Origin of the sequence: Roseobacter sp. EG26 (assembly GCF_049830555.1) — a bacterium.
GTDB lineage: Bacteria > Pseudomonadota > Alphaproteobacteria > Rhodobacterales > Rhodobacteraceae > Roseobacter.
Map to the genome: position 1 here is coordinate 57,672 of NZ_JBNBLH010000006.1, position 57,018 is coordinate 114,689.

The 57,018-nt window shown below is 57.6% G+C and carries 51 protein-coding genes and 2 riboswitches (2 of these 53 running past the window's edge); of the genes, 21 read left to right on the top strand and 30 right to left on the bottom strand.

The annotated features are described in order from the left end of the window. The 4 genes in view from ACOTTU_RS14525 to ACOTTU_RS14540 are tightly spaced (at most 42 nt apart) and all read left to right on the top strand, a layout consistent with a single transcriptional unit that may run on beyond the window. Positions 1-650 carry the 3' portion of a transketolase gene (locus ACOTTU_RS14525; protein WP_425659048.1) on the top strand. The gene continues 184 nt to the left of window position 1, outside the view, so only the last 650 of its 834 coding nucleotides appear in the window; the start codon falls outside the window, past its left edge; it ends in the stop codon at positions 648-650. Next, positions 634-1,593, top strand: coding sequence for a transketolase family protein (locus tag ACOTTU_RS14530; RefSeq protein ID WP_425659049.1), 960 nt, complete (start codon positions 634-636; stop codon positions 1,591-1,593). Before ACOTTU_RS14525 ends, ACOTTU_RS14530 begins: the two co-directional genes overlap by 17 nt. A 2-nt stretch (positions 1,594-1,595) precedes the next feature. Then, the gene (locus ACOTTU_RS14535) at positions 1,596-3,062 is read left to right on the top strand and encodes an FGGY family carbohydrate kinase (RefSeq protein WP_425659051.1); all 1,467 of its coding nucleotides are present in this window, start codon (positions 1,596-1,598) and stop codon (positions 3,060-3,062) included. 42 nt (positions 3,063-3,104) lie between these two features. After that, positions 3,105-4,082, top strand: a complete 978-nt coding sequence (locus tag ACOTTU_RS14540) for a sugar-binding transcriptional regulator (protein ID WP_425659052.1) — start codon at positions 3,105-3,107, stop codon at positions 4,080-4,082. Positions 4,083-4,384: 302 nt separating this feature from the next. Here ACOTTU_RS14540 and ACOTTU_RS14545 read toward each other — a convergent pair whose 3' ends face one another. The 6 genes from ACOTTU_RS14545 to ACOTTU_RS14570 all read right to left on the bottom strand — a co-directional run bounded on the left by ACOTTU_RS14545 (position 4,385) and on the right by ACOTTU_RS14570 (position 11,540). Continuing rightward, a complete protein-coding gene (locus tag ACOTTU_RS14545; protein WP_425659053.1) occupies positions 4,385-5,764 on the bottom strand; it encodes a DUF3179 domain-containing protein in 1,380 nt (459 codons plus the stop codon). A 220-nt stretch (positions 5,765-5,984) separates the two neighbouring features. Then, on the bottom strand, positions 5,985-7,445 hold the full coding sequence (xylB, locus tag ACOTTU_RS14550) for a xylulokinase (protein ID WP_425659054.1): 1,461 nt from the start codon (positions 7,443-7,445) through the stop codon (positions 5,985-5,987). Then, a complete protein-coding gene (locus tag ACOTTU_RS14555; protein WP_425659055.1) occupies positions 7,442-8,410 on the bottom strand; it encodes a sugar-binding transcriptional regulator in 969 nt (322 codons plus the stop codon). The genes xylB and ACOTTU_RS14555 overlap by 4 nt, the downstream gene beginning before the upstream one ends. A gap of 14 nt (positions 8,411-8,424) precedes the next feature. Continuing rightward, positions 8,425-9,243, bottom strand: a complete 819-nt coding sequence (locus tag ACOTTU_RS14560) for a carbohydrate ABC transporter permease (protein ID WP_425659056.1) — start codon at positions 9,241-9,243, stop codon at positions 8,425-8,427. A gap of 3 nt (positions 9,244-9,246) precedes the next feature. Beyond that, positions 9,247-10,122, bottom strand: a complete 876-nt coding sequence (locus ACOTTU_RS14565; RefSeq protein WP_425659057.1) for a carbohydrate ABC transporter permease — start codon at positions 10,120-10,122, stop codon at positions 9,247-9,249. A gap of 68 nt (positions 10,123-10,190) precedes the next feature. Next, on the bottom strand, positions 10,191-11,540 hold the full coding sequence (locus ACOTTU_RS14570) for an ABC transporter substrate-binding protein (RefSeq protein WP_298914255.1): 1,350 nt from the start codon (positions 11,538-11,540) through the stop codon (positions 10,191-10,193). A 138-nt stretch (positions 11,541-11,678) separates the two neighbouring features. Here ACOTTU_RS14570 and ACOTTU_RS14575 point away from each other — a divergent pair, with 138 nt between their 5' ends. From ACOTTU_RS14575 to ACOTTU_RS14600, 6 genes are read left to right on the top strand one after another with little or no spacing between them, the layout of a single operon-like run. Then, entirely contained in the window at positions 11,679-12,725 is a 1,047-nt protein-coding gene (locus ACOTTU_RS14575) for an ABC transporter ATP-binding protein (protein ID WP_425659059.1), read from the top strand. Beyond that, positions 12,722-14,083 carry a sn-glycerol-1-phosphate dehydrogenase gene (locus ACOTTU_RS14580; protein WP_425659061.1) on the top strand — a complete coding sequence of 454 codons (1,362 nt, stop codon included), beginning with the start codon at positions 12,722-12,724 and terminating at the stop codon, positions 14,081-14,083. Before ACOTTU_RS14575 ends, ACOTTU_RS14580 begins: the two co-directional genes overlap by 4 nt. Then, a complete protein-coding gene (locus tag ACOTTU_RS14585; protein WP_425659063.1) occupies positions 14,080-14,637 on the top strand; it encodes an SIS domain-containing protein in 558 nt (185 codons plus the stop codon). Before ACOTTU_RS14580 ends, ACOTTU_RS14585 begins: the two co-directional genes overlap by 4 nt. Before the next feature lie 3 nt (positions 14,638-14,640). Then, positions 14,641-15,411: an SDR family NAD(P)-dependent oxidoreductase gene (locus tag ACOTTU_RS14590; protein WP_425659065.1), complete on the top strand. Its 771-nt coding sequence runs from the start codon at positions 14,641-14,643 to the stop codon at positions 15,409-15,411. A 35-nt stretch (positions 15,412-15,446) separates the two neighbouring features. After that, positions 15,447-16,259 (top strand): sugar phosphate isomerase/epimerase family protein, encoded by an 813-nt coding sequence (locus ACOTTU_RS14595; protein ID WP_298914269.1) that lies wholly within the window; start codon positions 15,447-15,449, stop codon positions 16,257-16,259. 3 nt (positions 16,260-16,262) lie between these two features. After that, positions 16,263-17,168: an HAD-IIA family hydrolase gene (locus ACOTTU_RS14600; protein ID WP_425659067.1), complete on the top strand. Its 906-nt coding sequence runs from the start codon at positions 16,263-16,265 to the stop codon at positions 17,166-17,168. A gap of 187 nt (positions 17,169-17,355) precedes the next feature. Here ACOTTU_RS14600 and ACOTTU_RS14605 read toward each other — a convergent pair whose 3' ends face one another. The 4 genes from ACOTTU_RS14605 to ACOTTU_RS14620 form a co-directional block, all read right to left on the bottom strand. Continuing rightward, positions 17,356-18,723 carry an HlyD family type I secretion periplasmic adaptor subunit gene (locus ACOTTU_RS14605; protein ID WP_425659068.1) on the bottom strand — a complete coding sequence of 456 codons (1,368 nt, stop codon included), beginning with the start codon at positions 18,721-18,723 and terminating at the stop codon, positions 17,356-17,358. Beyond that, the gene (locus ACOTTU_RS14610) at positions 18,720-20,465 is read right to left on the bottom strand and encodes a type I secretion system permease/ATPase (RefSeq protein WP_425659070.1); all 1,746 of its coding nucleotides are present in this window, start codon (positions 20,463-20,465) and stop codon (positions 18,720-18,722) included. The genes ACOTTU_RS14605 and ACOTTU_RS14610 overlap by 4 nt, the downstream gene beginning before the upstream one ends. Positions 20,466-20,524: 59 nt before the next feature. After that, on the bottom strand, positions 20,525-23,722 hold the full coding sequence (locus ACOTTU_RS14615) for a beta strand repeat-containing protein (protein WP_425659072.1): 3,198 nt from the start codon (positions 23,720-23,722) through the stop codon (positions 20,525-20,527). A gap of 449 nt (positions 23,723-24,171) precedes the next feature. Then, entirely contained in the window at positions 24,172-25,149 is a 978-nt protein-coding gene (locus tag ACOTTU_RS14620; protein ID WP_425659074.1) for a LysR family transcriptional regulator, read from the bottom strand. A gap of 652 nt (positions 25,150-25,801) precedes the next feature. Between ACOTTU_RS14620 and ACOTTU_RS14625 the strand changes: the two genes are divergently transcribed. The 3 genes from ACOTTU_RS14625 (at position 25,802) to ACOTTU_RS14635 (ending at position 30,169) form a co-directional block, all read left to right on the top strand. Continuing rightward, entirely contained in the window at positions 25,802-27,037 is a 1,236-nt protein-coding gene (locus ACOTTU_RS14625; RefSeq protein WP_425659076.1) for a CAP domain-containing protein, read from the top strand. A 94-nt stretch (positions 27,038-27,131) separates the two neighbouring features. Beyond that, positions 27,132-28,862: a type I secretion system permease/ATPase gene (locus ACOTTU_RS14630; RefSeq protein ID WP_425659078.1), complete on the top strand. Its 1,731-nt coding sequence runs from the start codon at positions 27,132-27,134 to the stop codon at positions 28,860-28,862. Continuing rightward, positions 28,862-30,169 (top strand): HlyD family type I secretion periplasmic adaptor subunit, encoded by a 1,308-nt coding sequence (locus tag ACOTTU_RS14635; protein ID WP_425659080.1) that lies wholly within the window; start codon positions 28,862-28,864, stop codon positions 30,167-30,169. The genes ACOTTU_RS14630 and ACOTTU_RS14635 overlap by 1 nt, the downstream gene beginning before the upstream one ends. A 51-nt stretch (positions 30,170-30,220) precedes the next feature. Here the strand turns inward: ACOTTU_RS14635 and pcaG are convergent, their stop codons facing one another. From pcaG to pcaC, 3 genes are read right to left on the bottom strand one after another with little or no spacing between them, the layout of a single operon-like run. Continuing rightward, a complete protein-coding gene (gene pcaG / locus ACOTTU_RS14640; protein WP_425659081.1) occupies positions 30,221-30,841 on the bottom strand; it encodes a protocatechuate 3,4-dioxygenase subunit alpha in 621 nt (206 codons plus the stop codon). 3 nt (positions 30,842-30,844) lie between these two features. Next, positions 30,845-31,573, bottom strand: coding sequence for a protocatechuate 3,4-dioxygenase subunit beta (pcaH, locus tag ACOTTU_RS14645; RefSeq protein ID WP_425659083.1), 729 nt, complete (start codon positions 31,571-31,573; stop codon positions 30,845-30,847). Continuing rightward, on the bottom strand, positions 31,570-31,980 hold the full coding sequence (pcaC, locus tag ACOTTU_RS14650; RefSeq protein ID WP_425659084.1) for a 4-carboxymuconolactone decarboxylase: 411 nt from the start codon (positions 31,978-31,980) through the stop codon (positions 31,570-31,572). Before pcaC ends, pcaH begins: the two co-directional genes overlap by 4 nt. Before the next feature lie 119 nt (positions 31,981-32,099). Here pcaC and pobA point away from each other — a divergent pair, with 119 nt between their 5' ends. Continuing rightward, on the top strand, positions 32,100-33,269 hold the full coding sequence (pobA, locus tag ACOTTU_RS14655; RefSeq protein WP_425659085.1) for a 4-hydroxybenzoate 3-monooxygenase: 1,170 nt from the start codon (positions 32,100-32,102) through the stop codon (positions 33,267-33,269). Between the two features lie 42 nt (positions 33,270-33,311). On the opposite strand, the gene ACOTTU_RS14660 is transcribed toward pobA, so the two are convergent. The 9 genes from ACOTTU_RS14660 to cbiE all read right to left on the bottom strand — a co-directional run bounded on the left by ACOTTU_RS14660 (position 33,312) and on the right by cbiE (position 44,178). Next, positions 33,312-34,955, bottom strand: a complete 1,644-nt coding sequence (locus ACOTTU_RS14660) for a sulfatase-like hydrolase/transferase (protein WP_425659444.1) — start codon at positions 34,953-34,955, stop codon at positions 33,312-33,314. A gap of 388 nt (positions 34,956-35,343) precedes the next feature. Continuing rightward, positions 35,344-37,869 carry an EAL domain-containing protein gene (locus ACOTTU_RS14665; RefSeq protein ID WP_425659087.1) on the bottom strand — a complete coding sequence of 842 codons (2,526 nt, stop codon included), beginning with the start codon at positions 37,867-37,869 and terminating at the stop codon, positions 35,344-35,346. Between the two features lie 168 nt (positions 37,870-38,037). Further along, positions 38,038-38,778, bottom strand: a complete 741-nt coding sequence (gene cobF / locus ACOTTU_RS14670) for a precorrin-6A synthase (deacetylating) (protein ID WP_425659089.1) — start codon at positions 38,776-38,778, stop codon at positions 38,038-38,040. A gap of 65 nt (positions 38,779-38,843) precedes the next feature. Beyond that, complete coding sequence (locus tag ACOTTU_RS14675) at positions 38,844-39,521, bottom strand: energy-coupling factor ABC transporter permease (RefSeq protein WP_425659091.1); 678 nt, start codon at positions 39,519-39,521, stop codon at positions 38,844-38,846. Between the two features lie 57 nt (positions 39,522-39,578). Further along, a riboswitch (cobalamin riboswitch) is annotated at positions 39,579-39,759 on the bottom strand. Between the two features lie 35 nt (positions 39,760-39,794). Continuing rightward, the gene (gene cobA, locus ACOTTU_RS14680) at positions 39,795-40,514 is read right to left on the bottom strand and encodes a uroporphyrinogen-III C-methyltransferase (protein WP_425659093.1); all 720 of its coding nucleotides are present in this window, start codon (positions 40,512-40,514) and stop codon (positions 39,795-39,797) included. Beyond that, positions 40,511-41,830: a cobyrinate a,c-diamide synthase gene (locus tag ACOTTU_RS14685; protein WP_425659095.1), complete on the bottom strand. Its 1,320-nt coding sequence runs from the start codon at positions 41,828-41,830 to the stop codon at positions 40,511-40,513. Before ACOTTU_RS14685 ends, cobA begins: the two co-directional genes overlap by 4 nt. Further along, the gene (gene cobM, locus ACOTTU_RS14690; RefSeq protein ID WP_425659097.1) at positions 41,823-42,617 is read right to left on the bottom strand and encodes a precorrin-4 C(11)-methyltransferase; all 795 of its coding nucleotides are present in this window, start codon (positions 42,615-42,617) and stop codon (positions 41,823-41,825) included. Before cobM ends, ACOTTU_RS14685 begins: the two co-directional genes overlap by 8 nt. Next, on the bottom strand, positions 42,614-42,997 hold the full coding sequence (locus ACOTTU_RS14695; protein ID WP_425659099.1) for a cobalamin biosynthesis protein: 384 nt from the start codon (positions 42,995-42,997) through the stop codon (positions 42,614-42,616). Before ACOTTU_RS14695 ends, cobM begins: the two co-directional genes overlap by 4 nt. Further along, a complete protein-coding gene (gene cbiE / locus ACOTTU_RS14700; RefSeq protein ID WP_425659101.1) occupies positions 42,979-44,178 on the bottom strand; it encodes a precorrin-6y C5,15-methyltransferase (decarboxylating) subunit CbiE in 1,200 nt (399 codons plus the stop codon). Before cbiE ends, ACOTTU_RS14695 begins: the two co-directional genes overlap by 19 nt. Here cbiE and ACOTTU_RS14705 point away from each other — a divergent pair. Continuing rightward, positions 44,177-44,932 carry a cobalt-precorrin-6A reductase gene (locus tag ACOTTU_RS14705; protein ID WP_425659103.1) on the top strand — a complete coding sequence of 252 codons (756 nt, stop codon included), beginning with the start codon at positions 44,177-44,179 and terminating at the stop codon, positions 44,930-44,932. The genes cbiE and ACOTTU_RS14705 overlap by 2 nt on opposite strands. Here the strand turns inward: ACOTTU_RS14705 and cobJ are convergent. Genes cobJ through ACOTTU_RS14740 form a run of 7 tightly spaced genes read right to left on the bottom strand, consistent with a single transcriptional unit; the run spans position 44,905 to position 52,875 of the window. After that, a complete protein-coding gene (cobJ, locus tag ACOTTU_RS14710) occupies positions 44,905-45,657 on the bottom strand; it encodes a precorrin-3B C(17)-methyltransferase (RefSeq protein WP_425659105.1) in 753 nt (250 codons plus the stop codon). The two genes, ACOTTU_RS14705 and cobJ, sit on opposite strands and share 28 nt — an antisense overlap. Then, entirely contained in the window at positions 45,654-46,382 is a 729-nt protein-coding gene (locus tag ACOTTU_RS14715; protein WP_425659107.1) for a precorrin-2 C(20)-methyltransferase, read from the bottom strand. Before ACOTTU_RS14715 ends, cobJ begins: the two co-directional genes overlap by 4 nt. Then, positions 46,379-47,008 (bottom strand): precorrin-8X methylmutase, encoded by a 630-nt coding sequence (locus ACOTTU_RS14720; protein WP_425659109.1) that lies wholly within the window; start codon positions 47,006-47,008, stop codon positions 46,379-46,381. Before ACOTTU_RS14720 ends, ACOTTU_RS14715 begins: the two co-directional genes overlap by 4 nt. Further along, on the bottom strand, positions 47,005-48,141 hold the full coding sequence (gene cobG, locus ACOTTU_RS14725) for a precorrin-3B synthase (protein WP_425659110.1): 1,137 nt from the start codon (positions 48,139-48,141) through the stop codon (positions 47,005-47,007). The genes ACOTTU_RS14720 and cobG overlap by 4 nt, the downstream gene beginning before the upstream one ends. Next, a complete protein-coding gene (cobN, locus tag ACOTTU_RS14730) occupies positions 48,138-51,428 on the bottom strand; it encodes a cobaltochelatase subunit CobN (RefSeq protein WP_425659112.1) in 3,291 nt (1,096 codons plus the stop codon). The genes cobG and cobN overlap by 4 nt, the downstream gene beginning before the upstream one ends. Positions 51,429-51,434: 6 nt before the next feature. After that, positions 51,435-52,493, bottom strand: a complete 1,059-nt coding sequence (cobW, locus tag ACOTTU_RS14735; RefSeq protein ID WP_425659114.1) for a cobalamin biosynthesis protein CobW — start codon at positions 52,491-52,493, stop codon at positions 51,435-51,437. Continuing rightward, positions 52,486-52,875 (bottom strand): DUF1636 domain-containing protein, encoded by a 390-nt coding sequence (locus ACOTTU_RS14740; protein ID WP_298914350.1) that lies wholly within the window; start codon positions 52,873-52,875, stop codon positions 52,486-52,488. The genes cobW and ACOTTU_RS14740 overlap by 8 nt, the downstream gene beginning before the upstream one ends. 95 nt (positions 52,876-52,970) lie before the next feature. Further along, positions 52,971-53,177: riboswitch (cobalamin riboswitch) on the bottom strand. 165 nt (positions 53,178-53,342) lie between these two features. Between ACOTTU_RS14740 and ACOTTU_RS14745 the strand changes: the two genes are divergently transcribed. The 6 genes from ACOTTU_RS14745 (at position 53,343) to ACOTTU_RS14770 (ending at position 56,842) form a co-directional block, all read left to right on the top strand. Next, on the top strand, positions 53,343-53,717 hold the full coding sequence (locus ACOTTU_RS14745) for a YciI family protein (protein WP_425659116.1): 375 nt from the start codon (positions 53,343-53,345) through the stop codon (positions 53,715-53,717). 1 nt (position 53,718) lies between these two features. Then, entirely contained in the window at positions 53,719-54,954 is a 1,236-nt protein-coding gene (locus ACOTTU_RS14750; RefSeq protein ID WP_425659118.1) for an RNA polymerase sigma factor, read from the top strand. Between the two features lie 71 nt (positions 54,955-55,025). After that, entirely contained in the window at positions 55,026-55,412 is a 387-nt protein-coding gene (locus tag ACOTTU_RS14755; protein ID WP_425659119.1) for a VOC family protein, read from the top strand. A gap of 26 nt (positions 55,413-55,438) precedes the next feature. Then, positions 55,439-55,837, top strand: coding sequence for an MAPEG family protein (locus tag ACOTTU_RS14760; protein ID WP_425659121.1), 399 nt, complete (start codon positions 55,439-55,441; stop codon positions 55,835-55,837). Further along, positions 55,837-56,181 carry a TfoX/Sxy family protein gene (locus tag ACOTTU_RS14765; RefSeq protein WP_425659123.1) on the top strand — a complete coding sequence of 115 codons (345 nt, stop codon included), beginning with the start codon at positions 55,837-55,839 and terminating at the stop codon, positions 56,179-56,181. The genes ACOTTU_RS14760 and ACOTTU_RS14765 overlap by 1 nt, the downstream gene beginning before the upstream one ends. 10 nt (positions 56,182-56,191) lie before the next feature. After that, entirely contained in the window at positions 56,192-56,842 is a 651-nt protein-coding gene (locus ACOTTU_RS14770) for a DUF2461 domain-containing protein (RefSeq protein ID WP_425659125.1), read from the top strand. A gap of 70 nt (positions 56,843-56,912) precedes the next feature. Here ACOTTU_RS14770 and ACOTTU_RS14775 read toward each other — a convergent pair whose 3' ends face one another. Beyond that, on the bottom strand, positions 56,913-57,018 hold the final stretch of the coding sequence (locus ACOTTU_RS14775) for a sugar phosphate isomerase/epimerase family protein (RefSeq protein WP_425659127.1). The gene runs 758 nt beyond the window's last position; the window shows 106 of its 864 coding nt (coding positions 759-864); its start codon lies off the right edge, out of view; it ends in the stop codon at positions 56,913-56,915.

Here is a 57,018-nt window from a genome sequence, read left to right on the forward strand (position 1 = left end):
TGGTGCTCAGCAAAGGGCACGCGGCGCTCGCACTCTATGTGGTGCTCGCGGAAAAAGGGTTCATTCCGAAGGAAGAACTGTCTACTTTTCTGAAGCCTCACTCACGGCTCAACGGTCATCCCAATTGCGTTAAAGTTCCCGGTGTTGAAACAAATACCGGTCCTCTGGGGCATGGCCTGCCGGTGGCGGTCGGTATGGCGAAGGCGGCCAAACTGAATGGCCAACGATGGCGCACCTTCGTCATCGTTGGTGACGGCGAGATGCAGGAGGGTTCTAATTGGGAAGCGATTATGGCGGCCGCACAGTTTGAGCTCGATAACCTGACCCTGATCATCGATCACAACGGTCTTCAGCAGGGAGCAAGACTGGCCGAAACCAACAACATCGCGCCGCTTGCTCCAAAACTCAATGCATTTGGCTGGAAGGTCGAGGAGATTGACGGTCACGATATGGATCAGATTTGCAAGGCGGTTTCGGTGGAAACTACCAGCAAAGGGAAGCCGAAATGTGTTATTGCCCGGACGACTAAAGGGCAGGGAATTTCCTTCATGTCTGACAATGTTGCCTGGCATCACAAGGTGCCAAACCATGAACAATTCGAACAAGCGATGAAGGAGTTGGAGGAGGCGGCGAATGAATATGCCTCTTGATCCGGCTGATCTGCATGATTGCCGCGATGCTTTTACCAGCACGCTTGAGGTATTGGCAGCGGCAAATTCCGATATCGTTGCTGTTTGCAACGATTCCGTCGGATCCTCGAAATTGGGCGGCTTTCGCGAGAAGTTCCCCAGCCGTTTGATCAACGTTGGCATCGCCGAGCAGAACATGGTCGGCGTAGGGGCGGGCCTTGCAAACGGTGGCAAGCTTCCTTTTGTTTGCGCGGCATCTCCCTTTCTGACCGGGCGTGCGCTGGAGCAGATCAAGGCCGATGTGGCCTATTCGCAGGCCAATGTTAAGCTAGTCGGGATCAGTTCTGGCATGGCTTATGGTGAACTTGGCCCCACGCATCATTCAATTGAAGACTTTGCGTGGATTCGCGCGCTGCCCGGCGTTCCGGTAATTGCGCCAGCGGATCGCATTGAAACGGCCGCCGCAGTCAGATGGGCAGTTGATCATGATGGTCCCTGTTTCTTGAGGTTGAGCCGTGTGGGGGTGCCGGATATTCTGCCTCACGATCATGTATTTGAGTTGGGTGAGTCAAATGTCTTAATGGAAGGGAACGATGTTACTTTGATTGCCAATGGTGTTTTGACCCATCGCGCGTTGGCGGCAGCATCGCTTTTGGAGGACCGTGGTCTCTCTGCACGGGTTCTCAACATGGCATGCGTGCGTCCGATTGATAACGAGGCGATTGTTCGGGCGGCAAGTGATACCGCTGCTATCCTCACCTGCGAGGAACATACGATATTTGGCGGTCTGGGCAGTGCCGTTGCCGAAGTTGTGGTGGATGAATGTCCTGTGCCGATGAAACGTCTCGGGGTGCCGGGCGTTTTTGCACATACTGCATCCGCAAACAGGCTTCTTGACGATTTTGGCATGTCTCCAGAGGGTATCGCAAATAGCGCGTTAGAGTTGATTGACCGGAAAGGGTGAATATGGCCGAGCGTGCCGTTCTGGCGATTGACGAAGGCACGACGAATTCCAAGGCGATCCTCGTCTCCGGACACGGCGACATCATCGCGAGCGGCTCTGCGCCGGTTCCTATTGAGCATCCGAAGTCTGGTTGGGTGCAACAGGATGCTGAGGCGATATGGGCAGCGACTCTGCAGGCAATTGCCGAATGTACCAATGCGTCTCCCGCAACGGATGTGGTGGCCATCGGTATTTCCAATCAACGCGAATCCATCATGATCTGGGATCGCAAGACCGGTGCGCCTTGCGGGCCGGTGATAACCTGGCAGTGCCGCCGCACATCTGCGGATTGCGATGCGTTGAAACAGCAGGGGCATGAGCCAGATGTCATCGCCCGCACGGGCTTGCCTCTGGATCCGCTTTTCCCGCCAACGAAAGTGGCCTGGCTTCTGGATCATTATGGTGGAGAGCGCCGCGACATCTGTGTCGGCACCATTGATAGCTGGTTGATCTGGAAGCTTAGTGGTGGCGCGGTGCACGCCACGGACCGGTCAAACGCTGCGCGCACCCAACTTTTTCATCTCGCCGATCTGCGCTGGGATGCAAGTTTGTGTAACCTTTTCGGCGTTGAGAGCGCGATGTTACCAGAAGTGTACGATTCCGGACATGTGTTTGGGTCGACCAAGAATGTGGGGCCCTTGGCGGATGGCATTCCCATCGCTTCGGCCATCGGGGATTCTCACGCAGCCCTGTTTGGGCATGGCGCCTTTGGACAGGGTGACAGCAAGGTGACCTTCGGCACGGGTTCATCGGTCATGACGACGATACCAGCGTTCGTTGTTCCCCCGAATGGCATCACCACCACCATCGCTTGGTCACTGAATGGAGAGCCAACATACGCATATGAGGGCAACATTCTTGTCAGCGCGTCGATCCTGCCATGGACGGCTCAAATGTTGGGATTGGACGGCGTCGATACCCTGCTTGATCTTGCACAGACCGTGTCCGGCACTGAGGGCGTTTCGCTGGTTCCGGCCCACGTCGGTCTCGGGTCACCACATTGGAATGCCGAGGCGCGCGGGCTGATCTGTGGTCTGTCTTTTGGTACGCAACCTGCCCATCTGGCGCGCGCCGCAGCTGAGAGCATGGCGCTTCAGGTGCAGGATGTATATGCCATCATGGCGCATGATGATGATGCGCGGGCAGGGCGGTTGTTTGTTGACGGTGGACCAAGTTCAAACCGTTTCTTGATGCAGATTTTGGCGGACTTTCTCGATCATGCGGTAACGCCGTGCAGAAATCCTGAGGCATCAGCGCTTGGCGCTGCGTATCTGGCGGGGCTGACAACTGGTTTCTGGCCCAACCTTGAAGCCGTGGCCGGATTGGTCAGCCATGACAGCGACATCGTTCCGAACATGCCATCGGGGGTGCGAGACGTGAGTCTATCGGCATGGAGAAATGCCATTGCCCGTACAACCATTGTGGGGTAGTGAATAAATATTCATCAAGCCCGCCGTTCAAAAAGGTATCTCATGTCCCGCCTAAATGAGCTTCGTATGATCGCCCGGGTTGCCCAGATGTATCACATCGAAGGACAGCGACAGGCTGCAATTGCGGCTCACCTGCGGATATCCCAGGCGACAGTTTCGCGGATGTTGAAACGGGCGCAGGAGGAGGAGATTGTTCGGACGACGGTCGTGACACCCTCTGGGACCTACGCCGATCTTGAAACGGTTTTGCGCACCAAGTTCGATCTGAGTGAGGCCATCGTGGTTGAATGCTCCGAAGATCGCGATGGGGCCATCATGGCACGTATCGGTGAGGCCGCCGCCCATTTTGTCGAAGCTACTTTGCAAGTTGATGAGGTAATTGGCGTTTCCAGCTGGTCGGAAACCATTTTGAAGATGGTGGACAATATTCACCCGATGAAAAACGGGAAGGCCAAACATGTGGTTCAGACATTGGGTGGCATGGGTGATCCGACCGTTCAGATTCATGCGAACCAGTTGACCACGCGGCTCGCCAAACTCACCGGTGCGGAGGCGCATTTGCTCAGTGCCCCGGGCGTTGCGCAATCACGCGAAGCCAAGCTTGTGTTGCTTGGAGACACCTATGTGCGTGAAACGATGGACATGTTCGGTAAAATTACTTTGGCCATCGTCGGGATTGGCGCGATGGAACCCTCCAGCATGCTGGCGCGATCGGGAAATACCTTCTCTGGTCGGGAGCTCGCTGCCGTAGAAGAAGCGGGCGGCGTCGGCGACATCAGCCTGAGGTTTTTTGATGCGGATGGGAAATTTGTGAAAACCCCGCTGGATGAGCGGGTCATCGGCATGTCACTGGAGGAGCTGTCTCAGATTGACCGCGTCATTGCCTTGGCCGGCGGGCAATCCAAGACGGACTCAATCCGGGGCGCTTTGCAAACCGGTGTGATAGACCTTTTGATCACCGATAAATTTACCGCCGGACGACTCGCGGAAATGGACAACCTACAGGAACTGTCGGGCTAGGCTATCGCTGGTCGTCGGCGATCTATCCCAGCAACCGCTGGGGCTCTGCCTTTATGCAATCCGTCTCAGCGATATAGATAGATCGTGTCGCGGGGGGGTGATCGATGTGATGCAATAATCGGACTGATATTCGCGATGTGCTTGACAGGTTTTCGAACGAAACGAAGCATTTACGGATTGCCCACACCCGACGACGCGCAAACCCTTGCCGAATAAACGGAGTGCGTGGTCAAGCCGGATGTATGCTTATCACTTTGAAACTGCAGGGTTTCCATTGTCTGATGGCATCAGCTCGAACACGCCTAGCCCTTGTAAACGGACGCGGCACCGCTGAGGTAGTTGTCCCAGGCGAACCAATAGGCAATGTGGCCCGCAACTCTCGGCAGGCGGGTGCCGTCAGGACCGACGAGAGCGTCTTCGGTGATGATCCACTCCGATCCGTCCGCAGCTTTCAACCCACCCGATGAAAGCTCGAATGTATGATTGCCCCGCTCATAGGCGCGGACGCTACGGCTTTCCGCAGTCCCGATCAGAACTAGGTTTGTACTGTTGATCCCATCGTTAATCAGCCGCTTTTTGGCGAATGCATCCAGCGGCCAGGCCCGCGCGGCCCCGAACTGGCGGATGGTGAAAACATAGTCTTTCTGGCGATGTTCGCTTTGATCTACAAGGGCGGGAAACATCAGGTCAGGGGAACCGAAGTAATTGGCATAGACAACTCCCGACCCATAGTTGCGCCGATGACCCGTGTCGAGTGACAGAACTTTGCTGCCGGGATGGGATGTTTTCCACCTGTCCCACGTTGTGATGACAACCGGCCGCTGTTTCAGCTCAATCCCAGAGTTGACCAGCGGCCCCACCACCGGCTTGCCGGTGAACTGGTTCCAAAGTGAATGGCTTTGGCGATCAAACATCAGCTTGTTGGAACGATAGAGAAATCCCGAAGACCCGAAAACCAGCGGTTTTGATCGACCGGCAAGCTGCGTTTCAAACAGAATGCCCGATCCGCACAACGTGCAATAGGCGAGTGCGACAGGCACGCCCCCTATGACTTCGTTGAACATCTCATGCCACCCCATGATGCGCAGCGGATAGGCTCTGACATCGCCATTGATCGACACGCCGAACACCAGATCCGACCCGCGCAGGTAGGATGCTTCGCTGGCTGAGATCAGTTGCGGGTTGTCAAGCGAGGGAATGCCATCCTTGCGGACCCCACCCCAGGCGATCTCTTCCAAACGTATCCGCATCTTGTCACGCGCCAGATACTCAGTTTTCAGAAAGTCGGAAAAATTGGGATCGATTTGCAGCAAAACACGCCGCGTGAACGCGATCTGCGCTGGATGAGGAACAATCTGCGGATTGCGTTCCTGCCAAAGCATCCAGTCAAACCAACGGGTTCCGCGTGACTGGCCAGTAATGCGCTGCAAAACCTCGGCCACTTCGCGCCGTCGCCCTTCCGTAAACCTCAATGCCCGGATCAGACCCGCCGCCATATCCGGGTTCCCACGGTTTTCGATGAGTTGCAGGCCGGCCTTGTATTCTGATGTTGTTCCAAAAACCTGAGCATCCAGGGCATCCTGAAGTGCCTTGTCTTCGGAAGATTGCTGTGCCGACACGCTTCCCGGTATGAATGCGGACGACAGCGCCAGAGCGGAAAATTGGCGTCGCGATAGGGTCATTGGATAGCCTCCGTGAATGCCACCAAGCTGGAACGCTCTGTATTCAACTGCAACTAAAGAGATCGTGAGACCGCGCAGGTCGCCGCGAATGTGTCTGTACATGCGATGTCAGATTGCTCGCCAGCCTCGGTTTTCCGGGGGCGTCTTGTCGCAATGCATGTCGAAAGAGCGAAGGGCCGTGCCATGCAAGTCACTCAAGCGCACAGGCACCGATCCCATGTCATCCGTGGAATGGCAGTTCCCGATATCTCTGGTGCCGTTCAAGCAAGTCGTTTCGCCACTCTGGGCGCGGGGAAACGCTTCTGCTGATTGTTTGTTTGCGTTGCAAAATTTCCGAGGTCTCCAACGGGCTGGCGGCGCATTGCGCAAGTTTCGCGGCACCGATGCAGGCAGAGATATCGCCATTCACGGGAACCATCATTTCAATGTTCATCAGGCTGGCGATCAATTGCACCCAGAGATCAGACCGTGTGCCGCCGCCCACTGCTACCATTTCGTTTATCGGAACACCGGACTGGGTTTGCGCCAGATAAGCGTCGTAAAACTGAAAGGCGACGCCCTCCATGACGGCATAGGCCAAATCAACTTTGTCCGTGATTGCCGAAATCCCTGATAGAGCCGCTAGCGCGTCAGGGCGATTGTCTGGAGTGCGCACGCCGGTCAGGCTCGGCCGGGCAATTGGGAAGGCGCTCATGCCGATATTAGCGATTTTTTGATCCGCAAGCGTGGCCAGTTCAGCAGCAGAGGTGGCGGTCAAATCCGCGATCCAGTCGAGCGATTGCGTGGCGCTCATGACCACGCCCATAGACAGAAAGGTGTCCGGAGCCGCGTGTGGAGTGGTCAGTACCGCCTTTTCGGGGTCGGGGCGAAATCGGTCATCCACTGCCGAGAGAACACCCGATGTCCCTATGCTGAGTGCAGCGGTTCCGGGGCGCGCGGCACCGACGCCCAGAGCGCCCGCGTAATTGTCGCCGCACCCGGTTGCGACCAGAACACGCGATGGCATGCCCCATCGCTTGGACAGCTCGGACTTCAGATATCCGGCGGCTGCATAGGAGGGTAAAAGACTGGGCAGCTTGCTTCTGTCCCAACCGGCCGCTTCGATAAGTTCGTCGTCCCAGCTGGCCGTCGCGCAATCCAGCAACATGGTGCCCGAGGCGTCCGATATATCGCTCGCCCGCTCGCCCGTCATCATAAGGCGAACGTAATCCTTGGGCAGCATCAGGATGTCCGCGCGATCCAGTGCACTTGGCCAGTGTTGCGCCATCCAAAGAAGTTTGGGGGCGGTCAATCCTGGATCAGGCTGTCCGTTTGTGCGCCAGCCGATGTCAGGAACCCGGTCGAGAAGTATCTGGCACTCCGCCAGCGATCTCTGATCGTTCCACAAAAGGCAAGGCGCAACCGGTCTGTTTTTGCCGTCAAGCAGCACCGACCCCAACATCTGACCGGACAGCGAAATGCCGACAATACCGGACATCAGTTTCGATTGGTTCTGGGCCAGTTCGTCGAAAATTTCTGTGGTCAGGTGCCACCATAGATCGGGTTCCTGCTGTGACCAGCCTTGGTGTGGTCGGTCAACTGCGCAAGAGCGCGACGCTTGCGCGAGACATTGATCGTCGGCATCAATCAGGGCGATCTTGATGCCGGAGGTGCCGAGATCAATGCCTGCAAAGATGCTCATTTAGCCTGGTCCAGTAGCGCCATGGCGGTGTGTTCGTCGGTGACCAATGTGCCTACGCACCCCCGTGTCAGCAGCGCCCTGATGATCGGTACTTTGTTGAGGCCGCCTGCGGCAAGAATGACGTTTTCGATCTGATCCAGATCGGGCAACTCCAACCCCAGAACACGCTCGTTGATCGGGTGATCCACCAAATCCCCATTCGCGCTGAGAAAGTAACCCATGATGTCACCAACAGCACCACTTGCATGGATACTCTCAAGGTCGATATCCGGCGGCATCCCGTCTTTGATCAGCAATGACTTCTGCATGTCTCCCGCTGCAAGGGCGATCCCATCCGCTCGGCGGATTTTCTCGATCGTGGACTGGAAAACGTCCTGCGCGACAAGAATATCCCGGCTTTCCCGCGATCCGGCGTAGATTGGCGACGTGAAATAACTGTGCTCGGCGTTGCACAGGTCCGCGAGTCGCGTGGTGATTTCGAAACTATTGAGATCGGAGCCTTTGGAAAGTCCGCCCATGACGGAGATGATCTCAAGGTCAGGGCGGTTGATCGGCTGCATGAAACGCGTCGCCATATTGAGCGTATTGCCCCATGACATACCGAAAAGCCTTACATCTCGCTGGCTCAGGTAGCTGGCGAGGTATTGACCGAGCGATGATCCAATCATGGTATGCAGGTCAAACTGCTCACCCGCGATCGGAGCCACAGACGCCGTTTTGAGACTAAAGGCATTGCACAGCTTCCACTCAAGCTCCGCGCAGGGCGCGTAAACCGAATTGACCGCGACGCGAACAATGCCGCGGGCCCTTGCCTCGCGCAGAGATTTGTTGACGCGCAGGCGGGTAAGGCCGAATTTCTCCGCCGCCGCCGCCTGGGTCATGCCTTCCATTTCACACGCCCAGGCCAGTCGAACCAAAAGTTGCTCTTCGGCGTCAACAGTATTGGTCTTGGGCGCGCGGGGCATGAATTTTCCTCTCCCTACTTCACGGCACCCATGGTCAGGCCGCGAACCAACTGCTTGGAGGCAAGCAACGCAAAGATCAACACCGGGATAACGATCAACGTCGATGTGGCCATGATCTTTCCGTAAGGCAGGTTGTATCCTTCCATGAAAGACACTGCCATTGCAGGCGCCGTTTTGGCGGTTGTGCGCGTCAATACCAACCCGAACATCAGTTCGTTCCATGAGAAAATGAAAGAAAATATCCCAGATACGGCGACACCCGGCATCGCCAGCGGCAGGCAGATTTTCCGCAGGATGATCCATTGAGAGGCACCTTCGATTCGCGCCGCTTCATCAAGATCATAGGGAATGCCGCGGAACTGATCGGTGCAGATCCAGATAACAATCGGCAAATTGAAAGTCAGGTAAATCAGGATCAGCGTAATGTGCCTGTCGAGCATCCCCAGCTGGCGCACAATCAGGAAGAACGGCAGGGCCAGCACGATGGGGGATACCATGCGATTGGTGATGAACCAGAACCACAGGTCCTTTTTGCCGCGAAACTCGAAGCGGGCAAGGGCGAAGGCTGCGGGCACGCCCAGCAGGATCGCCAGCGCTGTTGTGCTGATTGCGATGATCAGGGAATTCATCAGCGTGCGCAGCACACCATCGTCGAAAAGCGCTTCGCGGTAGTTTGCCAAAGTTGGTTCAAACAACCAGACCGGCGGGCTCTCCAACGCCACCACCTGGGTTTTCAAGGATGTGGTGACCATCCAGTAGAAGGGGAAGACACAGACCAGCAGAATGGCCAGAAGCAACAGGCCTTGTATCCAAAGAGAGCGGGACGAGGTCATGGCTCAGACTTCCTTGTAGAAGACGCGAATGTAGATTTGGCTCAAAATGATCGTGATGATCAGCAAAATGATCGCTTGAGCAGAGGCCAGTCCCTGATCGAACGCACGAAACCCGACCCGCTGAATCATCAATGATATCAGCTCGGTGGAGGATCCGGGTCCGCCACGTGTGAGCGTGAAAACCATATCAAAGAGTTTCAGGGTATCCGCGGTGCGCAGGATCAGGACCGCCACCAACCCGGGCATAAGAAAGGGCAACTGGACGTAGCGCAGAACAGTCCACCAACTTTTGGTTTCGAGGCGCGCGGCTTCTTCGATCTCGTCGGGGACCATCGTAAGGCCCGCCAGCAAAACAAGCGCTACAAATGGGGTCCACTGCCAGACATCCCAGAAAATGATCATGGTGAATGCGTTTGTCGGATCGCCGATCCAATTGATGTTGTCACCGCCGAATGGAGACAGAAACTGATTTATGACACCGAATTTCTGATTGAACATGACCTGGCCAAGAAGGCCCACGACCGCGTAGGTCGTTGCCATTGGCAGCACCAGCGACAGCCGCGCAAGCGTTTTCAACAATGTCAGGCCGGGTTTGTGCAGGATCAGCGCAATCCCCAATCCAAGCGCCAGTTGCAGGGGCAGGGCGATGCTTAGCAGGGTGAACGTGCGCCCCATCGCTTCCCAGAAAACGGAATCTGTCAACACATCCCAGTAGTTTTCCAGCCCGATGAATTTGACGCGTTTGAGCTTGGTCAGATTATAGAAATGCAGACTGGTCCAGGCCGCGTAGAGCAAAGGCACAATGCCGATTGCGGCCAATGCGATGACGGATGGGCCAATAAAGGCGAAGATCGTTTTTCTGGGAACTTTGCCGGGCATTTCGATGACCTTTTACGGGGCATAGGGGCGCCGAAGCGCCCCCGCCGTCAATGTTAGGCTGGCGGTGGCTATTGCGCGAGTGGTTTGTCACCGCTGTAATATCCGGCGTCCTCAAGCACTTCTTCCATGCGCGCACCCAGCTCGGTTACACCCTCCTCGATGCTGACTTCTTCCAGCATGATCTTGGTGCCCCATTCCTGCACGATCTCGGTGATTTCCGGCCACTCAGCAAAGCGCGGACGGAATTCCGGGACACCATCCTGCCAGCTTTCGACCAGGGCGGGGATGAACTTGTAGGTGTCAGCCAATGCGGGATCGGCATAGGCCGATTGTCGTGCGGGCACCCCACCGCGTTCCAGGTATTCACCTGCGTTTGCCTTAGATGTGGCCCATTGGATAAACAGGTAGGCTGCCGCTTGCTCCGCATCATCGGCCTGCGCAGCGACCGCCATGGAGAACCCGCCCAGAGCAGGCTTCCGTCCCGCTGGTCCCGTGGGTTCCGGTGCGATTTCCACACAATCAGCAATTTTCGAGGTCTCCGGGCTGACAACAGTGGAATAGAAAGCCGACCACTCGGTGATCATGGCCACATCACCCTGGCTGAACGCGTTCACGGTTTCCGCGTGATCATAGGCGACGATGCCATCGGGCATATATTGCATCAGGTCCTGCCGGAATTGCAGACCCGCAAGGCTTTCTTCCGACATCAGGTTCGATTTGAATTCGTCATTCAGGAACGAACCGCCGAAGGGCCAGAGCATGCGCGCAAAACTATCCGCAGATTGTGTCTCGTTCCGTTTGGATTGCAAGGCGTAGGCGTATTTGCCGTCCTTGGTGAGCGCGGGGCCGTAGACGTTTTTCAAGTCATCCCAGGTTTTTGGCGGGCCATCAAATCCGGCTTCTTCCAGCATGCAGCTATTGTAGAACAGCAATCCGGAATAGTTGTCGACGGGCAGGCCGTAGATTGTGCCGTTCCAGCCGCCAAAGGCGTTCAGGACCAGCGGGAAGAAGTCATCCATGTCCAGATCGGGGTCCGCCAGATCGGGATTTGAGGTGAACTTGTCCAGCGGGACAATCCAGTCGTTCTCGGCGAAATTACCGATCCAGACCAGGTCGATCAGCGCGACATCAAGATCGCCGCCTGCGACGAAATCCCGAACCTGTTCACCCAGCGCGTTTTCGTAAGGATGCTTGATAATATTGACTTTTATCCCGGTTGCTTCCTCGAATTCAGGCAGCATCGCTTCGATTGCTTCATATCCCGGGCGTAACAAGAACACGACATCGACAGTGGTGCCGGCATAAGGTTCAGCGGCTTTCTCAAGGCTCCATGCGTGACCATCGGCCAGCACATTTGACGCACCAAAACACAGGCCTGCGGCCATCGCGGTGGTGCCCAACATTTTTTTGAATTTCATGTGTTCCTCCCATCGGAAACTGTTGACATCCATTTGTATCGGATCACATACAAATGTAATGAATGGCGCAGATGTCAACATGAAAATGTCGGCAGGTCATCGGTAAAGGCGTGCTGCGACCACAAGGGAGACAGATCTTTGGCGACAGTTGATCTAAGCGGAATAAGCAAGTTTTACGGGGCAATGCAGGCTCTTTTTGATGTGTCGCTCAGCGTGCCGGATGGGGCCTTCGTGGTTTTTGTCGGGCCGTCCGGTTGTGGCAAGTCAACGTTGCTTCGCACGATCGCCGGTCTCGAATCAGTTGACGGCGGGACTATTGAGATCGGCGGCAAGGATGTGACGCAGCTTGAACCAGTTGATCGCGATGTCTCGATGGTTTTTCAGTCATATGCCCTTTATCCGCACATGAGCGTCCGCGCGAATATGGAATTCGGGATGAAAGTTGGAGGCGTCGGGGCAGATGAACGCAACGCCCGGGTCGAAGAAGCCGCCAAGATACTGCAACTCAGTGAGCTTTTGGATCGCAAGCCAGGTCAGCTATCGGGTGGACAGCGGCAGCGCGTCGCAATTGGCCGTTCAATTGTAAAGAAGCCCAAGGTCTTTCTGTTTGACGAACCGCTTTCCAATCTGGATGCGAAGCTGCGCGTCCAGATGCGGGTAGAGCTCGAAGCGCTGCATGATCAACTCAACGCCACCATGATCTACGTGACACACGACCAGGTTGAAGCCATGACCATGGCAGATCAGATTGTCGTGCTTAACGCTGGTCGAATTGAACAGGTCGGCAGTCCGATGGACCTCTATCACCGGCCTGCTTCGGAATTCGTGGCTGGTTTTATCGGGTCGCCGGCAATGAACATATTTGACACCACGTCCATCTTTGCCGGATCGCTTTCGCGGCAGGAGCAGACAGCTCGTCTTGGCATCCGCCCGGAACATATTGTTCTGGGAAAGGTGGGGCAGGGCGCCGTCGATTTGAATGTCGCGGTAAAAGAGCAATTGGGTGGCGAGAGTTACCTCTACCTGCAAGGTGATGATGGCGAACGCCTTGTCGTTAAAACCGATGGAGAAGACGCGACAAAGGCCGGGCAAAGCGTCAGTATCTTGATTCCTGCTCACCGGGTGCATCAGTTCGATGCCAACGGGGTGACCTTGTCGAATAACGCCGGAGGCGCGCCGGTATGAGCCACTGGAAGGCGCAATTTGACAACCTCATCGCGCCCGCGGTCGCCAAATCCGCCGTGACAAAACATCTGATTATTGACCGCGGGGCGATCACGCATGTTGGTGAGGTTGCCGCATCGGTAACATCGTCGCAAAGAGCGATCCTTTTCGCTGATCGCGCGGGCTTTGATGCGGCGGGGTATGCCACACGGGATCAACTGGTCTCCGCCGGGTTTGCCGTTGATCAGTTGATCCTGAACGATGAACCTTTGCCCAAGGCTTCGGTTGAAGAAGCCGAACCTTTCATCGAGACGCTCAAATCTGATCCCTTGCTGCTGCCGGTCTCGGTGGGATCTGGTGTGATAAATGATCTGGTCAAATTCGCCTCCTACGAGACAAATCGGCAATACGTAAGCGTCGCGACGGCGGCGTCGATGGATGGATATACCAGTGCCGGTGCCCCACTAGCCCGGGACGGGTTCAAAGTGACGATTCCCACCCGCGCGCCCATGGCCCTTATTGCTGATCTTGATGTGATCGCCAAGGCACCCGCAGAGATGACCGGCTGGGGCTACGGCGATCTGGCAGGTAAATCTCCGGCGGGTGGAGACTGGTTGCTGGCAGAACTTGTTGGCGCAGAGGTAAGAGATGCAACCGCCTGGCCATTGGTTCAGGACCATTTGCGCGGCTGGCTTTGCGATCCGCAGGCATTGGCTCACGGGGATCGCGATGCGACGGCGCGGCTTTTCATTGGGCTCACGGCTGTTGGCTTCGCAATGGAGTTTCATGGCTCATCGCGTCCGGCCTCCGGCGCGGATCATCAGATCGCCCATATGTGGGAGATGGAAGATCTCAGCTTGGAGGGGCGCAAGGTCAGTCACGGTGCCGCTGTTGCTGTCGGCTGTGTTGTCACGCTGGCCCTTTATGACTGGTTGCTCGGGCAGGATTTATCACAGATCGCTGGCCCTGCTCCCGATTTGAATGCGGCTTTGGATGAACTTAGACGGGTCATTCCGGACACACGCATCGCAGATCGGGCCGTTCTGCAAACGCAGGAAAAATGGATTGATCCCGCGCTGCACGCGGACAGGCTGAAACGCATTTGTACTCATTGGCAGGACACGCGTGGAATCATCCGCCAACAATTGTTTCGCACAGGTGAAATGGTTGCGATGCTCAAAATGGCCGGGGCACCGGCCTTTGCAAAAGATATTGGGGTCAGTTCAGTCCATCTGGAGCGAACGATCAGAGCCGCAGCTTACATACGCAGCAGGTATACGATCCTCGATTTCCTCAAGGAAACGGGTCTTTTTGAGCGCGCACTCTCCGAGGTTCTGCCAAAGCTTGATCAGCTCGCCGCTCATGGAGGCAAAATATGAACCTTTCAGAACTCGCTCACAGGGCAAATGAGGAAGTCGGTGATGTCTTGCAAAAGGCCTTGCCGGATCAGGTGATTGCCATGGCGTCCCCGATCCTGAGCGCCAACCACATCGCGCTATACGGAGTGGGCCGCGAGGGGTTGATGATCAAATCTCTGGCCATGCGGCTTTTTCACCTTGGCCTTGACGCGCATATGATCGGGGACATGACCACACCACACATCGGGGAAGGTGATCTGCTGATCGTGAGTGCCGGTCCGGGGTATTTTTCCACCGTCGCGGGGTTGATCAAACAGGCCAAGATCGCTGGGGCGCAGGTATTATGTGTGACGGCTGAACAGGATGGGATTGTCCCGAAATCCGCAGATCACGTTGTTCTGCTGTCGGCCCAGACAATGGCCAATGATCAAGGCGGTGACGGTTCAATATTGCCGATGGGGTCGCTTTTCGAGGCGGTGATGTTCATGTTCTTCGAAATGCTGATCCTGCATTTGCGGGATGCAAAAGGAGTTTCCGCAGAAGACATGCGCGCCTTTCACACGAATATGGAGTAGGCAATGACGGTCTGGCAGGAACGGTTTGCGATCAAAGATCGCGTCGCCTTGGTGACGGGGGCATCGTCGGGTATCGGCGCGGAAATCTGTGAGGTCTTTGCTGACGCTGGTGCGCGCGTCATCGCCACCGGGCGGAATGAGGACAAGCTTGCTGCCCTGCAATCTGATATTGCGGCAATGGGGGGCAACTGCCGGATCATCCCTGCCGATATCGGCGAGATCGATGGCGCAGAGGGCGTGGTTTCCCGCGCTCTGGAAATGGCGGGGACAGTTGATATTCTGGTCAACAGTGCTGGCACTGCGATTGTGGGACCGGCGACAGAGTTTTCGCTGGAGGACTGGGACCGGACAATGGCGCTGAACCTGCGCGCACCGTTTATCCTGGCTCGGGGACTGGCGCCGAAAATGATCGCGCAAAAACGCGGTAAGATCATTAATATTTCGTCGCAAACCGGTGTGATTGCGCTGCCTGATCATGCAGCCTACGCCGCCTCCAAAGGCGGACTAAACGCCCTGACCAAAGCTCTGATGACCGAGTTCGCCCCGCATAACATTCAGGTGAATGCCATCTGCCCAACTGTCGTCATGACGCAGATGGGGCGCAAGCTTTGGAGTCCACCCGAGAAATCCGGCCCTTTTCTGGCGGCAACGCCTCTGGGTCGCTTCGGGGAGCCGGTCGAGATTGCGGATATGGCCCTTTATCTCGCCTCGCCCGCATCTGATCTGGTGAATGGCGCACTGATGATGATTGAAGGGGGCTATTCAAGCGTATGATACGAGGATTTGGGGTCCATACCAGCATGTGGACGATGACATGGGATCGCGAGGGTGCTGAACGGGCAGTGGCCGCTGCTGTAGCAGACGGTATGGATTTCATCGAAATTGCTTTGCTCGACCCGCCGTCTGCGGATGCTGATCACAGCCGGTCATTGTTGGAAGAGGCTGGTCTTTCGGCGGTATGTTCGCTGGGATTGCCAGAGGCCGTCTGGGCGTCGCACAATCCGGAGGGTGCGGTTGAATTTTTGAAAGTTGCGATAGAGAAAACGGCCGCGATGGGTGGCCTTGCGCTCAGCGGCGTGACCTATGGCGGCATCGGTGAACGCTCAGGCCTGCCACCGACGCAACAGGAGATCGACAACGTTGCAAAAGCGCTGCAGATGGCCGCCGGATATGCCAAAAAAGCTGGTATTCTATTTGGCATCGAACCCGTGAACCGATACGAGTCCCATCTGATCAATACTGCGGCACAGGGTGTCGCGATGATCGAAAAAGTGGGATCGGACAACATGTTTTTGCACCTGGATACCTATCATATGAATATCGAGGAAAAGGGTGCGGGTAACGGGATTTTGGATGGGCGTGATCATCTGCGCTACATTCATCTGTCGGAAAGCGACCGGGGGACGCCGGGCATGGGCACCTGCGACTGGGACGAGATTTTCGCAACCCTTGCCGCGGTGCAATTCAGCGGTGGACTGGCGATGGAAAGCTTCATCAACATGCCGCCAGAGATCGCGCATGGTCTTTCTGTCTGGCGACCGGTCGCCAACAATCATCGCGAAGTCATGGATCAGGGGCTGCCTTTCCTGCGTAACAAAGCCAAGCAGTATCGGCTCATTTAACCCATGTCCTACACATCCCTTATGACGACCGATGCTGCGTTTTCACGGTATGAGGAAATCCGCAGGCGTCTTCCCCAGACGACATTTCCGTCCCGGAGCCAAAGTCGTGCATCCCTTGCACAAGTGGCTGACGATGTGGATGCATTTGTGCTGGACGCTTTTGGTGTCCTGAATGTTGGCCAAACCCCGATCCCGGGCGCTGTCGAACGGATGGCGGAGCTGCGGAGAATGGGTAAAAAACTGGTCGTGCTGACCAACGCGGCCAGTGATACGCGCGCAGCAGCCCTGAAGAAATATCGTAAATTGGGGTTTGATTTCACGGCTGATGAGGTCGTCGCCAGCCGCGATGTGTGCGCCGCACGGCTCGGTGATTACTTGCCGCTGGGACGATGGGGCGCGCTGTGTACCGATGTCGATACCTTCGCGGATCTTGATGCAGACATTGTCCGCTGGACCGCAGCCAAGCCTTGGGATGTGGACGGGTTTCTGTTTCTGTCCAGTGCGGCCCTTGATGCGGCGACCATGACCGCCCTGAAGGCTGATTTACACAGGCGCACGCGGCCGCTCCTGGTCGCCAATCCCGATATTGTGGCCCCGCGTGAAACGGGTTTGAGCTGTGAACCCGGATATTTTGCCCATTTGCTGGCAGATGAGACCGGCGTTGAATCGGTATTTTTTGGCAAACCCTTTGGCAATGCATTTGATGATGTCAAACGGCGGTTGCAGGGGATCGCGCCTGAACGCATTGCGATGGTTGGCGACACCCTGCATACCGACATCCTCGGTGGTCGTGCCGCTGGTTTCAAAACCGTCCTGATCGAAAGGTTCGGATTGTTTTCTGGTACGGATGTTGGTCCCTATATTCGTCTGTCCGGGATTGTTCCTGACTACATCTGTCCTGTTACTTAGACAGGGCAATCGACGCCCTAGAGTCGTTGCGGAAACGAGCCAGATTTCACCCGTTTTTGTGGTCACCGATGAAAAGTGCCCCCGCCAGAGGTGCTGGCGAGGGCGTCTGAAGCGCATGTTGATAAACAGGGCAATTGTTAAAAAGGGTCACAGAAAAAAATGCACTCGTTAAGATTTGCGCTTCAGACTATTCGATAAAGGTTCTCGCGATCCGGTCACTGAGTGGCTGGGTCAGATAGCTGATTGCAGTACGCTCGCCCGTATTGACAAAAAGGTCTGCGGGCATTCCAGGTAGAAGTTCGAGATCGGCAATCGCTTTGGGCTGATCTGCGTTCAGTTTTACGCGGGCGATGAAATAGCTCTCACCGGTTCTGTCGTCTTCCAAGCTATCTGCCGAGATGTCGAAAATCTGCCCCGTTGCTTCTGGGATATCGCCTTGATCGAATGCAGAGAGACGCACGCGGGTGCTCTGGCCTACTTTAAGTTTTTCGATATCCGCCGTGTTGATCCGCGCTTCAACGATCAGTGGGTTGTCAGCTGGAACGATATCCAGGATGGCTTCGCCGGGGCGCACAACGCCCCCCGCAGTAAAGAGGCTCATATTGACGACACGGCCATCTGCTGGCGCGGCAATGTATATCCGCTTGAGGCGTTCTGTGGCACCGGCATAGCGGGGTGCCACCACGGAGATTTGGGCATCGACGGCGGCCAGTTCCGTTGCGATGGCTTCATCGCGCAGTTTTTGCTGGCTCAGATGCGCGAGTTTCAGCTCCCCGATCTGGTTTTCGGCCTGAGCCTGCTGGGTCGCCAGGGAGGCGTCGATGCCACGCAGTCTTTCAATTTCGATCCGACGCGCGGTGACGCGGGTTGCCGCAACCAGGCCCTTGTCAAAAAGAGTTTCGAGATTTCTCAGCTCGGTTTTGGTGATCTCCAGCTGACGCGCGTTGGAACCGCGCTGCGTTTGAATTCCGGCAACTTGGTCACGCAGGCTTTCGATACGTTGATCAAGGATGTCGCTTTCCGTCTGCCGCGCCCGCGCCTCGGTGGCAAAAAGCTGTTTCTGGGTGAGATATGCGGAGTGCCAATACTCTTCCTTTGCAACCCGAGAGGCTTCAGCCACATCTTTCTGCGAGAACACACTGGCGCCATTGATCTGTGCCATAAGGCGGGCGCGTCTTACGGTAAGCTCTCCAAGCTGGCTGCCAAAAACATCGAGATCGACGTCAAGCTCAGCGCTGTCCAGTTCGACAAGCGTTTGACCTGCCTGCACAAAATCACCGTCTGATACGAGTATGCTGCGCACGATACCGCCATCCAGATGCTCAACTGTCTTGCGATTTCCCTCGACCACAAGCGAAGCCGGAGCCACAACCGCGCCGTCCAATTCAGAGGAAAACGCCCAGTAAAAAGATCCACCAAGAAAGATGATAAGCATCGCAATTCCGGCCAAAACAAAGCCTCTGATGCGTGGTTCCGCCGCGGGGCCGCTGATGCGGTTATAGTCTTCGAGGCGTAAGACCTCTTGAGTCCGGGGTGCCGAAATAAGTGCAGTCATTGTGCTGTTCCTTCCATCCGGAGTTGCTGTTTCACGCGCTTGACCGGTTTCGGACGTTGCCCATCAAGAACGTTTTGTTGGGTCGGTCGCAGGACATCGTTCTTGTTGCCAAACTGGGTTTGCGTGCCGTTGCTGAGTATGAGCACCTTGTTCACCGCTTGCAGCGTGCTGGGGCGATGGGTCATGACGATTACGATGGCGCCGCGTTCACGCGCGCTCTGAATGGCTTTGCGCAGGGCTTGCTCGCCTGTCGCGTCCAGATCAGAGTTAGGCTCGTCTAGCACCAGAATGAACGGATTATTGTACAGTGCGCGCGCCAGAGCGATCCTTTGACGCTGACCGCCTGACAGGAAATACCCGTTGCCGATCTTGGTCTCATATCCATCCGGCAGCGTGCTGATCAATTCATGCACGTCGGCAGACATCGCGGCCTGTAATACCTGCGCATCATCAATGGTGGTGGAGAAACGCGCGATGTTTTCCCTGATCGTGCCATCAAACAGATCCACATCCTGAGGCAGATACCCGACCAATCGGCCAAGATCTTCGGTATCCCATTTTGACATGGCCGTGCCATCCAACGTGATGGCGCCGCGTTGGGGCATCCAGATGCCGGCCAGCATCTTGGCCAGCGTTGATTTGCCCGATCCACTTGGGCCAATGACGGCCACAACATCACCGGCGTCCAGCGCGAAGTTGATGCCGCCGATTGTTGCGTTCTGAGCGCGGGGAGGTCCGGCCTGCGCAATACTTGCTGCCAGTGAGATTTCCGGGCGAGGCAACTGCAGCCGTGGCGGCGCGGAGGGATAGTCGGCGGCGAGAGATTTTAGTTTGCGATAAGAGCCACGCGCAGCCAGAAAGCTGCGCCACTGGCCGATGAGCTGATCAATGGGGGCAAGGGCCCGAGCCAGCACGATGGTCGCGGCAATCATGACCCCGGCGGTGGTTTCACCGCTGATGGCTAGTGCGGCGCCAAGACCCAGAATGGCAGATTGCAGGCCCATCCGGATGGTTTTCGAGATCACCGAAAATGTGGCGATACGGTCGCTTGCTTTGGTTTTAAAGATTTGAGTCTGTGCCTGAAGAGCGCTCCAGCGACGCGCGAGGTCACTTTTCATCCCCATGGCGTGGGCCAGTTCGGCGTTGCGTTCGCTGGTTTGAAAAAGCGCATCTGACCGGCCTCGGGCAAAGGCGGCATCCTGCATGGGCGTTTGCGCTCTGGCGTTGTTGATCAGCGCCAGAAGCGTCAGAACCACGGCCCCGGAGACACCGAGCAGGCCCAAGAGCGGATGCAGAACGTAGAGCAGTGCAAGGTATATCGGGATCCAGGGGGCGTCGAAGAAAGCCGTAAGTGTCGTTCCGGAAATGAAATCTCGAAATCCGTTCACGTCATCGACGGGGTTTTCACCGGCGACAGAATGTCCTTGAACCCGGCGGCGCATCGCTGCGGCAAGAATGGGCTCACCAATTTCCAGCTCGAAGCGGGCACCAAGCCGGTTAAGGATACGCATCCGCATCAGGTCCAGACATCCTGTCACCACGAACACGCCTCCCAGAAGTAATGTCAGGGCGATCAGCGTCTCGATGTTCTGGCTCGTCAGCACCCGGTCGTAGACCTGAAGCATGTAAAGCGGCCCTGCGAGCATGAGAAGGTTAAGAAAGAGGCTGAAGACAGCCACGGCGGCAAATCCGCTGCGCAGCGCGCCCCAGGCTTTTTTGACGGAGTTGGATTTCTGGAACATGGTGTGGACCCTTTTTGTTGGCAGGGACGGCGAGGCAACCCGCCGTCCCGTTTGTCGGCTTAGACCGCGAAGTCGTCTTCGCTCAGCTGCGTGCTGTCGATGCCTTCAAGGCGCAGGGAGCTGTCGGAGGAGAAGGACAGAACCGCATCAGCGCCGTCTTGTGTGACGCTGCTTGCCAGGTCGAAATCCGGGCCAAAGTCACTCAAGCGGATTTGGTCCACACCAAGCTGGAAGTCGGTGACCACATCGTTCCCGTCGCCCGGGGCGAAGTTGAACGTGTCCGCACCTGCGCCGCCGGTCAGCAGATCATTGCCGCCTTCACCGCTTATCAGGTCGTCACCATCGCCACCGTTCAGGACATTGTCGAGATCGCTGCCAATGATGACATCGGCGTCGTCGGATCCGATCACGTTCTCGATCGAACTCAGGACATCGGTTTCGATCAAATTGTCGATCACATCCAGACCGATCACACCGGTGCCGGCTGTGGCATCCGTGTCCAGTGTTGCTCCTGCGTCCACCAGCGTGTCCTGCACAACCGGGCCGTTGGCACCGGCGGGTGCATTGTGCAGATGGATTGCAGATACAACGCCCGGGATCGGAGTGTTCAGATCCGCCTCATTGAGGCCAACAACGCTCAGTTCGGAAGAATAGAGCACCTCACCTGCCTCGTTGAACGAGATTGTGACTGTTGCCTCGCCTGTGGCGTTGCTGTCCGATGTTGGCCCGGGTTCCTGGCTGGCATCCAGCGATCCTGCGAGCTCGATCACACGGTCATGACCGGTGCCTGTGTCGCTGATGACCTCCAGTTGGCCACGGATCTCGCCAGCGGGGAAATCAGATGTGTGGATGTTGTAGTAGAGGTTACCCGCCACTGCCTGCTCCACAAACTGTGCCCCATCGGCGATGGCTGAGCCGAACTGACCCGGTGCGACGACGGTCTGATTGACCACCGACACATTAAAGCCGGTTTCACGTGTCGCCGTTCCGTTACCGTTTGGCCCCAGATTGACCGAAACAGCCACATCGAGGTCGGAGAAATCGACCGTGTCGAAGCCGTCGCCCCCGTCGATGAAGTCGTTGCCAAGACCGCCAACGATAACGTTGTCACCGTTGCCTGCGATCAGGACGTCATCGCCCGCGCCGCCGTCGATGGTGCCATTGATCTGGCCAAGGTCGACCACAACGTCATCACCTGCACCCAGGAGCACGTTGCCGTTGACCACACCGTCGTCGTCGTTGACGAAAGTGACTGTACCCGCATCGGTCGCGTCAATGGCATTGACGTTGCCGCGAATCTCACCTTCGTTGATGATCGCACCCAGCAGTTCAAGACCGCCATCAACCCGGATACCAACAGCGGCATCGCTGTCTTCGGAACCGGCGATAAGGCCGTTGTTCTGCACCAGACCGGCAAAGCCTGCATCTTCCTGATTGCTGAACAGACGCAGGCCGTCACCAACCTGATTGCCTTCAACCGCGTCACCACGGCCCTGGAATGTGCCATCGTTGATAACGGCCGCGGAGACAATATCGCCATCCACGTCGCCGGTTTGCAGAGCAACGCCTGAGCCATTGTTACCTAGGCCGGCATCTACGAGGCCGGAGTTGGTAAAGCTGTAGTTGTCGGCGGTACCATCTGCGTAGACTGTGCCATTGCGCTGATTGCCCGTACCAAGGATGGAGCCTTCGTTGACAACGTCGAGGCCTTCGCCATCGATGTTCAACGCGCGGCTGTCAGAGGAGACCGTTCCGCGGTTGATGAAGGATCCCCCGGAATGGTCGCCTGTACCGAAGTAGACACCGTTTTGGACACCGGCGAAGGTACCGCCTGCTTCGTTGACCAACTCACCCTGGAAGTTGACATTGTTCACAGCACGGAACGCACCGGTGGTGCCTTGCGCGCTTTCGGAGGTCACCGAACCCGAGTTGGTGATCGACCCATCAAAGAGCGCGGGGCCAAATCCGGCGTCAGACCGCACACCTTCCAGGCGGATACCATCACCTGCGGTACCGGCAGCGGCCGAAGCCTGACCACGCCCGGAAATGTCGCCCGCGTTGGTAATCTCAACGTCGCCGTTGCCCTCAGCCGCCAGCGACAGGGAGATACCTGCGCCCTGATTGCCTTCACCGGCATCAACGGTGCCGTTTGCAAGGTTCTGGATCGAGAAGCCGCTTGCCGTATCATCCGCATAGATTGTGCCATTGCGCTGATCACCGGTGCCCAGAATGTCACCGCCATTGACGAGATCAACGCCTGACCCGTCGATGTTGACCGCCCGGCTGCCGGATTGGATCGTGCCAAGGTTCAGAATATCCAGATCATGTTCGGCATTGCCGACATAAAGACCGTTGCGGACACCTTCGATCGTCCCGGTTTGGGTGTTGAGAATGCGGCCGTCCGCACCAACGCCGTCGGCAATTCGGATACCCGCTGCCGTGCCCTGATCGCTTTCAGAAGATACCAGACCGCTGTTAACGATATCGGTATCAAGGATCGCACCTTCGGCACCGTCATCGACGCGAATACCATCGCCCGCAAGACCGGTGTTGGCCGCAGCCTGCCCGCGGCCCTGAATGGTCGATCCAAAACCGTTGAAGATGGATGTCGATACGACGTCACCTACTTCGTCGCCAACCTGCAAGGACACACCCGCGCCCTGATTGCCGTCGCCTGCGTCAATGGTGCCGCCTGCAAAGTTGCTGATCGAGACGTCTTCGGCAGTGCTGTTGGTATAGATCGTACCATTGCGCTGATCACCCGTGCCGATGATGTCGCCAAAATTGCGAACGTCGATACCTTCACCTTGAATGTCTACTGCACGGCTGTCAGAGGAGATCACGCCACCTCTGAAGTTGTCCAGCTGACCGGAGCTATTTGGCCCAGCGAAGCGAACGCCGTTGAACTCTCCCGCGATCTCACCAAAGTTTCGAATGGTGGCACTGCCGGATACCAGGATACCGCTTGCCAGCGCATCCGCACCGGAATTGGCTTCGATGCTGCCGGAACGAAAGTTGAAGACCTGTGCATCCTCACCTTCAACAGCAACCGCAGCTTCGGCATTGTTCGTTTCGATTTCACCAAAGTTCAGCAAACGGGCAAAATCATTGTCCAGCAAGAACGCCGGCGTGTTGTCGACAACGGTGCTCTGAAAGAAACCGTTTGTCAGGGTTTGTCCGTCTCGGACCGTTTCTTGTGCCAGCGTCGACGTCGTCAAAAGACGGGCGCGCAGACCAGCGAGTAGTTCGGAAAGCATGGGGAGACTCCATAATTGTTTTTCGGTTGCGGACAGCTGCCAGGAGGCAAATTGTCCGTGCCCTATTTCTTATGAAGCCGGCGTTGGCCTGAGAAATTCACGGTCTGAATGAGTGCTATAAGCCCACCAAATACTCACAGCGCCCGTGATCTCTGAAATTATTTTATATATTTTTATCAATCAGTTAGGATAATCCTGTATCATCTGTGAAACTATTCAATGTCGCATGCTGACATTAATGTCAGCTGTGTTGAGCCAATTTTTTGACCTGGAATTCGACTTTTGGCTTTCAGGAGGAGGCTTGGGTCAAGGCTGATCAAACTGTGTCGAGCAAAGATATCGCTGTGGCCGCACAAAAGAAATTTCGCCGCCCGCAGTTGCGACGGCAGGTTTCGGGAACGAAAAGTTTGAGTAACGGGCGGAACCCTCTCCGCAAGTTAACGCACTTCCTAAAGGGGCAGTTTGATGGCTGCCTTTAGAGCGCCTTCTTTCGGTTGTGATGCAACCGTCCCCGGGGGAGGGGCCTCTTGAATATGATTGCGCATAGCATCAATGACCGCGGTGCGGGGGTACTCTGGTCGTGTGATTGCGCCAAGCTCGCGGATGTTCCCTTCGTCGTTGAAGGGAATAAAGTCGAGACCGAAGTTGTCACTCCGGAACTGCATCGCGGCGATGGCATTTATCATCGTGCAGGCGTCACTTTCGGCGACATGCCGGCAAACCGTTTCGAAGCGCGCTGTTCGCACATCAATGCCGACGAGCTCCGTCACATCGGTGGAAGGTTGCGGCAAATCCTTTTCCAGATCGTACCCGAAGGAGGTGTCAAATCGAACCAGCAGATCCGCAGGGACCTCATGCGCCCAAATGCTCGAATGTTTGCTGAGAAAATGCCCCTTACGTACACCGAGATACAAGGGCTCCAGCCAAAGCGATGCGAAATCCATCGGTTTTTTTGATGCTTTGTAGAGGGCCGTGTGGCTCTTGCGCGCAATGAATGCCACATCAATGGCCTTGCTTTCTACCATATACGCCAATTGGGCAGGGTATTCTTCGACAATGATGACCCGCATGTCGGGGTAGAGATGGGCAAACATATCGCGAAAGTAGCGCGACAAATATGCAGCGAGCGTTGGTGTCATCCCCAACCTCAGCGGCATGGTATCCACATTTCTGTGCTGCTGAGCTACATCGTCGATGCGCTCGACCAGCCCGTTGATCTGCCGGGCGGCAGCCAGAAACTCCGATCCGAACTCGGTCAGATGTACATCTCGATTTCCACGTTTGAAGATATCGAGGCCCAGTTCGGCTTCCAGTTTTTTGATCTGATTGGATAGCGCTGGCTGGCTTACATTTACGATTTCCGCCGCGCGCGTGAAGTTACGGTGATCCGCTACGGCAATCACATACATTAAATCTCGCAGGTTCATCGGACTTATATCCTAACTGTGAACTATGGCCGGGCGCATATGACACGCCTGAAGCCGCGAAAGCTGCCGTCACTTATAAAACCGCAAAACCGATCAAATACCCGTGCATACTGGCCGCGGCAGATATCGTTGCGCAAGTCTGCGGCCTGTCACCTCGCAGGTAAGTGAAGGAGCGCGAGGGGGATTGCAACGGAGGGCTTTGGATCATGTGCGTTCATCACAGTCTGGAGCGGCGCAAATGCCAGCGACATCGTACCGAAAAAGGAACGGTGATCCGGCACGATCCTGCCGCCTTGGAAATAGGGTCGCAATAACATGCCGACGAGCTCTGTGATCCGGCGAATTGAAGCTTGTCCTCAGGGTTTCGGGCGGGGTCGCTTGACCCTTGCTGACAGCACGAACTAGGTCTCCCCTGCCAGTCGAGGACGTATCACCGCGAAGGGCATGAGCCGTATGAAATCATGAATACGGCCCAAAACCAGTTCCCTGTTTTTGGAGCTGCTGTAACGCTCTGGGCGCATGTTGTGTCCGGGTCCGGTCGAGACATGCCCTGATCAAGCATGTCGGCAGTCTGGTCAATGAGCGCGAATGTCGAACCGGTTGCCCCTGTCAAAGGGGGCACCAAAATTTACGGTAAACGAAGGAAGAAATCATGTCTCAAGCAAATGCACTCGAGCAACTCATGCTTAACTTGATCAACGAAGAACGGGCCGCGGCAGGGGTCCAACCACTGACATTTGACGACAGATTGAACGATGCATCCGAAGATCACAGCGCATGGATGCTCGATTCAAACCGTTTCTCGCACACCGGAGAGGGGGGCTCCAGCCCAACAGCCCGGATGGAGAATGCTGGCTTTGAGTTCGAAGGATCCTGGCGTTCCGGGGAAAACATCGGATGGCAAAGTGAGCGCGGTGACCCTGGTCTGGAGGATGATGTCGAACAGATTCATGACAGCCTGATGCGCAGCCCCGGGCACCGGGCCAATATCCTGAATCCTGATTTCGAAGAGATCGGGATCGGTATTGAGCGCGGAGATTTCACCTCGGGCAGCACTTACGATTCGGTGATGGTCACGCAGAACTTCGCAACCACTGATGCAGAGGATCCAGCAGATCCTGCTCCAACGGATGATACTGACCCACCTGTTGTCACGGATGTTGATGAGCCGGTGACTGATGACGGGACGGACGACCCCGTTGATGTGGAAGAACCCGATGACAGTGGTGACGACACTCCGGTGGATACGGTGGATGATCCGGCTGACGACGACGATGAAGAGCCCGTCGATACTGCCGAAGATGACGACGATCCGGTTGATGCGGACGATCCTGCGGATACGCCGTCGGACGATGAGGATGATCCTGTAGATACTGCTGAAGACGACGAGACACCGGATGACGGTGAGGAGCCGGTTGATACGGCAGATGACGAGACGCCTGATGATGATGAAGAGCCGGTCGATACTGCGGAAGACGATGACACGCCGGATGACGGTGAGGAACCCGTTGACACCACAGATGACGAGACACCGGACGAAGATGACGATCCCGTCGATATGGCAGAGGATGATGACACGCCAGCCGATGACGACGATAGCGACGTTCCGGCTGACGATGATATGGCCGCCTGTGACGGCAATGGGATCATCTTCGTGAACTTCGGTGACTTCAACATCGACTTCAACTTTTACGGCGTCGACGAAGACACAGACGATACCGAAACGCCAGACGATGTCGCGATGGACGAGGACAACGGGGACGAAGGCATGGACGACGATGCCCCCTGTGTGACCTTTGATGTCGATGCATTCCTTGCGCAGGTCAGCGAAATGCTAACGCAAATCGATTGGGAGCTTGATGGCTTCCAATGCTCTGAAATGGCGTAATGCCTTGCTCTGGGGGGAGGCACCACGTGCTTTCCCCCAGACGACCCTTCAACAAGAGACCTCTTTTTCCGTCTTTAGATAATCGAGATAAATCGTGAAACAATTGAACCATGGCGCGGCAGAACTGCGCCGCGCTCGCAAAACCGGCTCCAGCCTCCTGGCGTCAACATTTTTGTTCAGCATTTTTGTGAACTTGCTCATGCTGACCGGCCCTCTTTTCATGCTACAGGTTTACGACCGCGTGCTTGCATCCGGGTCCGAAGAAACCCTCGTGGCTCTCTTTTCGCTTGTTGCAGTGCTATATGTGTTTTTCGGTGTTCTCGATTTTGCCAGAGGCCGGTTGCTGACCAGATTTTCCGCCCGTTTTCAGGCGGTTTTGGATGCGCGGGTGTTCAGAGCGGTCCTGAAGCTTTCGCAATCCGCTCCCCCTGGAAAGGTGTCAAAGGCTGGCTTGCGAGACCTGACGCAAGTTCAAAACGTTTTGTCTTCTCCTGTGATGCTGGCGCTTTTTGACATCCCCTGGTCGCCCCTTTTTATCTTGGTGATATTCGTCTTTCACCCGTTGCTGGGATGGATCGCGGTTGCTGGTGCAGGGGTGCTCATCGTGCTGACCATGGTGCATAATTTCCTGACCAGGGACAAATCCACGAAAGCCCAATCCGCAGGTCTTACCGCACAGCGTTTTGCCGACAAGTCCTGTGAGCACAGCGGTTTGGTACGCGCATTGGGCATGCGCGACGCAACCGTCGACCACTGGAAAAAGCTGAGTGATCAGGCGCTGGAGCAGAGCATCCAGAATGCGGACCAGTCTGGCGTTATGACGTCAACAACCAAGACATTCAGGTTGTTTCTGCAATCCGCCATTCTGGCCGCAGGTGCTTTTCTGACCCTTCGAGGCGACCTTACAGGTGGGGCGATGATCGCAAGTTCTATTCTGCTGGGGCGCGCCCTGGCGCCAATCGAAAAGCTGTTGTCGCAATGGTATTTGCTGCAGCGCGCGCATGAGGCCTGGAATTCCCTTTCAACGCTTTTGTCAAGAATTCCACCGGACCCGCAGATGCTGAAACTGCCGCGGCCCAAGGCCGAAATATCTATGTCAAAGGTATCGGTGATGGCCTCAGGCAGCCGCAGACCGATATTGCAACATATCAGTTTCGCGGTCGGACCCGGTGAGGTCTTGGGGGTGATCGGGCGTAGCGGTGCCGGCAAATCAACCCTCGCGGAAACGTTGCTCGGACTTTCGCCACTTGCCACAGGTACCGTCCGTTTGGGTGGTGCGGAGATTGGTCACTATGATCCTGACAGCTTTGGCAGCTATGTTGGGTATCTGCCACAGGATCTGACCCTCTTTGACGGCACGATTGCACAGAACATCGCGCGCATGTCTGCGAGCCCGGATGACAGCAAAGTTGTCGAAGCGGCCAAACGCGCCAATGCACATGAGTTCATACTCTCGCTACCGAACGGATATGACACCCGCGTGTCAGAAAATGAGGCGCAGATTTCCGGTGGCCAAAAACAACGGGTGGCACTCGCAAGGGCGCTTTACAACGATCCGCTGCTACTGGTTCTTGATGAGCCGAATTCTGCCCTGGATTCCGACGGATCTGCGGCACTCAATCAGACCATTCGAGACTTTCGCAATAACAACAAGGCCGTCATTCTGATGACCCACCGGACGGCTGCGCTGTCAGAATGCGACCGGCTGATCGTATTGGACGAGGGTCGGGTTCGCGCATCGGGACCCCGTGATGAGGTCATCAAAAACATGTTGAGCAGAACCAGAGATGGGGCGCAGGTCGTCGCCATGGCAGGAGCGAAGTAATGGAAAATGACGTGAAGACAAGATGGCACGCAAAGGCCCCATTGATGATTGGGTTCTCTGCGCTGCTTCTGCTGGTCGGTGTTGTTGGCGCCTGGAGTACCAATACCGAGATTGCTGCTGCTGTGGTCGCTGAAGGTATGGTCGAAGTTGAATCCAACCGGCAGGTTATTCAGCATCCCGATGGTGGTGTTGTCGGGGAAATCCTTGTCAAAGATGATGACTACGTGGAGGCTGGCGATGTTTTGATCCGTCTGGACGGGCGTCTTTTGCGTTCGGAACTGACGGTTGTTGAGATCCAGTTGCACGAAATCCTTGTACGCAAGGCGCGCCTTCAAGCTGAACGAGATGACAGTGATGATATCACGTTTGGGCCCGAATTACTGGCTTTGTCCGAAGCCTCTTCCGAAGTTTCCGCCCTTATTGAGGGGCAGACCAATCTGTTTCGCGCGCGCGCGATTTCTCTTGAAAAAGAACTGGAACAACTGGCTGAGCAAGTCTCGCAGATTGGCAATGAGATCATCGGCACCGAAGCTCAATTGACCGCTTTAGCGGAACAGCAAAAGTTAGTGAATGACGAGAAGATCAGCGCGGAACAGCTGCTGGAAAAAGGGTTGATGCAGGCGTCGCGCGTGACGACGTTGAGGCGAGATGCAGCAGGTATCACGGGAGAATTGGGGCGCTTGTCGGCGCGCAAGGCGCAGTTGAACGGGGAGATCGCCGCGCTGAACATTCAAAAACTCAGGCTGAAGACGACCCGGCGTGAAGAAGCGATAACGATGCTGCGCGACCTACAACCGCAGGAGGTCGAATTGACCGAGCGTGCCTTGTCGCTGCGCGAAACCCTGTCTCGGTTGGATATCCGCACGCCCGTCAGCGGCATTGTCTACGGGACAACCGTTTTTGCGCTCCAATCGGTGATCCAGCCAGCGGCGCCAATCATGTTCGTGGTGCCACAGGATCAGCCCTTGGTCGTTTCGGCACGCATCCCGTCGCGCAATATCGACCAGGTTTTTGTGGGACAGGAAGCTTCTTTGCGTTTCACAGCCTTCAGCCAGCGCACGACGCCCGCGATTTCGGGTCAGGTATCCAATTTGTCTGCGGATGTCTTTGCCGATGAGGCAACTGGTGCCAGCTACTATCAGGCCAGGGTGAAGCCCGACCCACAGGAAATGAGCCAATTGCAAGGGCAGGAACTGCTGCCGGGCATGCCGGTTCAGCTGTTTATCAAATCAGAAGAGAGGACGCCGCTTAGTTTTCTGGTCAAGCCGCTGATGGATTACCTGACACGCGCCTTCCGTGAGGCTTAGGAATGGTCGCGCCCCTCGGAGGTAACTGGCGTCCGAGGTCAGAGGCGGTTTTCAAACGTCAAAGAAAACCGTCTCATCCTTGCCATGCAGACGAATGTCGAACCTGTAGACCGGCTTTTCACTGCTCTCGTCGCGCATCGCGATCAGTGTTTGTCGCCGTTCCGGCCATTCTATCAGACCGAGCACCGGATCTTTGAGATTTGCCTCTGCTTCATCTGAAAAATAGATGCGGGTGTTGAGCCCGACGTTGATGCCACGTGCGACAATCCAGAGGTTGATATGGGGGGCCATCTGTTGCCCGCCGTGTCCGCAGACCGCCCCGGGTTTGATGGTATCAAAGCGCCAGAGGCCAGTTTCAAAATCGGTGATAACCCGACCCCATCCCAGGAAACCCTCTTCGACCTCTCCCTTATGTTCCGGATGCGCATAGATGCCCTTCGCATTGGCTTGCCAGACTTCAAACAGGGCATCTTTGATCGGGCTGCCCGCGGCATCAATGATCGCGCCTTCAACCTGGATGCGTTCTCCGGCGGCGTTCGGTCCAGCGATGTCCTGGCCCAGCTCGTGCGCATAGATATCAAATCCGGCAGCGCCGGGCGCCAGACCGATATATACATAGGGGCCGGCCGTTTGTGACGGGGTCTCCTTGAGGTAATTCAGGTCCCGGGTCATGGTTTAGTTCCCCTCCGGACGAGTCTCGAAATAGGTTGATCGCCGCCCCCTGAGCACGATGTCGAATCTATAGGCAAGCGCATCCAGAGGCATCGAGGCATTCATGTCCAGCTTTGCGACCAACTGTTCACGCGCTGCTTCATCGGGGATTGTATTGACGATCGGGCATTTCTCGATCAACGGATCCCCTTCGAAATAAAGCTGTGTGACCAGACGCTGCGCGAAGGCACTGCCAAAAATCGACAGGTGAATATGGGCCGGTCGCCAGCTGTTTACCCAATTCCGCCAGGGATAGGCACCGGGTTTGACCGTGCGAAAGGAATAGTACCCTTCGGTGTCGGTGAGCGTTCGGCCGCACCCTCCGAAATTGGGATCAACGGGGGCAAGATAGCTGTCTTTCTTGTGTCGATATCGGCCCCCGGCATTCGCCTGCCAGGCTTCAACAAGCGTGCCCGCGACAGGGCGACTGTCCTCATCCAGAACCCGGCCATGCAGGATGATCCGTTCGCCGATCGGGCTTTCTCCCGGGCGGGCATAGTTTGTCAGCAAGTCGTTGTCGCCGACGGCGATATCGCCCTCACCAAAAACCGGGCCGGTTAACTCGGATGGGGAGTTCTCAAGGCTGATCAACGGAAACTGCGGGGACCGCGTAACGGAGGTCTTGTAGTCAGGCGTCAGGGCCGGTGGCTGCCAACGCCAGTCTCTTTGGTAAAAACCGCCTTTGTGCGTCATTTTTTTTGGTCTTTCCCGCCGGGCGCTGCCTTCGTGGCGTCCATTTCCGCAAAGGTCGCTTTCGCGAGTTTCAGCGCGTGATTGGCGCGCGGCACCCCGGCGTAGATGGCCACATGCTGAAAGGTTTCCTGAACATCGACGATGGAAGCGCCGGTATTGGCCGTCGCCCGAATATGCATGGGGATTTCGTCGAAGTTTCCGGTCGCCGCCAACAGTGCCAGCGTGATCATCGAGCGCTCGCGCGGCGAGATTGCATCAGACGCCCAGACGGTGCCCCAAGCGGCCTCCGTAATCAAATCCTGAAAGGGCCCATCCAATTCGGTTTTGGCGGCTTCAGCCGCGTCGACGTGCGCATCGCCAAGAATTTTGCGGCGCACGGACATTCCGGTCTCTGATCGATTGCTCAAGTCCTGACTCTCCCGATTTGAGCCGAGTAAACCAAAGCCAGAGACAAATTCATATGATCAAATTCCCGTTTTACTTCTCAGGGCCGGTATTTCAATGTGCCCTGGCGGGAGGAGCCGGAATGCGAACACAGGTTGCCATCATCGGAGGAGGGCCGTCCGGGCTGCTCCTGAGCCAGCTGCTGCACCGGCAGGGGATCGATACGGTCGTTCTGGAACGCAAGACGAAAGAGTATGTTCTGGGCCGCATTCGCGCCGGTGTTCTGGAGGCAGGGCTGGTTGATCAGATGCGCACTGCAGGTGTCTCCGAGCGGATGGAGGCAGAAGGTATTCTCCATCGCGGCACCGTCATTTCTTATGGGGATGCGCAGATCAACATCGATTTTCAGGCCCACACCAGCAAGAGCGTGATGATCTACGGTCAAACTGAATTGACGCGCGACCTCTATGAGGCGCGCGAAGCCATGAGTGGGAATTTGGTTTTTGGCGTCAACAAGGTCGAAATCAAAGACGCTGATACAAACGCGCCCCATGTTACTTATGAAATCAATGGATCAATGCACCGGCTGGATTGCGATTATATCGCCGGGTGCGACGGCTTTCACGGGGTCAGCCGCCAGAGCATTCCCAAGACGGTTCGACATGAATATGAGAAAATCTACCCCTTTGGCTGGCTGGGCGTGCTGTCTGAAACCCCGCCCGTTCATGATGAATTGATCTATGCCAGCTCCGACCTTGGTTTTGCCCTGTGCTCCATGCGCAATGCACAGCTCAGCCGCTATTATATTCAGTGTGATCTTTCCGACAGTCCCGAAAACTGGCCGGATGACGTTTTTTGGGATGCTCTGAAACGCCGTATTCCGGAAGAGCACGCTGATGTGTTGATCACGGGCCCCTCCATTGAAAAATCGATTGCACCCTTGCGTTCGTTTGTCTGTGAGCCGATGCAATGGGGACGGTTGTTCCTATGCGGTGACGCGGCCCATATTGTCCCGCCAACCGGCGCAAAAGGGTTGAACACAGCCGCAAGTGATGTTCACTACCTGTCTCAGGGCTTGGTGCAGTTCTATCAATCCGGCGAGACAGCAGCGATCGACGCATATTCTGCAAAAGCGCTCGAACGTGTCTGGAAAGCAGAACGGTTCAGCTGGTGGATGACCAGCCTCTTGCACAGATTTCCAGATCAAAACGCTTTTGATTTCAGAATGCAGCAAGCTGAGGTCGCTTTTTTGAGAGATAACCCCAATGCGCAGGCCGTTTTCGCCGAGAACTATGTAGGGCTACCCTATTGAGCAGATGATCGCCTTGCAGACGCGGAACCGTGGCGGTGTCGCTTAATCCTTCAGGTAATTCTTGCGCGCAGGTCCGCGATATCCGGCTGTCAGCTCCTCAGGCACTTCAGAGCCGTCGATGAGGAAAGGCAGTATTCCTTTACGGCTCGATGCGCCGCGCCCCGCTTTAATCTGTTCGTCAGAAATCGTCACACGCTGCGCCATTCGACGTCCCCATTGCGCAAGATCATCGTAGAGTTTTTCAACGACTTCGGCATGCAGATCGGTTTTGGCAAGATCGTGAAACTCTGCGGGGTCTGTCTCCAGATCGAACAGCATGGGGCGAAAGCCGCCTTCGGCATGGATCAGCTTGTAGCGCCCATCAAACACCATGAAGAGACGCGCATCCCGTGGTTCCAGACCAAGCGCCTGGCAATGGGATGTCCCTGAGTAGTCATACTCGCTAATGGCGAATGTGCGCCAATCGGGGGATTGGCCATGAAGCCAGGGCGTCAGCGCACGGCCCTCAAGAATATGATCCGGGATCTTACCTCCGGCGAAATCGACGAAGGTCGGTGCAAGATCGATGCTTTCCACCAAGGCGTCACATGTCGTGCCCCGCGTGGGCTCTGCCTCAGAGCGTGGATCATAGATGATCAGCGGTATCTTCACGCTTTGCTGGTGAAACAGATCCTTTTCGCCCATCCAGTGATCGCCCAGATAATCTCCATGATCAGAGGTCAGAACGATCATTGTATTTTGCAATTTTCCCGTACTTTCCAGATGATCCAGCAGGACACCCAGTTGATCATCGCATTGCTTGACCAGCCCCATGTAGGCGGGAATGACCTTGTTGCGCACGCTTTCTTGTTGAAACGCCCGGGCGACTTTGCTGTTGATGTAGGCCTCGTAGACAGGATGCGGATTGATGCGTTCATCCTCGTGCCGCAACGCCGGCGCCACGTGATCCGGCCCGTACATGCCGTGATAGGGCGCGGGCACGATGTAGGGCCAATGTGGCTTGATGTAGCTTAGATGCGCGCACCAGCCGTCCTGAGCCTGGTCGACATATTTGATGGCTTCACGTGTGAGCCAGGGGGTTTCGCTGTCTTCCTCACGGATGTTTGCGGGCCGGTCGGCATTGGTGAACATCCAGCCGGATGCCATATCACCCTGCGTCCCGATGCCTGCATTTGCGAAATGTGCCCAGGGGTTTTCGGAAGGATATCCCTTTGCTTTCAGGTATTCGTTGTAGGGCGATCTCTTCTCGTCATAGAACCCGTCTGGACCTTCGGCCCAAAGCCCGTCATCGCGTACCCAGGCGTCAAATCCACATTCTGATTGACGCACTCCGATGATAGCCGTCTGGTCTATGCCAAGCCGTTCCATACCCTCCAGATCAGCTTTCATATGGGTTTTGCCGATGAGGACACACTCCATTCCTTCGCGGCGCAGATGGTCTCCCAAGGTATGTTCGCCGACCCGCAAGGGAAATCCGTTCCACTGCGCACCGTGCGACGAAGTGTAACGTCCGGTGTAGAAGCTCATGCGAGAGGCCCCGCAGATCGGAGATTGGACAAAGGCGTTTGTAAACCGCACACCCATGCTGGCGACACGATCAAAGTTTGGCGTCTGCAAATGTGGGTGACCCGCGCAAGACAGATAATCAAACCGTAGCTGGTCATACATCACGAACAGGATATTCATTGCCGGTTTTGACGTTCGCGCAGCGTCAGTCATTTATAACCTTCCTTTAGATTTCGCTCAGCATTTATCTATCCTAGCGGAACGCGGCGGAGGTGCCACCCAATGTGTTGACGGGATGAAATTGATTTTGATCCATGGCGCGCAGGAAGGCGCGCGCTGCACCAAATCATCGAGTACTTTGCAAAATTCGACAGTTTTTACTATTCGGATTGTGTCATTCCGTCCGCCGCAAAGCTCGACTTCAGAGCAACTCGATGGCGGGGATGCAAAATTCAACTGCTATGGGTGTGAACCAAACATCTCTGGTAACCGCCGTCTTCGGATCAAACACTCGGACAGTGCCCTGCGATGGCTCTCAGGCCGCGAACAATTTCAGCTTCGCGTTTGCCTATCCGATCATCATGCGACCATTGTTACTGCGCAGATTCGTCACGAAATCGATAACCGCATCCGCACTCATCGGATGTGCCAGTCCATAGCCTTGCAGATAGCAACAACCGAGTTTCTGCAGTATGGCGACGTGGGCGGTGGTCTCGACACCCTCGGCGATGACATCAATGTTCAGCATTTTGCCTATGTCGATAATGGTTCGCACAAGTTTTTGCTGACGCTTGGAGCCGACGATTGGCTGCACCAGCGTGCGGTCGACCTTCAATCTTTTTGGCGCGATTTGAAGCAGGCTTGCAATTGAAGCGTGACCGCTCCCAAAATCATCGATTTCGACCTCGATGCCAAGCTCGCCTATCAGAGAGAGATTTCGGTCTATCACATCATTTTGGGCGTCCAGGAAGGCAGATTCCAGCAACTCGAACGAGAGCCGTCCCGTTGGTAAATCCAGTTTCCCAAGCCTGTCGGCAAGTCCTGGATCATTCAGCCGGTGTGAAGACACGTTCACCGAAACCTTGGGAATGTCCAAACCACGCGCTTCCCAGCTTTCCATGTCCCGCAGCGCTTGGTGCAAGACGAGTTCATCAAATTGTGCAAGCAGCCCCATATCTTCCGCCGTCTGGAGGAACTCATTTGGCATTATCAAACCAAAATCGGCGCTTTCCCACCTGACCAGCGCTTCCATACCCGTGAGCTCAAGTGTTTTTGCATCGAATTGGGGCTGGTAATGGCAGGTGATTTCACCCTGATCGAACCCGGCCAGCAGGGCGTCGAAAGAGTTTTTGCGCCGACGCGCCTCTTCCTTCATCTTGCTGTTGTAGAACCGGTAACGACCCCGCCCGGCTTTCTTGGCTTCATACAAGGCAAGATCTGCGTCAATGAACAGATTGCTGTTTGCGTCCTGATGTACGGGTGAGACTGCAATGCCAATGCTTGTGCCAATGTTGCATTGCTGTACGCCGTAATAATAAGGCGCTGACATATCGGCGATGATCTTTTCTGCAATATCCGTCAGGATATCCTTAGGGGGTGCATCAATGAAGAATGCGACGAATTCGTCGCCGCCCACGCGGGATACAAGAGCGGAATCCGGCGTATTGCGTTGCAGTATATCGGCGGCATGCTTCAACGTGGCGTCGCCCGCATCATGTCCCAACGTATCATTGATCTGCTTAAAGTGATCGATATCGAAGTGTAGCACAGCCATTTTCGATGGATGTTTGTGAGCTTTTTTGCTGTGTTCAGTATAAATCTGATCAAGGTGTCGGCGATTTGCCAGACCGGTCAAGGCATCATGCCTGCTCTCATGCTCAAGCCTCAGCCGTGCCTGCTCCAGCTCCTGGGCTCGCTCATGGTCGTTTGTGACGTCAAAATTCACCCCATAGTAACGCGGGCCGGTCTGCACATCGTCCACATATTTACCACGACTGCGGATGTAGCGAATTGATCCGTCGGGCGCTAAATGCCGGTAGTCATAAGCAACGTCTACCTGCCGCTCAAGACACTCTTCAGCATATGCAAGGGTAGCTTCGCGATCATCCGGATGGATGAAATTGGCCCAATCGTCGCCATCACGCCTGTTTTTGCCGTCCTTGATACTGAACATCTTAAGCAACCTGTCGTCCCAGAAAGCTTCGTTGGTGTTCACGTGAAACTCCCAACGTCCCATCTCGGCCGCTTCCATTGCAACATCCAGACGCTCGGCCATCCTGAGCCATTCCATCTGCACCGTCTTGATATCGGTGATGTCTGTATCAGTGCCGACAATTCGTGCAGGCTGCCCCTGCGCATCGCGGCGCACCACGCGGCCACAGCTCAGGATGCAAATCCAATGCCCTTCAGCATGGCGCTGCCGAAATTTGTAGTTGATGATATCGGTTTCCCCGGACTCCAGACGTTGCAGCTCTTCTTTGATGTGGTCCAGGTCCTGTGGGTGAATGGTCTTTAGCCAATCTTCGGTTGTCTCGGGAGCGGCTTCATCCACTTCAAGGCCGCGGAGCGCGCGCCATTCCGGGGACAAGCGATGCCGTCCACGCTCGAAATCATGGTCCCAGACACCTTGGTTTGCGCAGGCCAAAGCGAATTTCCACGGCGCTTCCTCTGCGTCCAGGGCATCGGGTCGCTGCATGTTTGACGGCGTATGTGCCTGCTGAAATAGAAAACCGGTCAGGTTGTCATGACCGTCTTGCAAGGGGGTTATTGAAAAGTGATGCGATGTGTCGCCAGCATTGATACAAGTGTGGATCGGCAGCCCGTCGCAGGCCTGCATCTGAGCCACTATTTCCGAGACCTCGTCAGGTGACGATGCTGTCAGTAGGCTGCGCGCATCTGCCCCCTGAAGGGGTGCTGGCGCATTGCCTGCAAAAAGAGATCGGAACAGATGATTTGTGCAAACAACATGGAAATCCGCCCCAACATAAAACGCCGGGACGGTCAACGCATCGACAAGCGGGCTTATGGCCAAACCCGGACTGATGTTCGATCTATGATGCATCACGCCCCTTTTCACGGACCTGCATGAGGTCATAAGGCGTGGGATTTAAGGTCCAGTTATCACTTAAAAGTCTAACTGTTTTGTTCTTTTGCGCCAATTCTGGCTGTCAATCAGAAGTTCTTTGCGGATGCGCCTGTCAAAAGATGTGCAGAGGCGTGATCACCGAAGCATCCCTGTCAGAGGGCGCCAGGAGAGCCTCTATCAGGCATTTCGGCTTAGCAAATAGGTATCCATAATCCAGCCGTGCCGTGCGCGCGCTTCCTTGCGGGTGGCGACAATCCTTTCGGCGGCTTCAGAAATATGCCCGCGATCCAGAATTTGTTCTTGCATGCCTAGATAAGCGCCCCACCAGATCATCATGTCTTCTGATTGGAACTGCTGGAATCCTGCTTCACCATCCAGCATGACAACGACCCGCTCGACACCTTCGGGCCAGCCTTCGTCGCGCAGGCGCCTGCCCGTTGTGATGTGGATGGGTCCATTGATATCATTCAGGGGTATCGCATGCGCTGCGGTGAGGGCCTGAATAGATGTAACGCCGGGGAAAACGCGGATTTCTGGTTTCGGGACTAGTCTCTGGGCGATGCGTAACGTGCTGTCATAGAGCGACGGATCGCCCCAGACCAGCAATGCGACGGGCCCCGGTGGTGTGTTTTTGTCTGAGGCTGCGTGCCATCTCTTCGCAATTTCATCATGCCAACTTTCAACCCGTTCCAGATAAGGCAGGTTTTCATCCCGAAGCGGATAGTCAAACGGCACAATCTCGGCCTCTGAGCCACTGGCTTTGATAATCCGGTGACGCAACTCGGCCAGATCGTCTTTCCCTTGTCCCTTGTGCGGCATCAGGATGACCGACGCATCGCGAATAGCGGCCATGCCTTCCCCGGTGACGTGGGCCGGGGAACCAGTGCCAATACCGATGAGCCAAAGGGTGTCGATCACTCTGAATTTCCCAAAGAAAATCCCGGACCCCGCCTGGGGATCCGGGACCGTGATTTGCGTGACGATCAGGCTGCGGTGTAGAGGCGCTGCGTGAACAGACCGGATATGGATTTGAAACGCAGGGTTTTTGCGCCTGCCAGAACCGCCAGGTCAGCGATGGGTTCAATCAGCACGACAAGCATGTAAGCGAGACCGAAGGTCAACACGGACTGGAATGTTTCGGCACCGATGCCCTGACCGTAGAACGCCCAGAAGGCGACCCATGCCACAACGCCACCCTGATAAAGGCCGGACAGCTTCAGAACGTCCGAATAGGCCAGATCGACATAGGCTTTGTCTTCGGGGATGAACCGGCTGGCCACTGCGTGCATGGCAAAGAGCGGGACAAGCAGGGTGGTCACATTGACGAAGAACATTGGCATATCGCTGGGCGCGAAGAACGTGCCCTGGATCAACAGGCCCAAGGCAAGGCCCAGGGCGGCAGGCGCGGCACCCATCAGCAAAAAGAGCGTTGTTCCCAGGATGAAGTGCACTTCGGAGACGCCAACCGGGAAATGCGGCAGAACTTCAAAGAAGATAAATGTGCCGATGGTGGCCATGGCGGTGCGCGCCGCGAACGAGCCGATGTTGCTCTTGGCAAGATCACTCAGCGCCAGTTTGGCCGTATATCCGGCGGCACCCGCTGCTGTTGCATAGGCAAAAGCCATTTTGGCCCCGTCTACGACACCCGGTTCGATATGCATGTTTGCGTCCTTTCTCTGCTGCCCCTCCGGCAGCGCTTGGTCCGTGCGAACACGGGGGGATTATCTTTCGGAACGGCAGGTCTCCTGACTTGCGGGTCACTGCGCGCGGGTCCTTCCCAGCCTTTGGCCAGTGGGTCATCCGTTGCGCTTGCCGCTTACAGTTGCGGGGGCAGTCCGGGCCTTTCACCCAATTCCCTTTTCAGCCACAGAATGTAGCACCGTCCTTTAGTCCTATCCCCGATGCTCGCGCTCGAACAAGCAAAAAAACGACTTTCAACTCTCGGCAAACGGCCCATAGAGGATCAGGGCGGGTTTATCGCTGATTTCCTGCGCCAGATTTTGGGCCAATTCGGAAACTGTGGTGCGTATGATCGTCTGATCGGGTCCGCTGACGCTCTCGGCAAGAATCGCGGGTGTATCGGCGGGCAGTCCCTTTTCGGTGAGCGCTTCGAGCAATTTGGGAAAAGTGCGCTGGCCCATGAAAACCACCGTGGAGGCAGAAGGGTCCGCCAGCGCGTGCAGATCAAGATCGGGGGGGAGTTGCCCGCTCACATCGTGGCCGGTCACAAATTGCACACGGCGCGCGGTCAGACGACGCGTCAGCGGTATGCCCGCGGCGGCCGCAGCGGCGCAGGCAGACGGGATACCGGGGATGATCTCGTAAGGAATACCTGCATCGCGCAGCGCGATCAGCTCTTCTTCGAGACGGCCAAATAGACCGCTGTCGCCGGATTTCAGGCGCACAACCCGTTGATCCATCTGCGCATATTCCACCAGCAGACGGCTGACGTGATGCTGTTTTGGTGAGGGTCTGCCCGCGCGTTTGCCGACCCCGACCAGATCAGCGCCGGAGCGGGCGTGGCTGAGGATCGGACCGGAGGACAGATCATCAAAAAGCACCGCATCCGCGCGTTTCAACCGGTCTACGGCCTTGAGGGTCAGCAACTCCGGATCCCCGGGGCCGGAGCCGACGAAACTCACAAAACCGGTCATTGGGCTTCCTCAGCCGTGATCAGGTGGAAAAACGTGCCCGTGACATGGCCGCGATGCGAGCCCGTTTCGGGAACGGCATTACCATCCGCATCGGCCACACGCGCGAGGGGCGCATCAGGTTGTTGGAGGATGGTGGAATAGTGGAATTCATGACCGCGCAGGGCCGCACTCGGCGCGTGGCCGGGCAAGGGTGCTTCGAGAACCGCGCGCCGGTATCCAAGGTGGAATTTACGTTTTTCGTAGCTGGTGACCAGACCCAGCAATCCGGCCATTTGGTGGCGCGTGCCCGCCTTGTCGATCAGCGCTTCGCCCAGAGCCATATAGCCGCCGCACTCGCCGTGAACGGGTCGGGTTTTAGCGTGTTTCGCAAGGCCGGATTTGAAGGTTTCCGCCGCAGCCAGGGTGCCACCATGCAGTTCCGGGTATCCACCCGGCAACCAGACAAGATCCGCCTCTGCGTCGGGAGCTTCATCGGAAAGCGGCGAAAACGGCAGGATTTCAGCGCCATGGGCGCGCCAACCTTCGAGCAAATGCGGATAGGTGAAGGAAAAGGCAGCGTCCCGAGCCAGCGCAATCCGCTGTGCCGGTGGCTTCGGGAGCTGTGTGCGCGCGTGGACGGGTATCTGCCCTCTGGCGGCAGCCCGGATTGCGGCAATATCCACATGCTCTCTCAGAAAATCCGCGTAACCGGCAATGGCCGCGTCAAGATCGGGATGCTCGACCGCCTGTATCAGACCGAGGTGGCGTTCCGGCAAGGTCAGATCGCCGCGCCGGGGCAGAACGCCCAGAACGGTGATGTCCGCCTGTTCCATCCCACGACGCGCCAGCCGTTCATGACGCGGCGAGGCACAACGGTTCAGGATCACACCGGCAAAGGGAACATCCGGGTTATAGGCCTGAAACCCGAGCGCCGTCGCAGCAGCCGATTGCGCCTGCCCGCTGACGTCCACGATCAGCACGACGGGCCACCCCAAACGCTGCGCGGTCTCTGCACTACTGCCAAATCCGCTTTGCCCGCGCGTGGCGACACCGTCATAGAGCCCCATTGACCCTTCGGCGACACAAATCTCGGCCCCTTTTGCCTGATCGCAGATCGCACCAAGCAGGTCCTCGCCCATGGCCCAGGTGTCGAGGTTGAAGGACGCGCGCCCGCTGGCCGCGTGATGAAAGGCCGGATCAATGTAGTCCGGCCCCGATTTGAAAGGCTGCACGTGCAATCCGTCATTGGCCAAGGCCCGTAGCAGGCCCAGCATGACGGTTGTTTTGCCCGTACCTGAAGACGGCGCGGAAATCATGATGCCGGGCATATCAGTCATCGCCGTGGCTCCAGCTTGCCCAGGGACTTTGCGCCGATTGGGGCCGGTATCGCCGGTCATAATCGGCGGCATAAAGGCAGCTTTCGTCAAAGCCTTCACCCCTCAACGCCGGACCCACGAGGATCAGTGCGGTACGGGAGATGCCGTCATCCATCTTGTCCACGATATCCGAGAGCGTGCCCCTGATGATCTGTTCATCGGGCCAGCTTGCCCGGTAGACCACGGCAACGGGACACTCAGGACCATAGGCGGGCGACAGGTCAGCAATCACCTGGGAAAGGTTCTGCGCCGACAGGTGGATCGCCAGCGTTGCCCCGGTTGCGGCGAAATTTGTGAGCGTCTCCCCGGCAGGCATCGACGACGCACGCCCCGGGGTGCGGGTCAGAACCACCGATTGCGCCAGACCCGGCAATGTGAGTTCGGACCCAAGTGCTGCCGCCGCCGCCGCAAAGGAAGGCACACCGGGGGTTACGGAAACCGGGATGCCTGCGTCGCGCAGCCTGCGCATTTGTTCGCCCATGGCTGACCAGACCGAGAGATCGCCCGAATGCAGACGTGCCACATCCTTGCCGTCGGCGTGGGCTGCGCGCATCGCTTCGATGATGTCATCAAGGCTCATCGCGGCGGTATTCACAACCTCCGCGCCGTCCGGGCAATGTTGCAGGATCGCTTCGGGCACAAGGGACCCGGCGTAAAGACACACAGGGCAGGCGGCAATGATATCTCGCCCCCGAAGGGTCAGCAGGTCCGGCGCGCCGGGTCCGGCGCCAATGAAATGAACGGTCATGTTTTCTCTTTCACGGCGAGCGCACAGGTCGCCAGTTTATCTGCGGAGATATGTCTTGCGGTCATCAATTGCGCCCCAGGTCCGGCAGCGGCCAGAGCGGCGGCTTCGGCCACGGATCCGATGTTGCGTTCCACGATGGATTTCAGCGATTGGGTCACGGTGGATTGTTGTTCCAGAACATCCGCGGGGATGCTCCTGACAGGCACGCCGATCTCCTCGGAAAAGAGGCGAAACACTTCCGTTATGGCTTTGTCATCGGGTGCGGCGATACATTCGGGCATCACATCCACGCAGGCGCGTTCAAATGCATCGGTCAGACTGCCAACGGAAGCGTCTTTGCGAAATCCAAATCCGGCAACAATCATAGGGTCACGCTCCATTGTACGATGGGGTAGCTGGCTTTCCAGCCGCGTCGCGGACCCAAGGCTTCGGACCGGGACAAATCCAGCCGGAGCAGTTCACCCCCCAGCCAAGCCTGCGCGCCCAGCACCAAAGCTTCGCTTTCCAGCGTCACGGCATTTGCCACGAGACGCGTGCCGGATGACAGGTTTGATTGCAGCCAGTCTAGCAGTTCGTGGCTCAACCCGCCGCCAATAAAAACTGCCTGCGGGTCTTGCAGGTTTTTGAGGGCCTCGGGCGCGTGTCCCGTGATGGTTTCCAACCGGTCCACACCCAATCGTTCCGCGTTGCTTTTGATGCGCGCTGCGCGGTCCGCGCGTGGTTCAACGCAGGTTGCCCGAAGCGATATGTGGCTCAGCAGCCATTCAATCGCAATCGAACCGGACCCGCCGCCAATGTCCCAAAGATGCTCAAACGGGCGCGGGGCCAGCGCGGACAGAGTCATGGCGCGCACCGGGCGTTTGGTCATCTGACCATCACTTTCAAACCACTCATCCGCACGGCCGCTGGCCAGAGGCATCGCCTGACCCTCGCCTGCGATGTCAACAGCGACGCATACCGGGTGGGTGAAGGGTTTCGGCACCACCGCATTGGCTTTGAAGGTGGTCACGCATTCCCTCGGACCGCCCAGTGCTTCGAAAACGGTCAGTGTGGCCGCACCAAAGGTCTCGTGCGTCAAATATGAACATAATTCTTCAACGGCGGACCCGTCACGCAGCAGCACGATCATTTTTGCGCCTTGCGCCAGTGTCGGGCGCAAACGTGTTAAAGGTGCTGTATGCAGGCCAAAGCAGGGTGTCTTTTCAAGCGACCATCCCATGCGGTTCGCTACTTGAGAAAAAGTCGACGGCGCGGGCAGGCTGGTCCATTCACCGTCTGCCAGATGCCGGGCAAGCGTTGCGCCAGCACCGAACCAGAACGGATCGCCGGAGGCCAGAACCACGACCTGCCGACCACGCAGCCCCAGCAACGTATCAATGCCATCGGCAAAGGGGACGGGCCATTCAATGGTTTGGCACGGCAAGCTGCCCAGCAGCGCAAGATGGCGGGGCGGACCCATCACGATTTCTGCGGCGTTCAGGGCGGATTTGCTTGCAGGCGGCAGGCCATTGAGGCCATCTTCGCCCAAACCGATTATGGTCACCCAAGGAGCCTCAGACATGGCACCAAACCTGCTTGTTCTCGGCGGCACAACCGAAGCCACCGCGCTGTGTTGCGTGCTGGCGGCACAGGGCGTTCGCGGCACCGTTTCCTTTGCCGGGCGCGTTGCGCGACCCGTCCGTCAACCGCTGCCCCAGCGGGTGGGCGGGTTTGGCGGGGTGGACGGTCTTGTGGCCTTTCTGCGGTCCGAAAAGATAACCCATGTGGTCGATGCAACCCATCCTTTCGCGGCACAGATGAGTTTCAATGCGGTTGACGCCTGTGCGCGCACCGGCATTCCGCTTGTGGCTTTGACCCGCGCACCCTGGTGCAGCGTGGTGGGAGATACGTGGACCCATGTGCGCGATATCGCATGTGCGGTTGCCGCCCTTGACGGACCGCCGGAACGGGTGATGCTGGCCATCGGGCGCATGCATCTGGCCGATTTCGCGCCGAACCCGCAGCATTTCTACCTTCTGCGGCTTGTTGATCCACCGCAGGAGCCGCCGCCCTTCCCGGACCACCATGTTCTTGTGGATCGCGGACCGTTCGATAGTGACAGTGATCTCGCGCTGATGCAGGAGCATCGAATTTCGTGGGTTGTGTCCAAAAATTCCGGTGGCACAGGCGCTTACGCCAAAATCGCTGCAGCGCGCAGGTTGGCTGTGCCGGTCATCATGATCGACCGACCGCCGGTTCCGCGACGTCTGGAGGTACATAGCCCGGAGGCGGTTTTGCACTGGCTGCATCACGGGGTCACCGATCTGGGCGTATAGACAATGGGCGCCCTCTCTCGTTCAATGATCCGTGTGGATGAGGATCCTACTATCACCATCGTGCGCATATCGGCCATGTCCGGTTGTGCCTCCGCCAGCGGAACAACGCGGATCTCTTCCTCGGGCGTTGTGACGGCGCGCGCAAAGATCACCGGGCGGGCATCGCCACAGGTGGCCTTCAGAATGTCCAGCGTTTTCGCAAAGCCTTCGGGGCGCGATTTCGAACGTGGATTGTAAAAGGCCATGGCGAAGTCAGCTTCAACAGCCAGCCGCAAACGCTTTTCGATCACGGCCCAGGGTTTCAGATTGTCGCTGAGGTTGATGGCACAGAAATCATGCCCCAGCGGCGCGCCTGCCTGTGCCGCCGCAGCCAGCATGGCGGTGATGCCCGGTGCCACGGTGATCTCCAGATCCCGCCAGAGGGCCGGGCCTGCCTCAACCGCTTCAAAAACAGCGGCAGCCATGGCGAAAACGCCCGGGTCGCCCGAAGAGACCACAACCACGCGCCGTCCCGCCGCCGCCATTTCCAACGCATGGCGCGACCGGTCTATCTCGACCCGGTTATCGCTTGCATGAAGCTCCAGACCAGCACGCTGTTTCACGCGAGCCACATAAGGAATATAGCCGACAATATCCGTGGCCTCAGCCAGCGCTTTGCTGACCTCGGGCGTGATCAGATCGTCACGGCCCGGCCCTAGCCCTGCGATGACCAGCCAGCCGCTCATGGTCGGCGTCCCTGACCGTGCACCACGATGATGGAGAAGTAAGGCGTGATCCTGTCACCGGCCTCTGCCAGCTTCTGCACGGATTGATTGGGCATGCTGGCATATTCAACGAGCCAGGCGTCGTCGAATTTTCCGGCCTGCTTCAGCGCCGATTTCACCTTGTCAAAGTGCCTGCCTATTTTCATCACCACGACCGCGTCACTTTGCGCCATGCGTTCGGCCAGAATGTCGCCGGGCAGGGTGCCCATCAGAACGGTCAGGATGTCGTCACCCCAGGTGACCGGTTGCCCGGTGGCTGTCCAGGCCGCTGACATGCCGGTGATGGCAGGCACAACCTGAACCGGCACATGGTTTTTCAGCCGCGTATAAAGATGCATGAAGGAGCCAAAAAAGAACGGATCGCCTTCACAAAGCACCACGACGTCCTCGCCGCCATCAAGCAAGCCGCGCAAGTGCCGTGTGCAGTCGGAATAGAAATCGGACAAGGCGGCGTTATAGCCCGGATCGGTCACCGGGATTTCCGTGGTGACCGGGTATTCCATCGGAAATTCAACCACATCAGCGCGCATCATCCCGTTGACAATACGGCGTGCTTGCCCGGACCTGCCTGCTTTGCGAAAAAACGCCACGTGGCGCGCGTCACGCAGCAACCTGTCCGCGCGCACGCTCATCAGGTCGGGATCGCCCGGGCCCAGACCCACGCCGTGAAGGGTCCCCGAACTCATTCCGCGCGGCTCGCGATGGCATTGATGGCGGCCACGGTGATGGCGCTGCCGCCCAACCGTCCCTGAACGATGCAACAGGGCACCGGTTGATCGGCCCAAAGCGCCTCTTTGCTTTCCATCGCACCCACAAAGCCGACCGGGCATCCGATGATGGCGGCAGGGCGCGGGCAGGCCGGATCCTGCAGCATGTTGAGCAAGTGAAACAGGGCCGTCGGCGCGTTGCCGATGGCGACCAATGCGCCGCTCAGATGGGGCCGCCACAACTCAAGGGCCGCGGCGGATCGGGTGTTTTTCATTTTCGCAGCCAGATCGCGGACACCGTCCTCATGCAGGGTGCAAATGACTTCGTTGTTTGCAGGCAGGCGCGGGCGCGTCACACCCTCGCTGACCATACGCGCGTCACACAAGACGGGCGCACCGGCTTGCAACGCGGCCCGTGCGGTATCCGCAAAACCGGGGGAAAAACGGATGTGGTCTTCCAGCCCGACCAGACCGGCTGCATGGATCATGCGCACAGCAATCTGTTCTTCATCCTTTCTGAAGCGTGCGAGGTTTGCCTCAGCCCGGATGGTCGCGAAAGACTGCTGATAGATCGCAGCCCCGTCTGTTTCGTAGCTATAACTCATGGATGGCTCGCCAATTCTGCCAGAATGTCGTCGGGCCGCAGCCCTGATTTTTCCGGGGCATCCCACGCATGCCCCTTGCGAACAAGATCAAATCCACCGGCATTACCGACAAAAACCATATCTGCGCCGGATTTCCTTGCACATCCCTTGGCGCAGCCCGATATATGCAGGCTGCCGCTGATGCTGGGCGCGAGGCGGCGCGCAAGTTCACGTGTTTTCACCGTCGCGCTGGCACAGAAAGGTGCGCCGGGGCAGGCGTCGATCTTCAACAGGGGATCGTCGGGATGGGTGACAAAACCATCTAGGTTTCTTGCCTGAGCACCTTCCAGTAGAATCAGCCGCCAAGGCGTCAAACGTATGGCTTGCACGTCGTTTTGCTGTATCAACCGGGTCAGCGTTTCGACATGCATCTGACCAAAAGCCGCGCCCACCAGCGTGCCAAGAGGGTGCTGACCGGGCTTCGGCTGCCGCGTCGCGGCTATCGGCGCGCAAAGCTGCCAGCTTTCCGGCAAAGACCTGTGCGACAGGATATGCGCCATGCGTCGGTTTTCGGCTGTGCGGTTAGCCGCAAACCACTCGCCCAGTTCCAAAACAGCTGCGATCTCCTCTCCTCTGGCCACGGGCAATCCTTTGATCGCCCCGTCAGCGCGCACCAGACTGCCTTGGTCATATCGCTCGATCCGAATGTCGGCTGAAGCGTTTTGCAATACGCGCTCCGGTTCCAGATCGACCGCAAAACCGAATTTGGCGGGCAGCTCTGGCAGGTCTGGAAGCGCCTGCAAAAGCGCGCGCGCGACGCGGGCGGTCTCGCCGTCATTTTCCCAAAAGGGCGAGACAATGATATTTCTGCGCGCTTCCAGTTCCGGGGTTTCATCCAAAAGCCCCAACGCGTTCAACCCGTCCAGAACCGTGTCGAAACCACCATCCGTGACACCGCGAATTTGCAGGTTCGCGCGATTGGTCAGATCAATAAATCCGTTTCCATATGTCTCAGCGAGATCACACAACCCAAGCATTTGTGCAGCGGTCAGGCGCGCCAAAAACGGGCGCACGCGCACGATCAACCCATCGCCCGATTGCATGGGGCGGAAAGCGCCGGGGCACCAGCCCTTGACCGATGGGCGCGCGATCATTGAGCGGCCTCTAGACTTGCAAGGATCGAATTCCGGCGCGTTTGCCACAAGCCTGCGGCATGTAATTCGGCAAACCGCTGCACCATGGCGTCGCGGGCCTCGGGGTTGGCGTCTTGCAGGAATTGGTCCGTCTCTGCATGGCCGAGCGTGGCATCATGGTAGAGATCAAAAAGATGCGGGGAGACCGCCCCGGCCAGATGCGCGAAAGCGGCCATGTGATCGAGCGTTGCGGCAATTTCCGCGGCACCTCGGAAGCCGTGATTGCGCATGCCGTCGATCCAAGCGGGGTTCGCGGCGCGGGCCTGAACCACACGCGCGATCTCTTCCGGCAGGGCGCGCGCACGGGGGCGGGTGGGGTTCGTGTTGTCCAGATGATAAAGGGCGGCAATGCCCCCCGTGATCGCCTGAGCCGCCGCAAACCCGGCCTCATGTGCGGCATAATCCGCGGCCAGCAGCAGATCAGTTTCTGGCAGATCCTGCGCGTGCACGAAACTGTCGGCCTGCGCGACGCGCCTGCGAATTCCGGCCTCATTTCGCTGGGCGTCCTCCCCCTCCAGCGCCCAGGTGCTGGCGCGTAGCCAGGCCTCCCCGGCAGCTTTGCGGCCTGCTTCAGTGAAAGTCTGGGCGGCATCCGTCATGCCCACGCCAAAGCTGCCCGGGGCTGGGCCGAAGACGCGCGCAAGATCGGACCCTTCCACATAGGGGTTCCAGTCGGGGGCCTCATCGCGCGCCGCAAGTGTCCGTATTGCTTGGGAAAATAGTGAGGACAGGGTTGGGAACACATCGCGGAACAACCCGGAGACACGCAAAGTTACGTCGAGGCGCGGGCGGTCCAGCTCGGTGATTGGCAGCACTTCGATGCCGGAGACGCGCTCCGATCCTGCATCCCAGACAGGCCGCACCCCCAGCAGGTGCAGCGCCATGGCAAAATCCTCGCCAGCCGTGCGCATGGTGGCCGAGCCCCAAAGATCGACAATCAGCCCCCGGGGCCAGTCGCCTGCGTCCTGCAAGTGCCGCCGCACCAGTTCTTCCGCCAACCGGACGCCCTGAGCATGGGCTGCGCGCGTGGGCACGGCGCGCGGATCGGTGGTGTAGAGGTTGCGGCCCGTGGGCAGCACATCCGTGCGGCCGCGATAGGGGGAGCCGGAGGGACCGGCCGCGATCCGCCGCCCGTCCAGCGCCGCCAGCAGGGCGCTACGTTCAGACTGCGCCGATGTCTGCGTATCAAAGCCTGTTTTACCGGGCGGAGACCTGCCCCAGATATGCAGACCTTCGCCGAACTGGCTTTCCTTGATGTCGCAGACAAAGCGGTCGATGCGGGTGATGGCCTCGGCGCTGCAACTGGCCTGCTCTAGCCCTAAATCTTGTTCTACGCCAAGGGCTTGCGCCTCAGTGCGGATATCGTCCTGCAACCGGTCGCGGCGGCGCGGGTCCAGCCCGTCCGCATTGGAAAACTCATCCAGCAGCGCCTCCAGCCGGACCAGCCGTTCAGGGGTGTCGCTGGGGCGCAGGGGCGGCGGGATATGGCCCAGCGTGACTGCGCCGATGCGCCTTTTGGCCTGGGCCGCCTCGCCGGGATCGTTGACGATGAACGGATAGATAATCGGCAGCGCGCCGGTCAACACATCTGGCCAGCAAGCTCCTGATAATGCGACAGATTTTCCGGGCAACCATTCCAGCGTGCCATGCGCGCCGATGTGAACCAGCGCATCCACACGTGATTGCAGCCAGAGATAAAAGGCCACATAGCCATGGCGCGGCGTGCGCGACAGATCGTGGTAGTCATCGACCCGCTGGGCCGCCCAGCCGCGTTCCGGTTGCAGCGCGATCAGGGCCTTTCCCGCGTGGCTGACCGGGAATTCAAACGCGCCGTCGCAGACCATCGGGTCGTTCTCGGGCGGGCCCCAGACAGTCTCAAGATCGCGGCGCAAAACCTCCGGCAAGCGGGCCAGTGCGGCGCGGTAGGACGTCAGACCCCAGCGGGAAACACCTTGTATGATTTGCGTATGACATGTGTGCACAGATGGTATGTCATATCCATGCCCGTGCAGATCTGCCAAAATCGCCTGCGCGGAGGCGGGCGCATCAAGGCCGACGGCGTGACCCATGTTCCAGTCCTTGCCGGGATAAGTGGAAAGCAGCAGGGCGACGTGTCGCTCACCTGCGGGTTTGCGCGCCAGCTCCAGCCAGCCGTGCACGCGGGCCACAACCGCTTCGACCCGCTCGGTTTCCGCCGCATGGGCAAAGCGCGCGTATTCCAGATGGGCATCCCGCACACCCGGCTCCTTGAAGGAGACGACACCGCCCATGATCCGCCCGTCCACTTCCGGCAGCACCACATGCATGGCCAGATCCGCCGGGGACAGGCCTCGTTCGGCCTCGGCCCAGGCCTTGCGCGTGGATGTGGCGAGCGCCACCTGAAACACCGGTACGTCTGCGGCGTCCAGCGGCGATGTCCCGTCCTCGCCCTTGCCGCTGAAAGCGGTGGCATTCACAACCGCCGCCGGTGCCAGATGCGCAACCTGACGGCGGAGCCAGCCCGCCGCCTGCGGGGCCTTGAGCGAGGGCGTAAAAAGACCAAGCACGTCATAGCCGCGCGCTTCGAACGCCGCGAAAAGCGCCTCGACCGGGGCGAGATCGGCGGCCACCAGATAGGAGCGGTAGAAGGTCACAAGGATGCGCGGTTTTTGATCTGGTTTTTGCGCGAAGGCAGGGCAGGTCACACCGTGCGCCGGTGTCCAGGCGCCGACGGATGGCAGGGTCTTGGCGCCTTTGACTGGCCCGGCATAAAGCCCTGCGGCGAGTGCAAGCTGTGCAAGGGCCGCCTGTGCCGCGACAATGCCGCCGGTATCGCACAGATGGCTCAACCGGCGCAGGGTGGAAACCGGCAGGGTGGCGAATGCGTCCAGCCGGGTATCGATGCGTCCGTCCGCTGGCAGAACCGCCAGCGCGATGCCGCGGCGCTGGGCCAGCGCGCGGACCTGTTGCAACCCGTAGGACCAGTAAGGCACGCCGCCGATGAGCCGGATCAGAATGCCCTTTGCCCCCTCCAGCGTCTGCGCCACATAGGTGTCGACCGACAGCGGATGTTTGAGCGCTACCAGATTGGCCAACCGCAGGCTGGGCAAGCGCCCCTCCGGCCCGCCGCCGCGCCGCCAGCCTTCCGCAAAAGCGCCAAGGTCACTGTCGGAGAACGACAACACCACCAGATCGGCAGGGCTCTGGCCCAGATCCGTCGGCGTCTCGGTCTCCTCCAACCCGTGGCTTTCGCGGAAAACGACGTGCATGGCAGGTTACTCGGCGGCCTCGACGGCCCGCGCGCCCAGAACGGTGCGGATCGTGTCGGCGTTGATGTCGTCATGTTCAGCGATCACGACCAGACGGCCCTGACGCGCCTCGCCGGGCTGCCACGGACGGTCGTATTGATGACGCACACGCGCGCCCACGGCCTGCACCAGCAGACGCATGGGTTTGCCGCTGACCGCCGCGTAGCCCTTGACGCGCAGGATGTTGTGATCATTGGCCAGCGCTTCGACCGCGCGCACAAGATCGGCGGGATCTGCCTGTTCGGGGATCTCGACCACGATGCTTTCGAAATCATCATGTTCGTGATCGTCATGCCCGTCGTGATGGCTGGGGCGCGCGTCCATGTCATCCTCTGCCGCGGCCTCCAGCCCGAGGATCACGCGCGGGTCCACGACGCCCTCGGCCACTTCGACCACGGGCAGCGGGCGGGGGGTTTCGGCGGCGATGATCGCTTTGGCCTTTGCCACGCCGTCGGGTCCGGCCAGATCGGGCTTGGTGAGCAGGATGATGTCGGCGCAGGAAATCTGATCCTCGAAAACCTCCGACAGGGGCGTTTCGTGATCAATGCTTTCGTCCGCGGCGCGCTGGGCGTCCACGGCGGCCACATCCGGGGCAAACCGTCCTGCCGCCACGGCCTCGGCATCGGCCAGAGCGATCACGCCATCGACGGTGATTTTCGAGCGGATATCGGGCCAGTCGAAAGCCTTGAGCAGCGGTTTCGGCAGCGCCAGCCCGGAGGTTTCAATCAGGATGTGATCGGGGCGCGGATCGAGCGCCATCAAAGCCTCGATGGTGGGAATGAAATCGTCTGCCACGGTGCAACAGATGCAGCCATTGGCCAGTTCCATGATGTTTTCCGCCGGACAATCGGGGATCGCGCAGCTTTTCAGGATGTCGCCATCCACACCCACATCGCCGAATTCATTGACCACAATGGCCAGACGTTTGCCGCCGGGGTTCTGCATCAACTGACGCACAAGGGTGGTTTTGCCGGAGCCGAGAAACCCGGTGATCACGGTGACGGGAAGTTTGGCAAGATCAGTCATGTTCGTTCTCCAGTGGGGGGACGCGGGCAACGCAGTTGCGTTTGAAATGGTCGGGACGCTCGCGCCATGGGATCAACCCATCCTGCGTGGCGTTGTAGCGTGCGGCACCGTCCAGCAGCAGGTCCGGATGCGACACTTCGTCGATATTTCCGTAGATATAGGTCCATCGCTGACCGCCGCGCAGGGCAATCGTGCAGCCATGATCACAGTTTTGCAGGCATTCAACTGGTCTCAGGCGCACGCCATCGGGCAGGGCGCGCTCGGCCAGACTGTCATAGAGGCGTTGCCCGGGGCGGCGGTCGTCCTCGGGGATGTCCTGCCCGCGCCTGCATTTTATGCAGACCAGCAGTTCGGTGCGCGCATCGGGTGCATCCGTGCTCATGACCTTCGGTTCCATTCCTCATGGCGCGCGGGTCTGATGGCGAGAGGGGCCTGAAGCGTTCAGGTCTGATCTCGACACCGGAACACCCCGTCCGGTTTCTTCACGTCTCATTGGCAGGTCTCCCGGCTCACGGATTTCGGCGCAAGGCCTGTGGTGTGCACCCCTTCCCGGAGCCGGGCTCCAGTGGTTTATGGCACATCTTTTCCGTTCACGGTCGCGGGGGCGGCTGCGCTTCACCGAAAGCTTCGACTGCGCATTCCCTTTTCACTTGTCAGACAAGCACCAACAGTAAGGCAGTTGCGTCGGAACCGTGTCCAATGTCAAGTGGCACGCCCTTTCAAGGTGCGAAATTAGGAGCGCTCCCGGATTTGCAAAAATTGGAAGCTTAGAAAACGCGGGATGTCTGTCGGATTTGCATTTTCCCGCGCGTCCTCGCACCATTGGAAATCAACAGGGGAGGCGATCTCATGATGTATGCAATTGCAATCTACGGTGAAGCGGGGGTGTTTGAGACACTGAGCGAGGACAAAAAGAAAGAGGTGCTCGCAGGGCACGCGGCATTGCAGGAGGCCTTGGCCGAGCGCGGTGAGTTCCTGTCGATCAAACTGATGCCGACATCCACGGCCGTCACGTTGGAGCCTCCGGCAGCCACGGGACAGGCCCCGCTGATTGTCGATGGCCCTTTCGCGGAGACCAAAGAGGGATTTCTGGGCTTTTACGCGGCGGAATTTGCAGACCTGAAAGAGGCGCTCCGCTTTGCAGAGATGATCTCTTCTCCGATCGCCCGGCTGGAAATACGCCCGATTGCCTGGGCCGGAGGCGTGATCTCCACGGAAGGATGAGATGTCCGAGTGGCTTGAAGCGACATTCACGAACAACAGACCGCGCGCGCTTGCGGCATTGACGCGCTACTTTCGCGACATTGATGTCGCCGAAGAAGCCTTCTCCGAGGCCTGTTTGAAAGCGTTGACAGAATGGAGGGACAAGGGCGCCCCACGGGATCCTCTGGCATGGTTGCTCACCGCTGCGCGGAACGCAGGGCTGGACCGGGTTCGAAAACGACAAAGGCGGCAAACCCTGCTGAAAACCAATTTCGCGGTGCCAGAAATGCCCCAAGAAAATCTGCCCGACCCGGATGAAGTGCGCGATGACGTCCTGCGCCTGCTTTTCATCTGTTGCCACCCGGCCTTGCCGCGACAGGATCAGATTGCCCTGGCCCTGCGGATCGTGGGCGGGTTGAGCGTGGCAGAGATTGCACGGGCGTTTCTGATTGGCCCGAAGGCGATGGAACAACGGCTGACGCGGGCCAAAAAGAAGATTGCAACAAACCCGGTTCCCTTTGAAACGCCCAGTCTTCACGAGCGCAGCAAACGTTTGGCGGAAGTTTCCCTGATGGTCTATCTGATGTTCAACGAAGGTTGGTCTACCTCCAATAGTGTCACGCAAATGAAACTGACCTTGTGTGAAGAAGCTATTCGCCTGGCACGGTTGCTGGCGGATTTGTTCAGCGGCATGGGCGAGCAAATGGCGCTGCTGTCGCTGCTGCTTTTTCAACACGCGCGCCGCGATGCGCGACAAGACAGCAGCGGCAGACTTGTGGCACTGGAAGATCAGGATCGGAGCCTGTGGGATGCCTCCGCCATTTCCGAAGCCCTGGCCTTGCTGCAAAAATCAGAACGGCTCGGACATTCCGGGCCCTACCGGATTCAGGCGGCTATCGCGGCGGAACACGCGCTGGCAAAAACCGCGGATGCCACCAGCTGGCGCAGCATCGAGGCACATTACGCGGCCCTCTTCGCAATGCAGCCAACGCCGGTGGTGCAGTTGAACCTGATCGCGGCAATGGCCAAAACCCGTGGGCCGGTCTACGCATTGCAGCAGATGACCCCCCTGGCAGACGAGCTTGCCGGGTATCGGTGGTATCACACCATGCGCGGCGGGCTGCTGGAACAATCAGGTGATTTCGACGCAGCCATTACTGCTCTGAAAATCGCGTTGACGTTAGGGCCAACCGAGCCCGAGCGCGTTGCCATAAACGAGAAAATCTCTCTCTGCAAAAAAAATATCGCGATGCTGTAGGAATTGCTCTGGCGCGCGCGTCCTTGGGGCATCTCCTTCACAAAGAAGGTGACCATCAAGGGAGCACTGAAATGAGTATTCTTGAAATGACCGCCGTCGGGAATTCCGGGTGGATCGGGCATTCCGGCCCGAGCCAGGGTGAGGCCAAGACCTTCTACAAGGACGTATTGGGCTGGACGATCCAGGAAATGCCAATGCAGGACGGGTCAAGCTACGCCACGGCTTCGGTGGGTGACACGGCCATTGGCGGTTTTTCCCCCATGCCTGAAGAGCAGGGCAGCTGGACGATCTACTTCACCGTTGCCGATGTGGACGCAAGCGTCGCAAAGGCAGAAGCCAAAGGGGCCAAGATAACAGCACCTGCCATGGACATGCCCGGTGTCGGCCGTATGGCGACATTGACGGACCCGCATGGCGCCAAGTTCGCGCTGATCACCTATGAAAGCATGGCCCAATGACGCGCCGTTAGACGGGAGAGACGCAAATGCCTGAGACACCGCAAATCACCCTGATGTTCGTCGCCGTTTTCGTTCTGATGAGCTTGGCACTGTCGGTCTTCGTTGGCTTGAGACGCGCAAAAACCGGGATCATGCTTTTGCATGGGGACGACGAGGAACTGCTCAAACGTATCCGGGCGCATGGGAATTTCGTTGAATACGTCCCTTTGGCGCTGCTGGCACTCGCCGAGGCGGAAATCGCCGGTGCGCCGCATTGGGTGCTGGTGGGGTCCGGAAGCGTCCTGCTGGCTGCGCGGGTGCTGCACTTTGCCGCTTTCCGCGGAACGGCCACAGGGGTCGGACGCCTCCTCGGAGCGCTTTTGACGTCGATCGCCATGGTCGTTCTGTCAGGGGCAATCCTCTTGAAATCATTTGGCATTTTCTGATGCCTTATGATGCGGAGCTGACCGGTCGCATGCGCCTTGCCCTAAAGGCGCATGTGGGTATTTCGGAAATGCGGATGATGGGCGGCAATTGCTTTTTTCTCAATGGCAACATGCTGTCCGGTGCGCGTCGTGACAAAAATGGCATCGGGCGGTTCATGTTCCGGGTGGGCAAGGCTCTGGAGGCGGAAGCGTTGCAGATCCCCGGCGCCGAGCCGGTGATCCATGGCAAGAGGCGGTTGGGCGGGTTCATTTCTGTTCAAGACGCGGCCTGCGATGAGGCGGCACTGAACCGTTGGCTGGCAATGTGTCTTGAGCATGCCTCAGCTTTACCTGCCAAGAATTGAAGGACAAAGGATGACCAGGTTTGATCATTTCCCGAAAGAGACCTTACAGTTTCTGACGGACCTCAAGGCGAACAACGACAGGCAGTGGTTTGCGGATCACAAACATGACTACGAGGCGCAGGCCAAAGCGCCGACAGAGCGGTTTTGTGCCGCACTGGCCATGGGTTTGCAGAAGTTGACACAGGTTCCGCACAGTTCAAAAACCTACCGGATTTATCGTGACGTTCGGTTTTCCAAGGATAAATCCCCCTATAATCCGTACATTCATCTGTCGTTTTCCCCAGAAAACGGCGGGAACAATGCGCCTATGTGGTTTTTTGGGCTGGATAGCGGGAAACTCGCGCTGGGGTGCGGTGTGTTCCAGTTCGACAAGGCGGTTCTGGAGAGGTTTCGAGCCGATATGGCCGGACCCAAAGGGGCAGCGCTGATCGAACTTTCCACGACTCTTTCGGCAAAGGGTATCCGGATTTCAGAACCGGAGCTCAAGCGCGTGCCACCCGGATTTGACAAGGATCACCCCCATGTCGAAGCGCTGCGCAGAAAGGGGTTTTCCGGATGGAAAGATTTCGACCCTGAGTTTGCCATCGGCCCCGATTTGATTGAACGAACGATCAAAGAGTTCGAAGGCTTGTTGCCGATTTTTCGGTTTCTGCGATCGTGAGCCGTGGCTTGGTGAGTGGCGGACAGCCAGAACAATGCCCGCCACCATCGCTTCTCATGCGCGAACGGGATTAGCCGAACAACCGCTTGAATTCGCCGATGCACTCTCTGAAACCGGCCTCGAAATCTCCGTTCCCGGGGTGATAGACGCTCTCGAAAGAGACCACACCGTCATAC

Excerpts from the sequence above, each read along its gene's own strand:
- ACOTTU_RS14530 (WP_425659049.1), top strand. The coding sequence starts at position 634 with ATGAATATGCCTCTTGATCCGGCTGATCTGCATGATTGCCGCGATGCT.
- ACOTTU_RS14535 (WP_425659051.1), top strand. The coding sequence starts at position 1,596 with ATGGCCGAGCGTGCCGTTCTGGCGATTGACGAAGGCACGACGAATTCC.
- ACOTTU_RS14540 (WP_425659052.1), top strand. The coding sequence starts at position 3,105 with ATGTCCCGCCTAAATGAGCTTCGTATGATCGCCCGGGTTGCCCAGATG.
- ACOTTU_RS14545 (WP_425659053.1), bottom strand. The coding sequence starts at position 5,764 with ATGACCCTATCGCGACGCCAATTTTCCGCTCTGGCGCTGTCGTCCGCA.
- xylB (WP_425659054.1), bottom strand. The coding sequence starts at position 7,445 with ATGAGCATCTTTGCAGGCATTGATCTCGGCACCTCCGGCATCAAGATC.
- ACOTTU_RS14555 (WP_425659055.1), bottom strand. The coding sequence starts at position 8,410 with ATGCCCCGCGCGCCCAAGACCAATACTGTTGACGCCGAAGAGCAACTT.
- ACOTTU_RS14560 (WP_425659056.1), bottom strand. The coding sequence starts at position 9,243 with ATGACCTCGTCCCGCTCTCTTTGGATACAAGGCCTGTTGCTTCTGGCC.
- ACOTTU_RS14565 (WP_425659057.1), bottom strand. The coding sequence starts at position 10,122 with ATGCCCGGCAAAGTTCCCAGAAAAACGATCTTCGCCTTTATTGGCCCA.
- ACOTTU_RS14570 (WP_298914255.1), bottom strand. The coding sequence starts at position 11,540 with ATGAAATTCAAAAAAATGTTGGGCACCACCGCGATGGCCGCAGGCCTG.
- ACOTTU_RS14580 (WP_425659061.1), top strand. The coding sequence starts at position 12,722 with ATGAGCCACTGGAAGGCGCAATTTGACAACCTCATCGCGCCCGCGGTC.
- ACOTTU_RS14585 (WP_425659063.1), top strand. The coding sequence starts at position 14,080 with ATGAACCTTTCAGAACTCGCTCACAGGGCAAATGAGGAAGTCGGTGAT.
- ACOTTU_RS14590 (WP_425659065.1), top strand. The coding sequence starts at position 14,641 with ATGACGGTCTGGCAGGAACGGTTTGCGATCAAAGATCGCGTCGCCTTG.
- ACOTTU_RS14595 (WP_298914269.1), top strand. The coding sequence starts at position 15,447 with ATGACATGGGATCGCGAGGGTGCTGAACGGGCAGTGGCCGCTGCTGTA.
- ACOTTU_RS14600 (WP_425659067.1), top strand. The coding sequence starts at position 16,263 with ATGTCCTACACATCCCTTATGACGACCGATGCTGCGTTTTCACGGTAT.
- ACOTTU_RS14605 (WP_425659068.1), bottom strand. The coding sequence starts at position 18,723 with ATGACTGCACTTATTTCGGCACCCCGGACTCAAGAGGTCTTACGCCTC.
- ACOTTU_RS14610 (WP_425659070.1), bottom strand. The coding sequence starts at position 20,465 with ATGTTCCAGAAATCCAACTCCGTCAAAAAAGCCTGGGGCGCGCTGCGC.
- ACOTTU_RS14615 (WP_425659072.1), bottom strand. The coding sequence starts at position 23,722 with ATGCTTTCCGAACTACTCGCTGGTCTGCGCGCCCGTCTTTTGACGACG.
- ACOTTU_RS14620 (WP_425659074.1), bottom strand. The coding sequence starts at position 25,149 with ATGAACCTGCGAGATTTAATGTATGTGATTGCCGTAGCGGATCACCGT.
- ACOTTU_RS14625 (WP_425659076.1), top strand. The coding sequence starts at position 25,802 with ATGTCTCAAGCAAATGCACTCGAGCAACTCATGCTTAACTTGATCAAC.
- ACOTTU_RS14635 (WP_425659080.1), top strand. The coding sequence starts at position 28,862 with ATGGAAAATGACGTGAAGACAAGATGGCACGCAAAGGCCCCATTGATG.
- pcaG (WP_425659081.1), bottom strand. The coding sequence starts at position 30,841 with ATGACCCGGGACCTGAATTACCTCAAGGAGACCCCGTCACAAACGGCC.
- pcaH (WP_425659083.1), bottom strand. The coding sequence starts at position 31,573 with ATGACGCACAAAGGCGGTTTTTACCAAAGAGACTGGCGTTGGCAGCCA.
- pobA (WP_425659085.1), top strand. The coding sequence starts at position 32,100 with ATGCGAACACAGGTTGCCATCATCGGAGGAGGGCCGTCCGGGCTGCTC.
- ACOTTU_RS14660 (WP_425659444.1), bottom strand. The coding sequence starts at position 34,955 with ATGAATATCCTGTTCGTGATGTATGACCAGCTACGGTTTGATTATCTG.
- ACOTTU_RS14665 (WP_425659087.1), bottom strand. The coding sequence starts at position 37,869 with ATGACCTCATGCAGGTCCGTGAAAAGGGGCGTGATGCATCATAGATCG.
- ACOTTU_RS14675 (WP_425659091.1), bottom strand. The coding sequence starts at position 39,521 with ATGCATATCGAACCGGGTGTCGTAGACGGGGCCAAAATGGCTTTTGCC.
- cobA (WP_425659093.1), bottom strand. The coding sequence starts at position 40,514 with ATGACCGGTTTTGTGAGTTTCGTCGGCTCCGGCCCCGGGGATCCGGAG.
- ACOTTU_RS14685 (WP_425659095.1), bottom strand. The coding sequence starts at position 41,830 with ATGACTGATATGCCCGGCATCATGATTTCCGCGCCGTCTTCAGGTACG.
- cobM (WP_425659097.1), bottom strand. The coding sequence starts at position 42,617 with ATGACCGTTCATTTCATTGGCGCCGGACCCGGCGCGCCGGACCTGCTG.
- ACOTTU_RS14695 (WP_425659099.1), bottom strand. The coding sequence starts at position 42,997 with ATGGAGCGTGACCCTATGATTGTTGCCGGATTTGGATTTCGCAAAGAC.
- ACOTTU_RS14705 (WP_425659103.1), top strand. The coding sequence starts at position 44,177 with ATGGCACCAAACCTGCTTGTTCTCGGCGGCACAACCGAAGCCACCGCG.
- cbiE (WP_425659101.1), bottom strand. The coding sequence starts at position 44,178 with ATGTCTGAGGCTCCTTGGGTGACCATAATCGGTTTGGGCGAAGATGGC.
- cobJ (WP_425659105.1), bottom strand. The coding sequence starts at position 45,657 with ATGAGCGGCTGGCTGGTCATCGCAGGGCTAGGGCCGGGCCGTGACGAT.
- ACOTTU_RS14715 (WP_425659107.1), bottom strand. The coding sequence starts at position 46,382 with ATGAGTTCGGGGACCCTTCACGGCGTGGGTCTGGGCCCGGGCGATCCC.
- ACOTTU_RS14720 (WP_425659109.1), bottom strand. The coding sequence starts at position 47,008 with ATGAGTTATAGCTACGAAACAGACGGGGCTGCGATCTATCAGCAGTCT.
- cobG (WP_425659110.1), bottom strand. The coding sequence starts at position 48,141 with ATGATCGCGCGCCCATCGGTCAAGGGCTGGTGCCCCGGCGCTTTCCGC.
- cobN (WP_425659112.1), bottom strand. The coding sequence starts at position 51,428 with ATGCACGTCGTTTTCCGCGAAAGCCACGGGTTGGAGGAGACCGAGACG.
- cobW (WP_425659114.1), bottom strand. The coding sequence starts at position 52,493 with ATGACTGATCTTGCCAAACTTCCCGTCACCGTGATCACCGGGTTTCTC.
- ACOTTU_RS14740 (WP_298914350.1), bottom strand. The coding sequence starts at position 52,875 with ATGAGCACGGATGCACCCGATGCGCGCACCGAACTGCTGGTCTGCATA.
- ACOTTU_RS14745 (WP_425659116.1), top strand. The coding sequence starts at position 53,343 with ATGATGTATGCAATTGCAATCTACGGTGAAGCGGGGGTGTTTGAGACA.
- ACOTTU_RS14750 (WP_425659118.1), top strand. The coding sequence starts at position 53,719 with ATGTCCGAGTGGCTTGAAGCGACATTCACGAACAACAGACCGCGCGCG.
- ACOTTU_RS14755 (WP_425659119.1), top strand. The coding sequence starts at position 55,026 with ATGAGTATTCTTGAAATGACCGCCGTCGGGAATTCCGGGTGGATCGGG.
- ACOTTU_RS14760 (WP_425659121.1), top strand. The coding sequence starts at position 55,439 with ATGCCTGAGACACCGCAAATCACCCTGATGTTCGTCGCCGTTTTCGTT.
- ACOTTU_RS14765 (WP_425659123.1), top strand. The coding sequence starts at position 55,837 with ATGCCTTATGATGCGGAGCTGACCGGTCGCATGCGCCTTGCCCTAAAG.
- ACOTTU_RS14770 (WP_425659125.1), top strand. The coding sequence starts at position 56,192 with ATGACCAGGTTTGATCATTTCCCGAAAGAGACCTTACAGTTTCTGACG.